Source organism: Paraburkholderia sp., assembly GCF_024281035.1.
In the GTDB taxonomy this organism is placed as follows: domain Bacteria; phylum Pseudomonadota; class Gammaproteobacteria; order Burkholderiales; family Burkholderiaceae; genus Paraburkholderia.
This window is the reverse complement of sequence record NZ_JAMXLH010000029.1, coordinates 57672-115342: the sequence shown is the minus strand read 5'-3', so window position 1 is coordinate 115342 and position 57671 is coordinate 57672. Positions and strand designations below refer to the sequence as shown.

Genomic DNA, 57671 nt, shown 5'->3' with positions numbered 1-57671 from the left:
GCAATGCCCTCCTTCGCGAGCCACTCGGCGAAGTCCGGGTGATCGGACGGGCCCTGGCCGCAGATGCCGACATACTTGTTCAGGCGCAGGCACGTTTCAATCGCGCGCTTGAGCATGAACTTGACGGCCGCGTCGCGCTCGTCGAAGTCGGCGGCGAGCAGTTCCATGCCCGAGTCGCGGTCGAGACCCAGCGTGAGCTGCGTCAGATCGTTCGAGCCGATCGAGAAGCCGTCGAAGAACTGCAGGAACTCTTCGGCGAGGATCGCGTTCGACGGCACTTCGCACATCATGATGAGACGCAGGCCGTTGACGCCGCGCTTCAGGCCGAACTTCTCGAGCAGGCCGATCACGCGCTCCGCCTGCTTGAGCGTACGCACGAACGGCACCATGATCTCGACGTTCGAAAGGCCCATCTCTTCACGCACGCGCTTGAGCGCGAGGCATTCCATCTCGAACGCCTGCGCGAAGTCCTCGGCGATGTAACGCGAGGCGCCGCGGAAGCCGAGCATCGGATTTTCTTCGTCCGGCTCGTAGCGCGAGCCGCCGATCAGCTTCTTGTACTCGTTCGACTTGAAGTCCGACAGACGCACGATCACGGGCTTCGGATAGAACGCCGCCGCGATCGTGGCGATGCCTTCGGTCAGCTTGTCGACGTAGAACGCACGCGGCGACGCGTGGCCGCGCGCGACGCTTTCCACGGCCTTCTTCAGGTCGGCGTCGACATTCGGGTACTCGAGGATCGCCTTCGGGTGCACGCCGATGTTGTTGTTGATGATGAACTCGAGACGTGCCAGGCCCACGCCGGCGTTCGGCAGCTGCGAGAAGTCGAATGCGAGCTGCGGGTTGCCGACGTTCATCATGATCTTCACGGGAATCGCCGGAAGCTCGCCGCGGCGCACTTCGCTGACTTCCGTTTCGAGCAGGCCGTCGTAGATGCGACCTTCGTCGCCTTCGGCGCACGACACGGTCACGAGCGCGCCATCCTTGAGCGTATCGGTCGCGTCGCCGCAACCCACGACCGCCGGCACGCCCAGCTCACGCGCGATGATCGCCGCGTGGCAGGTCCGGCCGCCACGGTTCGTGACGATCGCCGATGCGCGCTTCATCACCGGCTCCCAGTTCGGGTCGGTCATATCGGCGACCAGCACGTCGCCCGGCAGCACGCGTTCCATTTCGGACGGATCATGAATCACCTTCACGCGGCCCGCGCCGATCTTCTGGCCGATCGCGCGGCCCGTGGTGAGCACCTGCGACTGGCCCTTGAGCTTGAAGCGCTGCTCGACCTTGCCCGCGGCCTGGCTCTTCACGGTCTCCGGGCGCGCCTGGAGGATGAAAATCTTGCCGTCGCGGCCGTCCTTGCCCCACTCGATGTCCATCGGACGCTGGTAGTGCTTCTCGATGATGACGGCGTACTTCGCCAGCTCGATCACGTCTTCGTCGGTGATCGAGAAGCGGTTGCGCATTTCGTGGGAGACGTCGACGGTCTTCACGCGGCCCGGCTCGCCCGGCTGCGTGAATTCCATCTTGATGAGCTTCGAGCCGATCGAGCGGCGGATGATCGGCGCCTTGCCCTGTGCCAGCGTGGTCTTGAAGACGTAGAACTCGTCCGGATTCACCGCGCCCTGCACAACGGTCTCGCCGAGGCCGTAGCTCGACGTGATGAACACGGCGTCCTTGAAACCCGATTCCGTGTCGAGCGTGAACATGACGCCCGCGGCGCCGACGTCCGAACGGACCATGCGCTGCACGCCAGCCGACAGCGCGACTTCGGCGTGGGTGAAGCCCTTGTGGACGCGATAGGAAATGGCGCGGTCGTTGTAGAGCGACGCGAACACGTGCTTGAGGCGGTCGAGCACGTCCTCGATGCCCACGACGTTCAGGTAGCTTTCCTGCTGGCCGGCAAACGATGCGTCGGGCAGATCTTCCGCCGTCGCCGAAGAACGCACGGCAAACGACAGCTCAGCCGGCGAGCCGTTCTGGAGCTGTTCGAAACCGGCGCGGATATCGGCTTCGAGCTGCGGCTGCAGCGGCGCGTCGACGATCCATTGACGGATCTCCTTGCCCGCTTCGGCCAGCGCCTTGACGTCGTCGACGTCGAGCGAAGCCAGACGCGCAGCGATCCGCTCGGTCAGGTTGTTGTGTTTCAGAAAGTCGCGGAACGCGAGCGCGGTGGTCGCGAAGCCCGTGGGCACGCGCACGCCGGCCTCGGCCAACTGGCTGATCATTTCGCCGAGCGAGGCGTTCTTGCCGCCCACAATCTCGACATCGGTCATCCGCAACTGCTCGAAAGGCACTACATATGCCTGGTCCTTAGCAACGGTGTTAGTCATACAAGCCCCTAAGTGTGAAAAAAATTCACGATTGCGCAAGTGGGCTCGAACGCGGAACGCTCATGGGAAGCGGATCCGCGTCTTGCGCAACCTGTTGGAGAAGCAATCGCTCAAGCTGCCGCAGTCCGAATCCAGCGGCAGGAAAGCAGGGATATGCATGCGATTACGCGAAGTTAGACGGAATCGCTGCAAGTTGACACCAGAATCAGCCACATTGGCTGCGGTTTGGCGTGGTTGTGCTGCAATTGCTTATCCAACAGGTTGCCGCTATTCTACCGTGCCGACTCCGAAAATGTGCCAGTCGGTCCGAATCGTGCCCCGGAATATTCCGACAGATGCGATCCGGGTGTTCCGTCCGTCTCCCAGCTGTCCAATCGCAACGTACGTACCCTGCTTCAGTCAATGCCGCCCACCGTATTCATCGTCTCCGACGGTACCGGAATCACCGCCGAAACCTTCGCGCATTCCATCCTGTCCCAGTTCGACCAGAAATTCCGTCTCGTGCGCGTTCCGTTCGTCGATTCGACGGACAAGGCTTACGCGACCGCCGAAAAGATCAACGAAGCCGCCGTTCACGAAGGCCGCCGCCCGATCGTGTTCACCACGCTCGTGGACAGCAATTCGAACGAGATCGTCAAGCGCGCGAACGGACTCGTGCTGGACATGTTCCAGACCTTCGTCGAGCCGCTGGAGCAGGAACTGGAGCTGAAGTCGAGCCACGCGATGGGCCGCGGCCACCAGAATGCCGACACGGACGAATACAAGAACCGCATCGAGGCGATCAACTTCTCGCTCGCGCATGACGACGGTCAGTCGAACCGCAATCTCGCGGACGCCGACGTGATCCTCGTGGGCGTGTCGCGCAGCGGCAAGACGCCGACGAGCCTCTATCTCGCCATGCAGTACGGCGTGAAGGCAGCAAACTATCCGCTGATTCCGGAAGACTTCGAGCGCGGCAAGCTGCCGACGGCACTGCTCTCGCATCGCCAGAAGATTTTCGGGCTGTCGATCGACCCGCATCGACTCGCCGAAATCCGCAACGAGCGGCGCCCGGGCAGCAAGTACGCAGCGCCCGAAAACTGCCGTTTCGAGGTGAACGAAGCGGAAGCGATGATGCGGCGTGAAGGGATCAAGTGGCTCTCGTCGACGCACAAGTCGATCGAGGAGATCGCGACGACGATCCTGCAGGAGGTCCGGCTCGACAAGCCGGCTTACTGATACGCGGCAATAGGTAGCGGCCGGCCAGCCGCGTCGAGCGGACCCGGCTTCAGCGCGCGCGGCGCTGCTGACGGCATTGCTCGAAGAGGCAAACAGCGGCGGCGGCCGCGACGTTCAGCGATTCCATGCCGCCCGGCTGCGGAATCGTCACTCGATGCGTAGCCGCATCGCGCCATACCTGCGACACGCCCGCCCCTTCGTTGCCGAACACCCAGGCAACCTGACCCGTGAGATCGCATTCGTCGATGGCCTGCGCGCCGTGCGAATCCGTGATGACGACGGGTACACCCAGCATATCGGCCAGCGTGCCGGGCTCGACGTCCTCGAACACTTCCAGCAGGAAATGCGCGCCCATCGCCGAGCGCAGCACCTTCGACGACCATACGTAGGCCGTGCCCGGCGTGCAGAACACCTTATCGATCCCCGCCGCCGCCGCGCTGCGCAGGATCGAGCCGACGTTGCCCGCATCCTGCACGCCATCGAGCACCACGCAGGTCGACAGCACGCGCTGCGGCAAGACGGCCTCGGGCGTATCGACGAGGAGCAGCATCCCCACGCCGTGCACGACGTTCGAAAGCTGGCCGAACAGCGCATCGGGCAGCGTGATCACGCGCCGGTCGTCGACGCGCGCGACAATCGCACGCGCCTCTTCGTGCGCGAGCGCGCCGTCGGTCACGACGCAATATTCCGGCTGGCCGCCACCGTCGAGCCAGGCACTCGCCAGATGGAAACCTTCGAGCAGGGCCTGGCCGCTCTTGCGCTGTTGATGCGTCGAGCCAGCCAGCGCTTTCAGATGCTTGTAGAGCGGATTGTCGCGTGACGTAATGGCTTTCACGTTCGGGCCTGGCGATCTGAATAAAAGGAATTCGGGAAAAGAAAAACGCGCCGCGCGATGCGGCGCTCAGAGCACACGCGCGGCCACATCAGACCGGCGCGAAAGCGTCGTCGTGCGGATCGGCGGAGTGACGCGCGGCCACCGCGCGGGTCGCCACGACGCCGTGCAGCGCATAAGCCTCGCGCACCGGCGCAAACGAGCGGCGATGATGCTCGCAGGGACCGTGCTCACGCAACGCGGCCAGATGTTGCGGCGTGCCGTAGCCCGCGTGCACGTCGAATCCATAAGCCGGATACGACGCGTGCAGTTCCATCAGCATGCGGTCACGCGTGACCTTCGCAATGATCGACGCCGCCGAAATGCTCGGCACCAGCGCGTCGCCGCCAACAACAGCTTCGCTGCGCACGGGCAGCACCGGACAGCGGTTGCCGTCGATCTTCGCGAGCGTCGGCGTCACGCCGAGCCCCATGACTGCGCGCCGCATCGCGAGCATCGTCGCTTGCAGGATATTGAGCGTGTCGATCTCTTCGACCGTCGCCGACGCGACGCACCACGCGAGCGAGCGCTCGACGATGAGATCGTAAAGCGCGTCGCGGGTCTTGGCTGTCAACGCTTTCGAGTCGTCGAGCCCGGCGATCGGCCGGGCCGGATCGAGAATCACCGCTGCCGCGACGACAGGTCCGGCGAGCGGACCGCGTCCGGCCTCGTCCACGCCGCAGACGATGTCGTCGGGCGAATCGAACAGCAAGCCAGCCTGCTGCGCCTGCGCGAGGCGCGTGGCGCGCTTTGCCGCCGCCGCCGACTGCGCTTTCGGAGCGGATTTAGTTGCAGCCTTTGTTGCAGCCTTCGTTGCGGCTTTCGCAGCACCCTTGGCCACCGGCTTGCGCGCACGCCCGGTCTCGTCGTCCATCATGCGTGCCCTCTGCGGCGCTCGACGATTTCAGCCACAACCTGGGCGGCGCGCTGCGACGTGTTCTGGCGCAGCGCCAGATGCATCTCGGTGAAAATTTCCGTGAGCGTGCGCCGGTTCGCTTCGTCGTGCAACTGCGTGAGCGTGGCGTCGGCGAGCGCCTCGGGCGTCGCGAAGTGCTGGAGAATTTCGGGGACGACGAAACGGCCCGCCAGAATATTCGGCAAGCCCACGTACGGCAGATAACCCTGCCGGCGCATGATCTCCCCGGTAAGCCAGGGCACCTTGTACGAGATCACCATCGGCTTTTTCAGCAGCGCCGCTTCGAGCGTCACGGTGCCGCTCTTCACGAGGATCGCATCGGCAGCCGTCATCGCGAGCTGCGACTGGCCGTCGATGATCGTCAACGCGAGGTTCTGGCGCGTGCTCGCGAGTTCCTGCAGTTGCGCATGGATCGCCGGCGTCGCCGCCGGCATCACAAAGCGCAGACCCGGTTCGCGCTGCTGCATGAGTGCAATGGCGTCGAAGAATGTCGGGCCGATCAGGTTGATCTCGGAGCGCCGGCTACCCGGCAGCACGGCGATCACCGGCCCGCTCTCGGGCAGGCCCAGCGCGCGGCGCGCGCCTGCCACGTCGGGTTCGAGCGGAATCTCGTCGGCGAGCGGGTGGCCCACATAAGACGCCGCAACGCCCGCCTTTTCGAGGATCGCCGTCTCGAACGGAAAGACGCACAGCATGTGATCCACCGACTTCTGGATCTTCTTGATGCGACCGCCGCGCCACGCCCAGATCGACGGGCACACGAAGTGAATCGTGGGAATGCCCGCCGCGCGCACCGCGTGCTCGAGGCCGAAGTTGAAGTCGGGCGCATCGACGCCGATGAACGCGTCGGGTGGATCGGCGAGCAACTGGTGCTTCAGTTCGCCGCGAATGCGCAGAATTTCGGGGATGTGCCTGAGCGCCTCGACGTAGCCGCGCACCGTGAGTTTTTCCATCGGCCAGTGCGCGTCGAAACCGGCAGCCGACATGCGCGGACCGCCGATTCCGTAGTACTGCGTCGTGTCGGGCAAGCGTTCCGTGAGGCCGGCGAGCAGCGAGGCCGCCAGCAGATCGCCGGACGGTTCGCCGGCGACCATCGCAACACGCAAGGGACGGGCTTGCAGGACCATTGGTTAGCGGATGATGCCGCGTTGCGACTGCTCGACGAACGCGATCAGCGCCTTGACGTGGACATCGCCGTCGCCGCCCGCCTCCGCCAGTTCCGCGAGCTGGACCTTCGCCTCTTCGAGCGACAGGCCGTTCTTGTAGAGCGTGCGATAAGCCGAGCGCAGCGCCGAAATCGCATCGGGCGAGAAGCCGCGGCGGCGCAGGCCTTCGACGTTGACGCCATGCGGCACAGCCTTGTTGCCCGCGGCGACCACGAATGGCGGCACGTCCTGCACGAGCGCCGATGCGCCGCCCACCATCGAGTGCGCGCCGATGCGCACGAACTGGTGCACGCCGGTCATGCCGCCGACGATCGCGTAGTCGTCCACGATCACGTGGCCCGCGAGCTGCGCGTTGCTCGACATGATCACGTTGCTGCCGAGGCGGCAGTCGTGGCCGACATGCACGTAGGCCATGATCCAGTTGTCGTCGCCGATGATCGTGACGCCGGTGTCCTGCACCGTGCCCGTATGCAGCGTCGTGTATTCGCGGATCGTATTGCGGTTGCCGATCACGAGCTTCGTCGGCTCGCCCTTGTACTTCATGTCCTGCGGACGGCCGCCAATCGCTGCAAAGTGGCCGAAGCGGTTGTCCTCGCCGATCGTCGTATAACCTTCGATCACGGTATGCGACCCGACAATCGTACGCGCGCCGATGCTCACGTTCGCGCCCACGACTGCGTACGCCCCGATCTCGACCGATTCGTCAACTTGCGCACCGGGTTCGACAATCGCGGTGGGATGGATCCTGCTCATTCGTCTTTGCTTCCGATTCTGTTATCTGCCGGCGCATCACGCGACGCGCGACGGCACCCCGCGGCGCGCGTTATTGCACGTCCGCATCCATTTTTTTCACGGTGCACATGAGCTCTGCTTCGCACGCGACGACACCGTCCACTTCGGCTTGCGCCTTGAACTTCCAGATGCCGCGCATGTAGCGCTCGAACGTGGCGTTCAGGATCAGCTGGTCGCCCGGCTCGACCACGCGCTTGAAGCGCGCGCCGTCGATGCCGACGAAGTAGTACAGCGTGTTCGCGAAGTCCTGCTGCTGTTCGGAGAAGGTCAGCAGCGCGGCCGTCTGCGCGAGCGCTTCGAGGATCATCACGCCGGGCATGACCGGGCGCGTGGGGAAATGGCCCGTGAAATACGGCTCGTTGACCGTCACATTCTTCAACGCCTTGATGCTCTTGTGCGGCTCGAGCTCGATGACCCGGTCGACCATCAGGAACGGGTAGCGATGCGGCAGCAGCGTGAAAATCTTGTGGATGTCGAAGTTGAGTTTTTCGATGTTCATGGTATTTCTGCTCACGCTGGAATTGCGCGAAGATGACTGCGAATGCCGATGCCGTTGGCTTGGCGCTGACGCGCAGTATGCGCCAGCCCCGCGGATCGCGGCATGCGGATCTGCCCGGAGCACGGTCCGGCACGCAAAAAACCGGCGCCTGACGAAAGACGCCGGTCGTGTTGTACCCGCGCGCACCGCGCCCGGGCTACCTGTTGTCACGCGTCGCCTTGCGGCTTCGCGGGAAGCGCTGCCTCGAGCGCCCGGATGCGATCGCGCAGCTTGTCGATGTTGCGCAGCAGCGCGGCGCTCTTGTTCCAGTCGGCGTTGTCGACCGCCGGGAAGGCGCTCGTGTACACACCGGCCTTCTTCAGCGACTTCGAGACACCCGATTGCGCCGTGACGATCACGTAGTCGGCGAGCGTCACGTGCCCGGCAATGCCCACCGCGCCGCCAATCATGCAATGCCTGCCGATCGTCGTGCTGCCCGCAATGCCTGCGCAGCCGGCGATCACCGTGTATGCGCCGATCTTGCAGTTATGACCGATCTGCACGAGGTTATCGATCTTCACACATTCTTCGATAATCGTATCGGCCATTGCACCGCGATCGATCGTCGTATTGGCCCCGATCTCGACATCCGGACCGATCGACACACCGCCGACCTGCGGAATCTTGACCCAGCTGCCCGTGCGCGCTTCGCCCTCGCCCGTGAAATCGGGCGCAAACCCGAAACCATCCGAGCCGATCACCGCGCCCGCGTGCACGATCGCTCGCTCGCCGATGCGGCAGCCATGATAGATGGTGGCGCCCGGGTACAGATGCGAACCCGCGCCGATCCGCGTGCCGCGTCCGACGAACACGTTCGCGTCAAGACGCACATGCTCGCCGATTACGACGCCCGCCTCGACCGTCACATTCGGGCCGATTACCGCGCTCGCAGCGACCTGCGCCGAAGCGTCTACGGTAGCGCCCGGATGAACGCCGGATTGAACCTTCGGCGCGGCGAGGTCGATGAACGCCTGCGCGACGCGCGCGAAGTAAGCATACGGATTGGGTGTGACGATGAAGTTGCGGCCGTCGCGCGAAGCAAGCTTATCGAGGTCGCCCGGGCTGATGAGCACCGCTCCCGCGCGCGTCGTCTCGACCTGCGCCAGATACTTCGGATTGGCGAGGAATGCCAGCTGCTGCGGACCGGCCTGGTCGAGCGGCGCGAGCGAGCCGACGCGTTGCGCGGCGTTGCCGACCACTTCACCGCCGAAACGCCCGGCGAGTTCCTCAAGCGTAAAAGCCATACGTGTCCTGCTCCTGCTTAATTGCTGCCCGACGAGCCGGCGAGCGCCTTGAGCACCTGGTCGGTGATATCGATGCGCGGGCTCACGTAGACGGCTTCCTGCACGATCAGGTCGTAATGCTGCTGCTCGGCGATCTGCTTGATCACCTTGTTCGCCCGTTCCAGCACCGCGGCGAGTTCCTCGTTGCGACGCTGGTTCAGATCCTCGCGGAATTCGCGCTGCTTGCGCTGGAAGTCGCTGTCGAGCTGCGACAGATCGCGCTGCTTCTGCGCGCGGTCACCGGCCGACATCGCGACGCCGCTCTTGTCGAGCGACTCGGACATCGACTTCAGACGCTGCGCCATGTCCTGCAGATCCTTGTCGCGCTTGGCGAACTCGGCTTCCAGCTTGGTCTGCGCGGCCTTCGCCGGGGTGGATTCGCGCAGGATGCGATCAGAGTTGACTGCCGCGATCTTCGCCTCCTGCGCGTGGGCTACGCCCGCGTCGAGAGCAAACACCGCCAGCGACAGCGCCATGGCCCCGATCACCCGTCTTGAATACTTACCCGTTAGCAAAGTCATCCTCTCGTTTCTCTGGATTCCGATTTCCATACAACCCGCTGTACGACTTCGCCGTACAGCGTATGTTTCGCGCCGTCAGAATGCCGTCCCGATCTGGAACTGGAACTTCTGGTACTGGTCGCCCGTGTGTTTCTGGAGCGGGAAGCCAAGGCTCAGCTTGAGCGGACCGATCGGCGAGATCCAGGCCAGGCCCGCACCGTAGGCGTAACGCAGGCCGTTCGCGCCGATGCTGCTGCCTTCACTGCCCCAGACGTTACCACCATCGATGAAGGTGAAGACGCGCAGTGTGCGGTCGTAACCCGTGCCCGGCAGCGGGAACGTCAGTTCGATGTTGCCGACAACCATCTTCGAACCGCCGATCGGGTCGTTCGTCGACTTGTCGCGCGGACCCAGCGAGCTCGGCTCATAGCCGCGCACCGAACCGATACCGCCGGCGTAGTAGTTCTTGAAGATCGGGAACGGTTTGCCGCCGAGGCCGTTGCCGTAGCCGCCCTGGATGTTCAGGCCGAGCACGAAGCCGCGCGCGAACGAGTAATAGTACTGCGCCTGGACGTCGGCCTTGTAGTACTCCGTCCCGCCCGCCGGCGTGCCGTATTCGGCGTTCGCCTGCGTGAAATAGCCCTTGCTCGGCACGAGCGCGCTGTCACGCGAGTCGCGCGACCAGCCGATCGTCAACGGCACGTTGTTGGACACGCGACCGAAGTGGTCCACGTAGTCTTTGTAGCTCTGCGGCGTGTTGGCGTCGACGTCGAGGCGGTCCTGCTCGAGGCCCAGGCCGAAAAACACCGTATCGACTTCCGAGAACGGAATGCCGAACTTCAGATCGCCGCCGACCGTAATGATGCGGAAGCTCGAATCGGTCGAGTAGTACAGCGGCTGGTACGTGCGGTAGTAGACGTCCGTGATGCGCTTGATGCCGTCCACGGTGAAGTACGGGTCCACCTGCGTGACGGACAGCGTGCGGTACGTCTGCGCGGTGTTCACGTTCAACGACAGCGACTTGCCCGAGCCGAACACGTTGTCCTGCGACACGCCCGCCGAGAGCACCACCTTGTCCGTCGACGAGAAACCCGCGCCCAGCGTAATCGCGCCGGTCGGCTTCTCCGTGACCTTGACGTTTACGTCCACCTGGTCGGCCGTGCCTTCCACGGGCACCGTCGTCACGTCGACGTCGGTGAAGTAGCCGAGACGATTGATGCGGTCTTTCGAGAGCGCCAGGCGGTTCGAGTCGAACCACGAGCTTTCGAGCTGGCGCATTTCGCGGCGCACGACTTCGTCGCGCGTACGCGTGTTGCCGATCACGTTGACGCGGCGCACATAGACACGGCGGCTCGGATCGACCTGCAGCGTGAGTTCGACCTTGTGGTGTTCCTGGTCGATCTTCGGCAGCGCATTGACCGTGGCGAACGCGTAGCCATATTCACCGAGCTTGTCGACGATGGCCTTCGTCGTGCTCTTCAGTTTTTCGGCCGAGAACTTGTCGCCCGGCTTGATCTTGATCAGCTTCTTCAGCTCGGCCTCGCGGTCGAGCAGATTGCCGGACAACTGGATGCCCGACACCGTGTACGGCTGGCCCTCGTGAATCCCGATCGTCAGGAACATGTCCTTCTTGTCGGGCGAGATCGACACCTGCGTCGAGTCGATATTGAACTCGAGATAACCGTGGTCGAGGTAGTACGAACGCACGTTCTCGAGGTCGCCCGTGAGCTTTTCCTTCGAGTACAGGTCGTTCTTCGTGTACCAGGAGAACCAGTTCGGCGTGGAGAGCTGCATTTCGCCGAGCAGCGTGCCGCTGCTGAACGCCTTGTTGCCGATGAAGTTGATCTGGCGGATCTTCGCGTTCGGGCCTTCGTTCACCGAGAACAGCAGGCTGACGCGATTGCTGTCGATCGGCGTGACCGTCGTGACCACCTGGGCGGCGTAGAAGCCGCGCGTGAGGTACTGGCGCTTGAGTTCCTGCTCGGCCTTGTCGACGAGCGACTTGTCGTAGTAGCGGCCCTGCGAGAGACCGACCGCGTGCAGCGCCTTCGTGAGGTTGTCCTTGTCGAACTCGTGGATGCCCGCGAAGTCGATCGTGCCGATCGCCGGACGTTCCTGCACCTGCACGATAACGACGTTGCCTTCGGAGGCGATCTTCACGTCGTTGAAGAAGCCCGTCGCGTAAAGCGCGCGGATCGCCTCAGAAGCCTTGTCGTCGTTGAAAGTATCGCCCTGTTTGATGGGCAGATACGCGAAAACGGTGCCCGGCTCGACGCGCTGCAGCCCTTCGATCCGGATATCCTGAACCACGAACGGCGTAGTCGCTGCCGCAGTTACTGCATGAGCAACCAGTCCATGCGCGGCCAGGGCGGCGGCCGCAACGGTCTTTGGAACCAAGCGATGAGGTCTAAACAACGTGCTTCCCCAGGTATGTATAGCTGTATCAGGTCAGGCAGCCCGTCCCGGACGCCGCCCGACATTTTAAAAATGGATTAACCTAGCCAGATCGTTGAACAACGCAATCGCCGACAACGCGACGATGCAGGCCAGGCCCGCACGCTGCAGCACGAGCTGCCAGCGTTCGGATACGGCTTTGCCCGTTACGGCTTCAACCAGATAATATAACAGATGCCCCCCATCCAATACCGGAATTGGGAGCAGGTTGAGCACACCGAGACTAATGCTCACAAGCGCGAGGAACGACAGAAATGCCGACGGACCAAGCCGCGCACTCTTGCCCGCGTAGTCGGCAATCGTCACCGGGCCCGATAGATTCTTCAGCGACGCTTCGCCCGTAATCATGCGGCCGAACATCCGAAGCGAGTAAACCGCGATCTCCCAGGTGCGATGGGCGCCGAGCTTCACGCTCTCGATCGGCCCGTAACGCACCTCCACCGAAGGCGCCTGCGCCGCGAGCGCAGCACCGATGTGGCCCACTGTCTCACCGGTTTCTTCGTCGCGCTGGCCCGCCGGAACGACCGTCAGCATCAGCGGCTGGGTGGCGTTGCCGCGCATGACTTCGAGACGCAACGGCTTGCCTGCATGTGCCTTCACATACGAGATGAACATGCCCGCGCTGTCGACAGGACGGCCATCGATTGCACGCAGATGGTCGCCCTTGCGCATGCCGGCGCGCTCCGCCGCGCTGCCCGGTTCGACGCCCGCGACCTGCAGCGTGCCGCCGCCGGCCTCGAGACCGAGGTGCGACATGAAGTCGTCGTCGAGGTCCTTGCCGCGCAGTTGGGCGAGATCAAGCGGGAAATCGTAGGTGCTGCCGCCGTCGCGGGCCGCGAGCACCACGCGGCCGTGGTCGAACGCCGCCGCCAGCAGCTTCCAGCGCAGATCCGACCATGAACGCACGGGCTGGGTGTCGTTGCCGTTCGCATTCGTGACAGAGACGATTTTTTCGCCGCCCTGGAACCCCGCCTGTGCCGCGGCAGAATGCGCGGGCGGCGCAGCGACGATGGCCGCGGGCTCGTTCACGCCCGTCGCGAACACGAGCGCGAACAATGCGATGGCCAGCAGGAAGTTGGCGATGGGGCCCGCCACGACAATGGCGATCCGCTTGCCGACCGGTTGCCGGTTAAACGCGTGCGGGAGTTCGTGCGCTGGAATGCGCTCGTCCGACTCGCGCTCGTCGAGCATCTTCACGTAGCCGCCGAGCGGCAGCGCCGCGATGGTCCACTCAGTGCCGCTCTTCTTGCTGACCCATTGCACGATCGGCTTGCCAAAGCCGATCGAAAAGCGCAGAACCTTCACGCCGCACAGGCGCGCAATGCTGTAATGCCCATATTCGTGGACGACGACGAGCACGCCGATCGCCACGAGAAAAGCCACCAGTTCGGTGAGCAGGTTCATATGCGCCTCCTGCTTGCGCGGCGTGCCGTTGCGTAACGCGCGAAACGTGCATTACGCGGCCTAAAGCGGCCTCAGGCCGGCACCGGCAGGCTGTCGATGATGGTGTGCGCCGCACGGCGCGCCGCGGCGTCCGCTTCAAGTACGACGTCGAGGTTCGACGCGGCCGTATTGTCGAGCGCGTTAAGCACTGCGTCGACCGTCTGCGCGATCGCCATGAAACCGATGCGGCGGTTAAGGAACGCCTCCACCGCGACCTCGTTGGCCGCGTTGAGCGCCGCGCTCGCCACGCCGCCTTCGGCCAGCGCCTTCATCGCGAGGGCGAGACACGGGAAGCGTGCGTAGTCGGGCTTCTCGAACGTGAGCGTGGCGACCTGCGTCAGATCGAGTTGCGCGACGCCCGAATCGACGCGATCCGGGAACGCCAGCGCGTGCGCGATCGGCGTGCGCATGTCGGGGTTACCCAGTTGCGCGAGCACCGAACCGTCCGCGTACGAGACCATCGAATGGATCACGCTCTGCGGATGGATCAGCACGTCGATGCGCTCGCCAGGCAGTTCGAACAGATAATGCGCCTCGATCACTTCGAGGCCCTTGTTCATCATCGTCGCCGAGTCGACCGAGATCTTGCGGCCCATCGACCAGTTCGGATGCTTGCACGCCTCGTCCGGCGTCACGCCGACGAGCGTGGCCGGTTCGCGCGTACGAAACGGTCCGCCCGAAGCGGTGAGGATGATCTTCGTGACGCCGCCGTGCAGTTCGCGCTCGCGCGGCAGGCACTGGAAAATCGCGTTGTGTTCGCTGTCGACCGGCAGCAGGATCGCGCCGTTGTCGCGCACCGCGTCCATGAAGATGTCGCCCGACATCACGAGCGCTTCCTTGTTCGCGAGCAGGATGCGCTTGCCGGCCTTCGCCGCCGCGAGCGTGGGCACAAGACCCGCCGCGCCGACGATTGCGGCCACAACCGTGTCGCAGCCGTCGCTCTTCGAGACGTCGACGAGCGCCTGCGGGCCATGGGCCACGACGGTGCGGCAGCCCGCTTCGCGCAGTTTCTTCTCGACGCGCGCGGCAGTATCCGCGTCGCCGACCACGGCCACTTCGGGCTTGAAGCGCAGGCATTGTTCGACGAGCTTGTCGCCGTTGCGGTGCGCCGTGAGCGCATAAACCGAGAAGCGTTCCGGATGACGCGCGACCACGTCGAGCGTGCTGTCTCCGATTGAGCCCGTGGAGCCGAGCAGTGTCAGTCGTTTTTGCATATTCATGTCTCTAGCCGAGCAGCAGCATTGCAAGCGGCAGCACCGGCAGCAGCGCGTCGATACGGTCGAGCACCCCGCCGTGGCCCGGCAGGAGACCGCTCGAATCCTTCACGCCAGCCTGGCGCTTGAGCATCGACTCGAACAGATCGCCGATCACGCTGAACGCGACCAGCACGGTAAGCACAAAAAGTGCACGGCCGAAACCCAGCTGGGCGGCCAGTGCGGAGTAAAGCGTCGGCGCGAGGATGTGCAACGCGATCGCGGCGATCGACACCGCCATCACGGCGGCCCAGCCGCCCACCGCTCCTTCCCATGTCTTGCCCGGGCTGATCGAAGGCGCCAGCTTGTGGCGGCCGAACGCCTTACCAGCAAAGTATGCGCCGATATCGGCCAGCCAGACGACCAGCAACAGGGACAGGACAAACGCCACGCCCGCCGTGCGCGCCGCGATGAGCGCGTGCCAGCAGGCGGCGAAGATCACGAGGCCGCACGCGAGCAGGAACACGCGCCAGGCGCCTGCGGCGAGCGTCGGCTTGCGCAGCAGCACGTAAGGACCGGCGACGATCCAGAACACGCCAGCGGCCTGGAAGAGCGGGCGCGGCGCTTCGAGCTGGGCGCTCAGTATCACGACTGCCCCGGCGATGGCCGCGTAGATGATCGAGCCGTTCTTCCCGGCCTTGAGCAGGCGCGCCCACTCCCACGCCGCGAACACGACCACGATTCGGATCAGCGCACCGAACACGGAGATCGGCGCGAACAGCGTGACTGGCAAAAGGATGGCCAGCAGCACGATCGCCGTGATGACACGGGTCTTTAGCATGAAAGCGAGTCGGCGTTCTGGGATTGGGTGACGAGCTGGGCGCTCGTGCGGCCAAAGCGGCGTTCGCGTTCGACGTACGATTCGATCGCGCGGCCAAGCGCGGCGGCGTCGAAATCGGGCCAGTAGGTATCGGTGAAATAGAGTTCGGTGTAGGCGAGCTGCCACAGCAGGAAATTGCTGACGCGCTGCTCGCCGCCCGTGCGGATGAAGAGGTCGGGCTCCGGCGCATAGGCCATCGCCAGATGCTGGCCGAGCGTGTCCTCGGACACGGGCACCGCCACGCCGCTCTTCGCGGCCTCTTCCACGAGCTTGCGGGTGGCCTGCATGATGTCCCAGCGCCCGCCGTAGTTCGCCGCGATCGTCAGCGTAAGACGCGTGTTGCGCGCGGTCTTGGTTTCGGCGCGGCGAATCAGATCCTGGATGCGCTCGTTGAACATCGACAGGTCGCCGATCACGCGCAGACGGATCCCGTTCGCGTGCAGACGGCCCACCTCGCGCTCGAGCGCGGTGATGAAGAGGCGCATCAGGAACGACACTTCCTCGGTCGGGCGTCGCCAGTTCTCGGAACTGAACGCGAACAACGTCAGATATTCGACGCCGCGTTCGACGCACGCTTCGACGGCCGAACGCACGGCGTCGACGCCACGCGTATGGCCCGCCACGCGCGGCAGGCGGCGCTGCGTTGCCCAACGGCCATTGCCGTCCATGATGATCGCGATGTGGCGCGGCACGGCCGCCACGTCGGGCACGCGAACGGTTGAGCTGGTATAGGTCATGGCCGTCGGACTATTACTGCGATAAAGAAGAGAAACCCGGTCGGGACTGAGCGCCTGGCGGCCTCAGACCGTCAGGATTTCGGCTTCCTTGGTCTGGACGAGCTTGTCGATCTCGGCCACGAAGCGATCCGTCAACTTCTGGACCTCGTCGCTTGCGCGGCGCTCGTCGTCTTCCGAAATTTCCTTGTCCTTCACGAGCTTCTTCAGTTGCTCGTTGGCATCGCGGCGCAGGTTGCGCACGGCGACCTTCGCCGTCTCGCCTTCGCTCTTGACGACCTTCGTGAGTTCCTTGCGGCGCTCTTCGGTCAGCGCGGGCATCGGCACGCGGATCAGATCGCCGTGCGTGGCCGGGTTCAAACCCAGGTCCGACTCGCGGATCGCCTTTTCGACGACCTGCACCATCTTCTTTTCCCACGGCTGCACGCCGATCGTGCGCGCGTCGACGAGCGTCAGGTTCGCGACCTGCGAGATCGGCACGGGCGAGCCGTAGTAATCGACCTGGATGTGATCGAGCAGACCGGTATGCGCCCGGCCAGTGCGGATCTTCGCGAGATCGCTCTTGAATGCTTCGATCGAGCGCTGCATTTTTTGCTCCGCGCCCTTCTTGATGTCAGCCACAGCCATTTTGAAACCTCCCAACCTTTAACGGTACGGACCGCCCGGCGCCCGCCACTTCGCGAGGGGACGCGGCCCGCAATCGAGCCTCTCGGATGACGAGAGTTTACACGTGGACGAGCGTGCCCTCGTCTTCGCCCTGAACGATGCGCTTGAGCGCGCCCGGCTTGACGATCGAAAAAACGCGGATCGGCAGCTTCTGGTCGCGGCACAGCGCGAACGCCGTCGCGTCCATGACCTGCAGGTTCCGGCCGATCGCCTCGTCGAAGCTGATCGTCGCATAACGCGTGGCCGTCGGATCCTTCTTCGGGTCCGCCGAGTAGACGCCGTCGACCTTCGTTGCCTTCAGCACGACTTCCGCGCCGACTTCCGAGCCGCGCAGTGCGGCGGCCGTGTCGGTCGTGAAGAACGGGTTGCCCGTGCCGGCCGCGAAAATCACGACCTTGCCCTCTTCGAGCTGGCGAATGGCGCGCGGGCGGATGTACGGTTCGACCACCTGATCCATGCGCAGCGCCGACTGCACGCGCGCTTCGATGCCCGCGTGGCGCATTGCATCCTGCAGGGCGAGCGCGTTCATCATCGTCGCGAGCATGCCCATGTAGTCGGCCGTTGCGCGGTCCATACCGGCTGCACCGCCCGCGACGCCGCGGAAAATGTTGCCGCCGCCGATCACGACCGCGAGCTGCGTGCCGAGCCGCACCACCTCGGCCACGTCCGCCACCATACGTTCGATCGTGGCGCGATTGATGCCAAAGGCATCATCGCCCATCAGGGCTTCGCCGGAAAGTTTGAGCAGGACGCGTTTATAGGCGGGTGTGGGCATGAGGTATCCAGATCGCGCGGAAAGGCAATAACTTGAAACTGTAGGGGTGAAATACAACTTCGGGCAAGCGCGGCCGGAATCGACGAACCTAAGCCGCTGCGCGCCAGTCGTGCCACCTGGCGCCGCCGGGGGCCGGCCGCACGGGCGCCGCTGCGCTGCCCGCCGCGGCGGATTGCTCCGCCGCGGGTGCTACGGTACTGCGGGTACTGCTGTTGCTGTACGCGCGTGAACCTTATTGCTGCTTCGCAGCAGCGACTTGCGCGGCCACTTCGGCGGCGAAGTCGTCCTGACGCTTTTCGATGCCCTCGCCGACCACGAACAGCGCGAACTGATGAACCGTCGTGCCGGCGGCCTTCAGCATCTGCTCGATCGTCTGCTTGTCGTTCTTCACGAACGGCTGGTTCAGCAGCGAGACTTCCTTCAGGAACTTCTGCACCGAGCCTTCGACCATCTTCGAGATGATTTCGGCCGGCTTGCCCGATTCGGCAGCCTTCTGTTCGGCGATGCTGCGCTCCTTGGCGATCAGGTCGGCCGGCACGTCGTCCGACGACAGCGAGACCGGCTTCATCGCGGCGATGTGCATTGCCACGTCCTTGCCGACCTGCTCTTCGGCGCCCGTGTACTCGACCAGCACGCCGATGCGCGTGCCGTGCAGGTACGAGGCCAGCTTGTTCGAGGTTGCGAAGCGTGCGAAACGGCGGATCGAGAGGTTCTCGCCGATCTTGCCGACGAGCGCGAGACGCACGGCGTCGACGGTCGAGCCTTCGAGCGGCAGCGCCGACAGGGCTGCGACGTCAGCGGGGTTTTGCGTGGCGACCAGCTCGGCCACCGTCTTCGCGAATGCGTTGAAGTCGTCGTTCTTCGCGACGAAGTCGGTTTCGCAGTTCAGCTCGACCACGGCGCCCGCGCCGTTGCCGACATACGATGCGATCACGCCTTCAGCCGTGATACGCGAAGCCGCCTTGCTCGCCTTGTTGCCGAGCTTCACGCGCAGCAGCTCTTCGGCGCGCGCCATGTCGCCGTCGGCTTCCGTCAGCGCCTTCTTGCATTCCATCATCGGCGCGTCGGTCTTCGCGCGCAGTTCAGCCACCATGCTTGCGGTAATTGCCGCCATCATTCGCTCCTTGAGTCTGTCTGGTACACACCGGCCGCACTTTCGATGCGGCCAGCAGGAATTCGTTTTCCGCGAAACATGATTTTTACAGTCTCACGGTGCCGCGCATGTGGCACGGCAGCGAAAGTCACGGCTTAAAAAAAAGGGGCCTATGGAAAGCCCCCTTTTCTTGCCGGACACGGGGCAGCTTACGCCTCCGAATTGACCTCGACGAACTCGTCGTCGCCGTCATCGCCGCGCGCTGCGGCAACCACGTCGTTGACAGCGTTCGCACGGCCTTCGAGGATCGCGTCGGCCACGCCTTGCGTGTACAGCGCGACGGCCTTGCTCGCGTCGTCGTTACCCGGGATCACGTAATCCACGCCTTCCGGCGAGTGGTTCGTATCGACCACGGCGATGACGGGGATGCCGAGCTTGTTGGCTTCCGTCACGGCAATCTTGTGGTAGCCGACGTCGACGACGAAAATTGCGTCCGGAATGCCGCCCATATCCTTCACGCCGCCGATCGACTTCTGCAGCTTGGCGATTTCACGTTCGAACAGCAGCGCTTCCTTCTTGCTCATCTTCTCGAGATCGCCTGCTTCCACGGCCGCTTCCATGTCCTTCAGGCGCTTGATCGAAACCTTCAGCGTCTTGAAGTTGGTCAGCATGCCGCCGAGCCAGCGTGCGTTGACGTACGGCATGCCAGCGCGCAGTGCTTCCTCGGAGATCGTGTCGCGCGATTGACGCTTCGTGCCGACGAACAGGATCGTGCCGCGATTCGATGCCAGTTGACGCACGTACTTCAGCGCGTCGTTGTACATCGGCAGCGTCTTTTCGAGGTTGATGATGTGAATCTTGTTGCGATGGCCGAAAATGAAGGGGGCCATCTTCGGGTTCCAGAAGCGCGTCTGGTGACCGAAGTGGACACCGGCTTCCAGCATTTGGCGCATGGTAACTGCCATGAGAAATTCTCCGCTAGGGTTTGGGTCTGAAGCCGGCTGCCGCACCGGATGCGCCGTCTTTTCGCCGTGAATTGTTGCAATTCATGCAACTCGTAGCAAAAAGATCGAAACGCAAACGGCACCCTGGATGCGCCGGCTCGCGAATATGCTGTCGTCACCGGAAAATCATCCCGCTTCCGGTATCGCGCCCGCGACAGCAGCGGGCTCCTGCTTGCTTCTTTGCTGCTTCTCTTCTAAGCCACGCGGCATTCCTTGCATATTTCGAAGAAATAGAGCGAGCGACTTAGCCGTTGAGTATAGCACGCGCGGGTCGGCTCACTCAAGCCAGCTATTACCCTCGCAAACCTGCGCCGCCGCCAGCAGGTGCGTCTGCCGCCCTGCCTTTCAAAAGACAGCGACGCGTAGGATAAGGTGCGATAATTTGATATTCGACAGCATTTCCGGGCGCCCATCATGGCCATATCGATCAAGAATGAACACGACATCGCGCAAATGCGCGTCGCCGGCAAGCTGGCGAGCGAGGTGCTCGATTACATCACGCCCTACATCGTCGCGGGCGTAACGACCGGCGAACTCGACCGCCTGTGCCATGAATACATGACCAATGTGCAAGGCACGGTGCCGGCGCCGCTCAACTACCAGCCGCCAGGCTACCCGCCGTATCCGAAAGCCACCTGCATCTCGGTCAACGACGTGATCTGTCACGGTATTCCGGGCGAAAAAACGCTGAAGAACGGCGACGCGCTCAATATCGACGTCACGGTCATCAAGGAAGGCTATTTCGGCGACACGAGCCGCATGTTCATCGTCGGCGAGGGTTCGATCCTCGTGAAGCGCCTTGTCCAGACGACCTATGAATGCATGTGGCTCGGCATCGACCAGGTGCGCCCGGGCGCCCATCTCGGCGACATCGGCCACGCCATCCAGCGCTACGCCGAGGCGCAAGGCTACAGCGTCGTGCGCGAATACTGCGGCCACGGCATCGGCACGGTTTTCCACGACGACCCGCAAGTGCTGCACTACGGGCGCCCCGGCACGGGCATCGAACTCGTGCCCGGCATGATCTTCACGGTCGAACCGATGATCAACGCCGGCCGCCGCGAGATCCGCACCATGCCGGACCAGTGGACCGTCAAAACGAAGGATCGCAGTCTCTCCGCGCAATGGGAGCATACGGTGCTCGTCACCGAGACCGGCTACGAGGTCCTCACGGTCTCGGCGGGCACGCCGGCCAAACCGGCGATCGTCGCTCAGGCCGCGGGCACGGCTGCCTGAAGCGCCGGACAGGCGAGCGGCGCGCGCCGCTCGCGGGCGCCGTCCAGCGACCTGCGCAGCCACCCGCGCAACCGCGCGCGCACTTGGCCGACTCGCTGGCGGCGGCCGTGTGCCACCTGGCGCAGAACCGCTAGTCGCGAGACAATCCTGAAAATCGCGAGACAATTCTGAAAAGTCGGGCGCGCTGCATCGATCGAACGTAGTTATCAGCAGTCGTCGGCAGTCATCGCAGCGCGATTGCGCACGCCCGCCCCGCCGGAGAGGGCGCGCGGCAGCGACACCGTCCGTTCCGGGCGGCTCACCGGCAGATCCGGCCGCGGCGCAGTTCCGGCCGGCCGCAACCCAACCCGCGCACGTACAACCCGAGCCCATGAGCGTTCCCGCCGCCGCCGTCCCCGATACGTCGTCGCTGAAATCCGACTACAAGGCCGCCAAGGCCCAGTTGCTGGAGCGTTTCCGCACCGCGACCAATGTCGACACGCTGATGCGCGCACTCGCCCGCACCACCGACGAGACGCTGCGCCAGGCCTGGAACGCTTGCGATCTGCCCGCGTCGCTCACGCTCGTCGCGGTCGGCGGGTTTGGGCGCGGCGAGCTCGCGCCTTATTCCGATGTCGACATCCTCGTGCTGTTGCCCGACGACGCGCCGCTCGCGCCGCTCGAAGCGCGTATCGAGCGCTTCATCGGGCTCGCGTGGGATCTCGGGCTCGAAATCGGCAGTAGCGTGCGCAGCGTGTCGCAGTGCCTCGATGAATCCGCGCACGACATCACGGTGCGCACGTCGCTGCTCGAAGCCCGCCGCATCACCGGCAGCGCGACGCTGTTCGGCGACTTCGCGCAGCGCTATCGCGACGCGATGGACCCGCGTGCCTTCTTCCAGGCGAAGGTGCTGGAAATGCGCCAGCGTCACGCCAAATTCCAGGACACGCCCTACTCGCTCGAACCGAACGTGAAGGAAAGCCCCGGCGGCCTGCGCGATCTGCAGTTGATCCTGTGGATCACCGAAGCCGCGGCGTTCGGCAGCAGCTGGCGCGAACTCGACCAGCGCGGACTGATTACCGGCCGCGAAGCGCGCGAGCTGCGCCGCAACGAGGCATTCCTGAAGACGCTGCGCGCACGCCTGCATGTGATTGCAGGGCGCCGCCAGGACATCCTCGTATTCGACCTGCAGACCGGCGTCGCGGAAAGCTTCGGGTACGCGGCGAGCGCCACGCGCCGCGCGAGCGAACTGCTCATGCGCCGCTACTACTGGGCCGCAAAGGCGGTCACGCAGCTCGCGACGATCCTGATCCAGAACATCGAGGCGCAACTCTTCCCGAGCACCAGCGGCATCACGCGCGTGCTCTCGGATAACTTCGTCGAAAAGCAGGGCATGATCGAGATCGCGAGCGACGACGTGTTCGAGCGCGAGCCGCACGCGATCCTCGAAGCCTTTCTGCTGTACGAGCAGGTGGCGGGTTTGAAGGGCCTTTCGGCGCGCACGCTGCGCGCGCTTTACAACGCGCGCGAGACGATGAACCAGCACTGGCGGCGCGATCCCGAGAATCGCCGGCTCTTCATGGAAATCCTGATGCAGCCGAGCGGCATCACCCACGCCATGCGGCTCATGAACCAGACGAGCGTGCTCGGACGCTATCTGCTGAATTTCCGGCGCATCGTCGGCCAGATGCAGCACGACCTCTACCACATGTACACGGTCGACCAGCACATCCTGATGGTGCTGCGCAACATCCGCCGCTTTGCCGTCGTCGAGCATGCGCATGAATACCCGTTCTGCAGCCAGTTGATCGCCAACTTCGAGCGGCCCTGGACGCTGTACGTCGCGGCGCTCTTTCACGACATCGCGAAGGGCCGCGGCGGCGATCACTCGACGCTCGGCATGGCCGATGCGCGCCGCTTCTGCCGCGAGCACGGCATCGAAGCCGACGATACCGCGCTGGTCGTCTGGCTCGTCCAGCATCACCTCACGATGAGCCAGGTCGCGCAGAAGCAGGACACGAGCGACCCCGAGGTCATCAAGCGCTTCGCCGATCTGGTCGGCACCGAGCGGCACCTGACCGCGCTCTACCTGCTGACGGTCGCCGATATCCGAGGCACGAGCCCGAAGGTGTGGAACGCCTGGAAAGGCAAGCTGCTCGAGGACCTCTATCGCGCGACCCTCGCCGTGCTCGGCGGCGCGCGCCCCGATATGCACTCCAAGCTGAAGAAGCGCCAGGAGGAAGCCATCGCGCTGCTGCGCCTCGAAACCGTGCCGGAGAACGCGCACTGCGCGCTCTGGAAGGAGCTGGACGTAGGCTACTTCCTGCGCCACGACGCCGCCGATATCGCCTGGCAGACGCGCGTGCTCTATCGCCACGTCGAAGCGCCTGCGCCCGTCGTGCGCGCGCGGCCCTCGCCGATCGGCGAGGCGCTGCAGGTGCTCGTCTACGCGAAGGACCGCCCCGACCTCTTCGCGACGATGTGCGCCTACTTCGATCGCAGCGGCCTGTCCGTGCTCGACGCGCGCGTGAGCACGACGCGCCACGGCTACGCGCTCGATAATTTCATCGTCGCCCATACCGAAGGCGACGTGCACTACCGCGACATCGCGAACCTCGTCGAACTGGAACTCGCGGCGCGGCTGACCGCTGCCGGCGGCCCGCTGCCCGAGCCGGGCAAAGGCCGTCTGTCACGGCTCTCGCGCACGTTTCCGGTGACGCCGCGCGTCGATCTGCGAGCCGACGAGCGCGGCCAGTACTACATCCTGTCCGTGTCGGCGAACGACCGGCCGGGCCTTCTTTATTCCATCGCGCGCGTGCTGGCCGAACACAGGGTCGGCGTCCACGCGGCACGGATCAATACGCTCGGCGAACGCGTCGAAGACGTGTTTCTGCTCGACGGCACGGTTCTCTCCGATAACCGCCTGCAGATCCGCGTCGAGACCGAATTGCTGCGCGCAATAGCAGTGTAAATAACCATGTCCACCAGAATTCGACTCACAGCGCGGCACCCGCGCCCGGCCACGCCCGAACGCGCCCCCGTCCGCCGCGGCAGCGCGACCGCACGCAAGCCGGTACGCCCGGCCACAAGCGCGGCGCCCGCCGCGAAGACACCGGCGAAGCCCGCGGGCGCGCGCGGCGAGGGCCGCACGACCGAACGTAGCGGCGCCAAAGCGGCCGCGCCGCGCGATCGCGATACGGCGAAGCGGCCCGTACGAACGGCGCCGGGAGAACGTCCGGCGCGCCCGCGCGGTGAAGGCTTTGGTGATGATCGCCGTCCGTCGCGGCCGCGTGGCGAAGGCTTTGGTGACGAACGCCGTCCGGCGCGTCCGCGTGGCGAAGGCTTTGGTGATGATCGCCGCCCGGCTCGTGCGCGTGGTGAAGGTTTTGGTGATGATCGCCGTCCGGCTCGTCCGCGCGGTGAAGGTTTTGGTGATGATCGTCGTCCGGCCCGTGCGCGCGGTGAAGGCTTCGGTGATGATCGTCGTCCGGCTCGTCCGCGCAGCGAGGGCTTTGGTGATGATCGCCGCCCCGCTCGTCCGCGCGGTGAAGGCTTCAGTGATGATCGCCGCCCGGCTCGTCCGCGCGGTGAAGGCTTCAGTGATGACCGCCGTCCGGCGCGTCCGCGTGGCGAAGGTTTTGGTGATGACCGTCGTCCGGCTCGTCCGCGCGGCGAAGGCTTCGGTGATGACCGCCGTCCAGCGCGTCCACGGGGCGAAGGTTTCAGTGATGATCGCCGCCCGGCGCGAGCGCGCAGCGAGGGATTCGGTGATGATCGCCGTCCCGCTCGTCCGCGCGGTGAAGGCGCTGGTGACGAACGCCGTCCCGCTCGCCCGCGAAGCGAAGGCTTCGGCGACCGCGATCGCAAATTCGGCGACCGCAAAGCTCCGGGCGCCGCACCGCGCCGCGAATACGGCTCGTCGGCAGAAGGCCGCCGCCCCCGCGACGAAGGCGCGCGCCGCACGAACTCCGAGCGCCCCGCGCGCGAAGAGCGCAGCTTCACGCGCCCGGTAAAAGCCGCCTCGGGTTATCGCGACGACGCCCCCGCGCGCAAGTTCGCGACACGCGTTAAACCGGACGACCGCGCTCCGCGCAGCGCGCCCGTTGAATCGGCTGAGGGTGCACCGCACCGCGCGACCCACACCGGGACCGACGCAGCCGGCTCCCTGCGCCTGTCGAAGCGCATGTCGGAACTCGGTCTGTGCTCGCGCCGCGAGGCGGACGAGTGGATCGAGAAGGGCTGGGTTCTCGTCGACGGCGAGCGTATCGACACACTGGGCACGAAGGTCACACCCGACCAGCGCATCGAGATCGATCCGGCGGCACGCGCTGCGCAAGCCCGCCAGGTGACGATCCTGCTGCACAAGCCGGTGGGCTACGTCTCGGGCCAGGCCGAGGACGGCTATCCGCCCGCTGCCACGCTCGTCACGGCAGCCAACCAGTGGGATGGCGATCGCTCGGGCGTACGCTTTTCGCCGCTGCATCTGCGCACGCTTGCACCGGCGGGCCGCCTCGATATCGACTCGACCGGTCTGCTCGTGCTGACCCAGGATGGGCGCGTGGCAAAGCAGCTGATCGGCGAGCAGTCGGACATCGACAAGGAATATCTCGTGCGCGTGACCTACGACGACATCGAGACCGACATCGAACAGCATTTTCCCGCCGAGCTTCTCGCGAAACTGCGCCACGGCCTGTTACTGGACGACGTGCCGCTCAAGCCCGCGATGGTGAGCTGGCAGAACGGCGAGCAGTTGCGTTTCGTGCTGCGCGAAGGAAAGAAGCGGCAGATCCGCCGCATGTGCGAGCTGGTCGGACTGAAGGTGGTGGGGCTCAAGCGCGTGCGCATGGGCCGTGTGCTGCTGGGCGCGCTGCCGCAAGGCCAGTGGCGCTATCTGACACCCGACGAATCGTTCTGAGTTGATCTGATTTGATCTGATTTGCGCCGAACCCTCCCTCATGCGGGGAGGCTCGTGCAAACCAAAACGGGAGCCAACGGCTCCCGTTTTTACTTGATCGACTTAATCGTCGGCGACCGGGTCGAGATCGGGAAACAGCACGTCGGTATAGCCGAACTTCGAGAAGTCCGTGATCCGCATCGGATAGAGCTTGCCGATCAGGTGATCGCATTCGTGCTGGACCACGCGGGCGTGGAAGCCCTCGGCGACGCGCTCGATCGGCGTGCCGAACTGATCGAAGCCGTTGTAGCGGATCATCGAATATCGGCTCACCACGCCGCGCATGCCCGGTACCGACAGACATCCTTCCCATCCCTCTTCCATGTCATGCGACAGAGGATGAATGACGGGATTGATAAGCACCGTTTGCGGCACGGCGGGCGCCTCGGGATAGCGCTCGTTTTGCTCGAAGCCGAAGATCACGACCTGCAGATCCACGCCGATCTGCGGCGCGGCAAGACCCGCGCCATTCGCAGCGTGCATCGTGTCGAACATGTCGGCGACGAGCGTGTGCAACTCGGGTGTGTCGAAATGATCGACCGGCTTTGCGATGCTGAGCAGCCGCGGATCGCCCATCCTGAGAATTTCGCGAATCATGTCGAGGACCCCTCCAGGAGCTTGTGCAACCCTTCTTCGTCCAGCACCGGCACGCCGAGTTCCTCGGCTTTCGCGAGCTTGCTGCCCGCGTCGGCGCCTGCCACCACATAATCGGTCTTCTTCGAAACCGAGCCTGCCACTTTCGCACCGGCCGCTTCGAGCATTTCCTTTGCTGCGTCGCGCGTGAGCGTCGGCAACGTGCCGGTCAGCACGACAGTTTTACCGGCCAGCACGCCCTGCGGCGCCTTCGGCGCAGGCGGGCCTTCCTGCCATGCGACCTTGCCCGGCGCCCGCAGTTGCTCGATGACCGTGCGGTTGTGTTCCTCGGCAAAAAACTGGTGCAGCGCTTCGGCGACGATCGGACCCACGTCGTTCACTTCGAGCAATTCCTCGACGGAGGCGCGCATCAACGGATCGAGCGAACCGAAGTGTTTCGCGAGATCCTTCGCCGTGGATTCGCCGACATGCCGGATACCGAGCGCATAAATGAAGCGCGCGAGCGTCGTGGATTTGGCCTTCTCGAGCGAATCCAGCAGATTCTGTGCCGACTTGTCGGCCATGCGGTCGAGCGCCGCCAGCGTGCCGAAGCCGAGGTTGAAAAGGTCTGCGGGCGTGCGCACCAGGTTCTGGTCGACGAGCTGGTCGATGATCTTTTCGCCGAGGCCGTCGATATCGAGCGCGCGCCGCTGCGCAAAATGCCAGAGCGCCTGCTTGCGCTGCGCCGGGCAGAACAGGCCGCCCGTGCAGCGTGCGATGGCCTCGTCGGGCAGCCGCTCGATGCCCGATCCGCAGACGGGGCAATGCGTAGGCATCACGAATTCGCGAGCGTCGGCGGGACGGCGATCGAGTAGCGCGCCCACCACTTCGGGAATCACGTCGCCTGCGCGGCGCACAATCACCGTGTCGCCGATGCGGATGTCCTTGCGCCGCACTTCGTCTTCATTGTGAAGCGTGGCATTCGTTACCGTCGCGCCGCCGACGAACACGGGTTCGAGGCGTGCAACCGGCGTAATGGCACCCGTGCGTCCCACCTGGACATCGATGGCTAGCAGTTTCGTGAGCGCTTCCTGAGCCGGAAATTTGTGGGCGAGCGCGAAGCGCGGCGCACGCGAAACAAAGCCGAGCGCGTCCTGCTCGTCGCGCCGGTTGACCTTGTACACCACACCGTCGATGTCGTACGGAAGGTTGTCGCGCTTTTCGCCGACCGCACGGAAAAACGCGAGCAGGCCCTGCGCGCCGGTCACGACGGCACGTTCGCCGTTCACCGGCAGGCCGAGTTCCGCATACCAGTCGAGCAGTTCGCTGTGCGTGGCCGGCATCGGCTCGCCTTCGAGCGAACCAATGCCGTAGGCGAAGAACGACAGCGGCCGCTGCGCGGTGATCTTCGAATCGAGCTGGCGCAGGCTGCCCGCCGCCGCGTTGCGAGGGTTGGCAAATTCTTTCTGGCCGGCGTCGCGCTGGCGCTCGTTCATGCGCTCGAAGTCGCGGCGGAACATCAGCACTTCACCGCGCACATCGAGCACTTTCGGCACCCGCTCGCCCTTAAGACGCAACGGCAGTGAGCGGATCGTGCGAACGTTTTCAGTGACGTTCTCTCCGGTCGATCCATCGCCGCGCGTGGAAGCCTGAACGAACAGGCCGTCCACGTATCGCAGGGAAATAGCGAGCCCGTCGAACTTCAGTTCGCACGCGTATTCCACTTCGGACTTGTCGAGCGCGTCGCCCACGCGCTTGTCGAATGCGACGATGTCCTCATCCTCGAAGCCATTGTTGAGCGAGAGCATCGGCACGTCGTGGACGACGGATTCGAACCCGGTCGCAACCTCGCCGCCCACGCGCTGCGTGGGGGAATCGGGCGTAACGAGTTCGGGATGACCGGATTCGATCTGCTGAAGTTCCTTGAACAACCGGTCGTATTCCGCGTCGGGCAGCTCCGGCTGGTCGAGGACGTGATACGCGTGATTCGCACGCTCGAGTTCGGCGCGCAACCACGCCGCACGTTGCGACGCAGACGGTTCATCGGGATGACGGGCGGGCGTTCGGGCCATGCTGGAGCAGCTTCACGAGTGGATTTAGGAGACAGATTATCGCAGGAAGCGGCCCGTGTGGGATCGGCCAAACGGCCATGGCCGAACACCGCGCGCGCATCGCTCACGCACTGCCCGCGCGCCCCTGGCCGAACGGCGAACGTTCGGCCCGCTGCGTTGACAACGGGTTACCCGGGATGCGAGCGTGAACGCATTCGCAACCTGCACGATGCGTGACCGCCATGAGCTTTCCAGCAGTTGTATCCGACGCCTCTACGGTGGCGCCTCGCGCAGGCCGTCGCACGCCGCGTGCCCGCACCACGAGCGACGCGACGAACGCGCGGCGCGCTTGCGGCGCCGCGCTGCGCACATTCGAATTATTGGCTGAAGAGCCGCCGGGTGGCGGGCGACCCGGCCGGAATGCCGGCCTGTTCGAGCTTCGCGTAGAGCGTCATGAGCTGCTTGTCGATGGACTGCAGCACCGATTCCGGCAACGGACGGCGCTGATCGTCGACCACGCGGCCGCCGATGCGCTCCGCGAGCGAGCGCGCGTAATCGCACATGAGACGGAATGGCAGGATGTCCTCGTCGGCCACCGGCACGTCGAGAATCAGGCTGATCATCTGGCCGCCCTTATACGTGAGGTCGTCGCGCAGGAAGTTGGTGTCGCCGAACTGCAGCATGAACACCGGGTTCTGCTTCGCGTCGAGCTTCACGAACCGCGTGCCGTCGCGCGAGAGCAGCAGGCCGTCTTGCGCGGCCACGGCCTGGACGTAGTTCGCCGACCACGGTGCGCCGTCCGACAACACGTTGATCGAGAGCTGCGCGTCGCATTGCGCGGCGAAACCGTCGAGTTCGCGCGCCATCGAAACGGTTTCCATCATGTCCGGGAATTCCGGCGCGGCGTCGAGTGCGTCAGCGAATTGCTGCACGCCGGTCACGAACTCCGAAAACTCCAGTTCGTTAAGCGGGCCGCTGCGGTTGGCAAGCTGGGCGGCGGCGCGCAGCTCTTCATAGCGCACGCCGTTTTGCAGCAGCTCCCAACTGTCGCCGCCCTCAGGCTTGCCTTCGATATGCACCGGCTTGCTGCCGGCGCGACGCAGACGCTGGGCGAACGGAATCACGCGCTCGCCAGCCATCGGCGCCGCAAGGCGGATCGGGACGATGCAATCGATGCGGCGATCGACGACCGCAGGCGGCGCAGACGAAATCGTGGTCGCGGCAGGCAGGACCGGTTCTACGCGTTCGGCCTCTTCAGGCACGGCAGCAGGCGCAGCGCGCTCCACGGCAGGCGGGCCGGCCTCGGTTTCCACATCGGGGAATCCGTTCGGCGACGTGTTTTCAGCCTGGATGTCGGCTGGCGTATCGAGCGGCGCCACTGTGCCGAACCCCGGCTCGACGCGCTTCTCGGCATCGCCCGCGAGCGACGGTTCGCGCCGAGCTGGCGCTCGGGCCGGCTCGATGAACGGACTCTGCTCCTCCAGGTTGTCGCGCGGCGGCGTTTCGGCCACTTCCTGCGGCATCGGCCGCGGCATGCGCCTGCGCACTCTCGCGCCCTGCCACGCGTTATAGACCACCACACCCCCGACCACCACGGCGCCCGCGCCGATCAATCCGAGAGTCAACTCGTCCATGCATGCTCCATCAGCAATTCTTGTCCAGCGGCGCGCCACAGGCGCGTTCCGCTTGCGTTGCGTTCGCGCCGCACGCGGTGGCCGGCTTTCGCCCGGCACCACCGGATGCGCATCGCGCGCCGCTCGTTAAACCGTATTCTGTGCAAAACCCGCCGCTGTTTCCATGTCGACCGCAACGATGCGGGACACGCCCTGCTCCTGCATCGTCACGCCGATCAGCTGCTGGGCCATCTCCATCGCGATCTTGTTGTGCGAAATAAACAGGAACTGCGTCTTGTCCGACATGGCACGCACCAGATTCGCGAAACGCTCCGTATTCGCGTCGTCGAGCGGCGCGTCCACTTCGTCCAGCAGGCAGAACGGCGCAGGATTGAGCTGGAACATCGCGAACACCAGCGCGGTCGCCGTCAGCGCTTTCTCGCCGCCGGACAGCAGGTGAATCGTCGAATTCTTTTTGCCCGGCGGCTGCGCCATCACCTGCACCCCGGCATCGAGAATCTCGTCGCCCGTCATGATGAGTCTCGCCTGACCGCCGCCGAAGAGGCGCGGGAACAAATCGCCGAAATGCTGGTTCACTTCGTCGAACGTGCCTTGCAGCAGCGTGCGCGTTTCCTGGTCGATCTTGCGGATCGCGTCCTCGAGCGTTTCGATCGCGCTCGTCAGATCGGCGGACTGCGCGTCGAGGAAGATCTTGCGCTCTTTCGCCGCTGCGAGTTCGTCGAGTGCCGCCATGTTTACCGGACCGAGGGCCGCAATCGCGTTGTTGATGCGCGTGACTTCGCCCTGGAGATACGATGGCCTCATGTCCGGCGTGAGCTTCTCACGCAGCGCCGTTTCATCGACGCCCGCGGCCTGCAGCTGCTCGACGAACTGCTCGCCGTTCAGACGTGCGGCCTGCTCCTTCAACTGCAATTCCGTGATGCGATCGCGCAGCGGCTGCAGCGCACGCTCGGCGCTCAACCGCGTTTCGTCGGCCTGACGCAGCTTGCCGGTGAGATCGTCCAGTTCGGTGCGCGCAACGCGCAACAACGCTTCCTTCCGCGTGCGAATCTCAAGCGCATCCTGCAGACCGGTGTGAGCGGTCTGTTCGTTGATCGTTTCGAGTTCGGCCCGCGCGTCTTCGAGCGACGCCGCTACCCGCTCGCTCTGATCGTGCGCCACCTGGATGTTGCGCCGCAGTTCTTCGATCCGGTTCGCCATGTCGCGCGCGGCGAAGCGCGCATCGCTCGCGGCACGTTCGAGATCGCGCGCCTCATTGCGCGCAGCGCCGAGTGCCTCGTCGAGTGCTTCGAACGCAAGCTGGTTGTCTTCGAAACGGGCCTGCAGTTCGGCCAGCTCGCCATCGTGGCGCTCGAAGTTCGCTTCCGACCCGGCGCGCAACGCGCGCTGCTCTTCGACCTGCGCCGCGATCTCGTCGAGTTCCTCGCGAATCTGCGTGCTGCGCGCCGTATAACGCTCGTGCGCCTGCGTGAGTTTCAGCACGTCCAGTTGCAGTGCGTGCACGCGCTGCGTCGCGCGCTCGGCTTGCTGGCGCACTTCCGTGAGCGCCTGCGCAGCCTGCGTGTGCGCAGCCTCTGCGCGAATCGCAGCCGCACGCGCGTCGTCGGCGAGCAGGGCCTGCGCGCGCACCTGGCGCGTCAGATTCTCGATTTCCTGCTGCCGCGCCAACATGCCGGCCTGTTCCGAATCGGCGGCGTAGAGCTGCACGCCCACGCGCGTCACCATGTGGCCGGACTTCACGACGAACACGCCACCCGACGGCAACTGCGCACGCTGCGCCAGCGCCTCGGAAAGATCGGCCGCGACGAAGGTCGAGCCGAGCCATTCGGTCAGCACCGCGCGCAATCCCGCATCGTCGATCCGCACGAGCGAGAGCAGCGGCGCGAGCCCGGAAGGCGCAGGCGCCACCTGGCCCGCCGCGGGCGGCGCGTAGAACGCGAGCTTGGCGGGCGGTGCATCGGTAGCGAACGCCTTCACCCAGTCGAGGTTCGACACCTCGAGTGCGGCGAGCCGCTCGCGCAGCACCGCTTCCAGCGCCGTTTCCCACCCGGCCTCGACATGCAGTTTTTTCCACAGACGCGGCAGTGCGCCGAGCTCGTGACGTTCGAGCCAAGGCTGGATCTTGCCCTCGGTCTGCACGTTCTCCTGCAACTGCTTGAGCGCCGAGAGGCGCGCTTCGAGCTGGTGAATCTGCGCATTCTCGGCCTGCACACGCTCATGTGCCGAGCGGCGTTCGCCGTCCAGACGCGGCAGCGCTTCCTGCGCGTCGCCGAGCCGCAGCTGCGCGTCGTGCAGGATTTCCTCCTGCTCAACCAGTTGCATGCGCAACTCTTCGAGCTGCGCTTCGTCCGGTGCGTCGAGTCCACCCTCTTCGGATTTGAGCCGCTCGTGACGCTGTTGCAGTTGTTGCAGCATCTGATCAGCGTTGCGCTGATGCGCGGCTTCGAGCTTCAGCGCCTGTTCTGTGCGAGCAATGCCCGCGCGCTCTTCGTTGAGCTGGCCCTGCGCATCGCGCCACCGGCCTTCGAGCGCGGGCAGCGCGTCCTGCTTCGCAGCAGCCTCCTCTTGCGCGACAGCGGCCTTTTCTTCGGCCATCGCCAGCTGCTCTTCGGCGTCCTCGATGTCGCCTTGCGACTTCTGCGCCTGGGATTGCCACTGTTCGCGCTGTGCGCTCAGCGCAGCGATCTGCGCCTGCACACGATTGCGCGACTCGACGATGAACTTGATTTCGGCTTCGAGGCGGCTCACCTCGGCATTGGCTTCGTAGAGCGCGCCCTGCGCACCCTGCATCGCGTCGCTCGCGGTGTAATGCGCCACACGCAACGTTTCGAGTTGCGCCTCGACCTCGCGCAGTTGCGCCGTCTGGCGTTCGAGATCGATCTGCGCCTGTTCGATCGCGCGTTGCTGACGCTCCTGCTCGCTCGCTGCCTCGTTTTTGCGCAGCAGCCACAGCAGGCGCTGCTTTTCCTCGCCGTCGAACTGCAGTTCGCGGAACTTCGTCGCGACGACCGCCTGGCCTTCGAGTTTTTCGAGGTTCGTCGAGAGTTCGCGCACGATGTCCTCGACGCGCGTGAGGTTCTCGCGCGTGTCGTGCAGACGGTTCTCCGTTTCGCGGCGGCGCTCCTTGTACTTCGAGACGCCCGCCGCCTCTTCGAGGAACACGCGCAGCTCTTCCGGCTTCGCTTCGATGATGCGCGCGATCATGCCCTGGCCGATGATCGCGTAGGCGCGCGGTCCGAGGCCCGTGCCGAGGAAGATGTCCTGGATGTCGCGGCGGCGCGCCGGCAGGTTGTTGATGTAGTAGCTCGACGTGCCGTCGCGCGTCAGCACGCGCTTGACGGCGATCTCCGCATACTGGCCCCACTGGCCGGCGGCACGGCCGTCCGCGTTGTCGAACACGAGTTCGACGCTCGCGCGGCTGCCGGGCTTGCGCGCGGTCGAGCCGTTGAAGATGACGTCCTGCATCGACTCGCCGCGCAGCTCGGACGCACGGGACTCGCCGAGCACCCAGCGCACTGCGTCGATGATGTTGGATTTACCACAGCCATTCGGCCCGACCACACCGACCAGTTGGCCCGGAACCTGAAAATGCGTGGGATCGACGAATGATTTGAAGCCAGCGAGTTTAATCGAGGTCAGACGCACGGCGATATCGCTGTTTGAATTGGGAGAGTGAACGGGACCGCCCGTGCCGCACACCACGCGCCGGCGCAATCGCCCGGCAGCGGAACGCGCACTGGGCAGCCGCCACGGCTCGCCGCGCGGCGCGGCCTGGCGTGCGCTCCTCGGCGAGAATTAGCGGCAATCATACCATCGCACGCACGTCGTTCTGCTCGCGCTGCGACCCGTTGCCTGCGCTGCCGCCGTCAGTATCGTCGCCATTGTCCGCATGGCCGCCTGACAGCCCGGCGCCGTCCTCGCGCCCGGCAGGCGCGCTGCGCACGCGGTGTACCCAGCTCGACAGCAGCGACGCGAGCACGATGCAGCCGCCGCCCGCCCACTCGCGCGGACCGGGCGCCTCACCGGCGAAGAGCCACGAACTGAGCGCGGTCACGATGATCTCGAACAACATGATGATCGACGCGCGGTTCGCGCTCACGCGCGCGAGGCCGTATTGCACGATCATGTTGTTCGACGCGAGCACGAGGCCGAGCGCCAGGACGAGCAGCAGCGCGCGCCCGAGCAGGTCGCCCGTGGGGACCGCCGCCATCGGTTCGAAGGTGCTCGCACAGGCGCTGAACAGGGCCGTGCCGCCAAAGATCACGGCCGTGCGCATTTCCGGGCGCATCTCCGGCAGCACGCGGCTCGTCTTGAGCACCAGCACGTTGCTCATCGCGAAACCCATGCCGCCCGCGAGGCCCGCCCATTCCGCCGCATTGCCCGGCAGCGGCACGCCGAGCGCCGGCGACCACAGCATCAGCATCGCCCCGCCAAGCGAAAGCGCAGCGAGCGCCGCGCCCGACCAGGTCAGCCGCTCGCCGAGGATAAAGTGTGCAAAGAGCGCGGTCCATGCCGGGGCCAGATAGAACAGCAGCATCACGCGCATCACCTGGCCGTGGATCGTACCCCAGACGAAGCCCAGATTCGTCACGCCCGCCGCGAGCCCGAGAAACGGCAAGACCCAGTGCCAGCGCACCGTCGCAATGGAGCGGCGGCGTAGCAACAGCACGAATGCGCACCCGGCGGCGCTCGTCACCGCGCTCGCAACCGTGCCGGTGACGCCGAGCGCCGCCAGCATCCGCAGCGGATACCAGACGATGCCCCACACCGACGCGCCGACGAGGATCGCCAGCGTCGGCCAGTCGACGCGCAAGCGCTGGTTCATCGCAGCGTCCCTGGGCACGTCAGGTGCCTCAGTTGCCTCAGTTGCTTTACGTGCGCGTCGCGGGTCATGCACTGCCGATACATCGAAAACCGCATTCTTGCCCCCTCACACCCTTTAAAGCCCTTCAGAGCGTTCAAAACTTCAACTTTCCCTCACAAGCCGCAGACGATTCGTAAAGGCCATGCGGCACGCCGCATGGCCCGCGACACCACGCTATAATCGACCGCCTGCAACCGTCTGCCGCATGGTTTCAGTGCGCGCCGCAGGCGAGTTCCGCGCGCCTGCTCCTCTGTTTTTCGCTTACGCCCGTTTTTCGCTTACGCCCGCCCAACGCCCAAGTGAATCCGCTACTCGACACCCTTCAGACCTATCCCTTCGAAAAGCTGCGCGCCCTCTTTAAGGACGTCACGCCGAAAGCCGGCCTGCGGCCCATCAGCCTGGGCATCGGCGAGCCGAAACATCCGACGCCCACGCTGATCCGCGACGCCGTGATCGCCTCGCTCGACGGTCTCGCGGTGTATCCGGCGACAGCGGGCAGTCCCGCGCTGCGCGAGTCGATCGCGAACTGGATCAAGGCGCGCTACGCGTTGCCCGCCATCGACGCGAACACCGAAGTGCTGCCGGTCTCGGGCTCGCGCGAGGCGCTGTTCGCGCTCGCGCAGGCGGTGGTCGATCCGGCCGCCGGCGTGAAAGATCCTGCCAGACGCGCGATCGTACTCTGCCCGAACCCGTTCTACCAGATCTACGAAGGCGCCGCGCTGCTCGCGGGCGGCGAGCCGTACTTCGTGAACAGCGATCCGGCACGCAACTACGCGTGCGACTATTCGCAGGTGCCCGAGGACGTGTGGGCCCGCACGCAGCTGCTCTACGTGTGCTCGCCCGGCAACCCCACGGGCGCGGTTCTCACGCTCGACGACTGGCGCGAACTCTTTGCGCTGTCCGACCGCTACGGCTTCGTGATCGCCTCCGACGAGTGCTACTCCGAGATCTACTTCGACGAAACCAAGCCGCCGCTCGGCGGGCTCGAAGCGGCGCACCGCCTCGGCCGCGGTTTCGAGCGCCTCGTGATGCTGTCGAGTCTGTCGAAGCGCTCGAATGTGCCGGGCATGCGCTCGGGCTTCGTCGCGGGCGACGCCGCGATCCTCAAGCAGTTCCTGCTCTACCGCACCTACCACGGCGCGGCGCTGTCGCCGGTCTGGCAGGCCGCGAGCGCTGTTGCGTGGGGCGACGAGCAGCACGTTCGCGAGAACCGCGCGAAGTACGCGCGCAAGTTTGCAACGGTCACGCCGATGCTCGCCGACGTGCTCGACGTGCGTCTGCCGGACGCCGCGTTCTACCTCTGGGCGAACGTCGCGCGTACCGGCCTGTCCGATACCGCTTTCGCCCAGCGTCTCTACGCCGACTATAATGTGACGGTCCTGCCGGGCTCTTATCTGGCCCGCACCGCGCACGGCGCGAATCCGGGACAGAATTTCGTCCGCATGGCGCTTGTCGCCGACGTCGAGGAGTGCATCGAGGGCGCACAACGCATCGTCGATTTCTGCCGCTCGCTCGCCTGAACGCCACGCGCGGCGCCCATAAGGCACCCACGAGGCACCTCCGAGGCGCGCCGCGCCCGCACCGCCTTCCCTATCCGAACTCACACGAAACCAACACCATGTCGCAACAACTTCAGCAGATCATCGACAACGCCTGGGAAAACCGCGCGGACTTCTCGGCCAAATCCGCACCGAACGACGTGCGCGAAGCCGTCGCCCACGTCATCGCGGAACTGGACCGCGGCGCGCTGCGCTGCGCCGAGAAGAAGGACGGCGACTGGGTCGTCAACCAGTGGGTGAAGAAAGCCGTGCTGCTGTCGTTCCGTCTCGAAGACAACGTGCCGATGCCCGCGGGCGGCTACAGCCAGTTCTACGACAAGGTGCCGTCGAAGTTCGCGAACTACACCGCCGAAGACTTCGCCGCGGGCGGTTTTCGCGTCGTGCCGCCGGCCATCGCGCGCCGCGGCTCGTTCATCGCGAAGAACGTCGTGCTGATGCCGTCATACACGAACATCGGCGCATACGTCGACGAAGGCACGATGGTCGACACCTGGGCGACGGTCGGCTCGTGCGCGCAGATCGGCAAGAACGTGCACCTCTCGGGCGGCGTCGGCATCGGCGGCGTGCTGGAGCCGCTGCAGGCCAATCCGGTCATCATCGAAGACAACTGCTTCATCGGCGCGCGCTCGGAAGTCGTGGAAGGCGTGATCGTCGAAGAGAACTCGGTCATTTCGATGGGCGTGTACCTCGGCCAGAGCACCAAGATCTACGACCGTGAAACCGGCGAAGTTTCGTACGGCCGCATTCCGGCGGGCTCGGTCGTCGTCGCGGGCAACCTGCCCTCGAAAGACGGCTCGCACAGCCTGTACTGCGCCGTGATCGTCAAGAAGGTCGATGCGAAGACGCGCGCCAAGGTCGGCCTGAACGAGCTGCTGCGAGGCGATTGATGGCGGCGAGCAAAACCGTCGTCTATGGCATTCCGAACTGCGACACCGTGAAGAAGGCCCGTGTGTGGCTCGAAGCGCACGGCGTCGCATTCGAATTTCACGATTTCAAAAAGGCGGGCGTGAGCGCGCCGATGGTCGAAGGCTGGCTCAAGGACGTGTCCCTCGAAGCGCTTGTGAACAAGCGCGGCACGACGTGGCGCGGCCTGCCCGACGAAACGAAGTCGGCGGCCGAAAGCCAGGACGGTGCGATCGCGCTGATGATCGAGAAGCCATCGGTCATCAAGCGGCCTGTCGTCGTCGTGAACGGCCGTGTGAAGACGCTCGGTTTTTCGGCGGAACAGTACGCCACGCTCTTCGCGTGAGCCGGACTGCTTCGCACAACGCGTAATAACAAGCTGTTGCCGGTGCCCGTGTGAACTCGCGGCGCCGGCATTTTTATTGAAAGTGGCCCTTCCATGTCCGGCACCCTCGCCCTTACCGAAGCCCTGATCGCGCGTGCGTCCGTCACGCCCGACGACCAGCACTGTCAGCGCATCATGACCGAGCGCCTCGCGCCGCTCGGCTTCACATGCGAAACGATCGAGTCGCACGGCGTGACGAACCTGTGGGCCGTGAAGCGCGGCACGGACGGTGCCGCCGGAGCGCTCCTCGCCTTCGCGGGCCATACCGATGTCGTGCCGACCGGCCCGCTCGAACAGTGGAAATCGCCGCCGTTCGAGCCGGTGCAACGCGACGGCAAACTCTACGGCCGGGGCGCCGCCGACATGAAAACCTCGCTCGCCGCGTTCGTCGTGGCGAGCGAAGAGTTCGTCGCCGCGCATCCGCAGCATCGCGGCGCCATCGCCTTTCTCATCACGAGCGACGAGGAAGGCCCCGCGACCGACGGCACCGTGAAGGTCGTCGAAGCGCTGCAGCAGCGCGGCGAGAAAATGGATTACTGCATCGTCGGCGAGCCGACTTCGACGCACACGCTCGGCGACTGCGTGAAGAACGGCCGCCGCGGCTCGATGTCGGGCAAGCTGATCGTCAAGGGCGTGCAGGGGCATATCGCCTATCCGCATCTCGCGAAAAACCCCGTGCATCTGCTCGCGCCCGCGCTCGCCGAGCTGGTGGCCGAAAAGTGGGACGACGGCAACGAGTACTTCCCGCCCACGACATGGCAGGTGTCGAACCTGCACAGCGGCACCGGCGCAAGCAACGTGATTCCCGGCCACGCCGACGTCCAGTTCAACTTCCGCTTCTCGACCGCCAGCACGGTGGAAGGCCTGCAGCAGCGCGTGCATGCGATCCTCGACAAGCACGGCCTCGACTACGAGCTGCACTGGACCGTGAGCGGCCTGCCGTTCCTCACCCCGCGCGGCGTGCTGTCGAATGCGCTCGAAAAAGCGATTTTCGACGAGACCGGCGTCACGACCGAACTTTCGACGACGGGCGGCACGTCCGACGGCCGCTTCATCGCGCGCATCTGCCCGCAGGTGGTCGAATTCGGCCCGCCGAACGGCAGCATCCACAAGATCGACGAGCATATCGAACTAAAGTACGTCGAACCGCTGAAGAACGTGTATCGTCGCGTGCTCGAACAACTGATCGCCTGAATACGCCTGCCGGAGCCCCACACATGACGCATCCCCTGTCGACCACCTTCTCCACCGTGCGCGACCTGCTGCGCTACGCCGTGACGCGCTTCACCGCCGCGGAACTCGCGTTCGGCCACGGCTCGTCCAACGCCTACGACGAGGCCGCCTACCTGATCCTGCACACGCTGCATCTGCCGCTCGATCTGCTCGACCCGTTCCTGGACGCGCGGCTCGCGGCCGACGAGATCGACGCCGTGCTCGGCGTGATCGAGCGCCGCGCGACCGAGCGCGTGCCCGCCGCCTACATCACGAACGAAGCGTGGATGCATGGCGTGCGCTTCTACGTCGACGAACGCGTGATCGTGCCGCGTTCGTTCATCGGCGAACTGCTCGCAGACGGCCTGCAGCCGTATGTCGAGGATCCCGAACACGTGGGCGCGGTGCTCGAACTGTGCACCGGCTCGGCAAGCCTTGCGATACTCGCCGCGCATGCGTTCCCGAACGCCGACATCGACGCAGTCGATCTCTCGGCCCCGGCGCTCGAAGTGGCGCGCCGCAACGTCCACGAGCACGGCTTCGACGAGCGCGTCGCGCTGTTCGAGGGCGACCTGTTCGCGCCGCTGGCCGAACGCCGTTACGACGTCATCCTGACGAATCCGCCGTACGTCAACGCCGAATCGATGCAGGCGCTGCCGCCCGAATACCGTCACGAGCCGGAAATGGCGCTCGCAGGCGGCGCGGACGGAATGGACATCGTGCGCCGCATTCTTGCGCAGGCGCGCAACTGGCTGACCGACGAAGGCGTGCTCGTGGTGGAGATCGGCAACGAGCGCGCGAACGTGGAAGCGGCCTTCGGCGGGCTGGACCTCGTCTGGCTCTCGACGAGCGCGGGCGACGATCAGGTATTCCTGATCCAGGCGGCCGATCTGCCGGTGTAAACGCCTTTTGTAAGTACCTTTCGCGCGCGAAAATTCGCGAAAACTGTCAGATCGCGGTTTTGCGCGCGCGCCCGGGGCCGGAACCATAACCCCAGCCCGGCCGGGTTCGGTAAGATGGAAGCTTCCCGGCTACAGCGCTACGGTGTCGTCCAGCATCCGGCGCGCCCCGCGCCCCTATGCAATTCGACTGGTCACAGCTCGGCCCGCTTCTCGCGATCATCCACCTCCTCGGAATCGCTGCGGCGTGCCACGCCATCCTCAACACCCGCACCTCGCAAGGCGCGATCGCGTGGGCTGTGTCGCTCGCGACAATGCCCTATCTGACGCTGATCCCCTACCTTTTCCTCGGTCGCAGCAAGTTCGCGGGCTACGCCGACGCGCGGCGGCTGCGCAATGCAACCCTGCGCTCGCGCGCTCACGCGCCCGAGTGGGACGAGCTCCTTTCTAACGGCGAATGGCCGGTCGAAGAACTCGGCGCGCGCGTGATCCAGACGATGGCGCAGCTCGGCGGCATGCCGATCGTGCCCGGCAATTCGGTGCGCACGCTCGTGAACGGCGAAGCCACGTTCTCGGCCATCTTCGAGGCGATCGAGCAGGCACGCCACTACGTGGTCGTGCAATTTTTCATCGTGCACGCAGACACCCTCGGCGAGATGCTGAAGGACACGCTCATCCAGTGCGTATCGCGCGGCGTGCGCGCGTTTTTCCTCTACGACAGCATCGGCTGCTTCGACCTGCCCGCGAGCTACGTCAACGCATTGCGCGCAGGCGGCGTCGTGGTGCATCCGTTTTCGACGCGGCGCCACTTCGTCAACCGCTTCCAGCTCAACTTCCGCAACCACCGCAAGATCGTCGTCGTCGACGGCGAGCGCGCCTTCGTGGGCGGCCACAACGTGGGCGTCGAATACCTCGGCGCCAAACCGCCGCTCTCGCCCTGGCGCGACACGCATATCGAAGTGCGCGGCCCCGCGGTCGCGAACATCCAGTTCGCCTTCACCGAGGACTGGTACTGGGTCACGCAGGAGCTGCCCGACTGCGAACCGCCGCCCGTCGCGCCTTGCGACGACAACATGTTCTGTCTCGTGATGCCGACCGGTCCCGCCGATCGCCAGGAGACCTGTTCGCTCATCTTCGTCGAGGCGATCAACGCGGCACGCCGGCGGCTGTGGATCACCACGCCCTATCTCGTGCTCGATGAAGCGGTGTTCTCGGCGCTGCGGCTCGCTGTGCTGCGCGGCGTGGACGTCCGCATCATGATTCCGGGCCGCCGCGATCACTACGTGGTGTTCGAGGCCTCGACGCTGTACGCATTCGATGCCATCCGCGCCGGCATTCGCATCTTCCGTTATCAGCCTGGCTTCCTGCACCAGAAGGTCTTGCTGATCGACGACGTGGCGGCAGTCGTTGGCAGCGCGAACCTCGACAACCGTTCATTCCGGCTGAACTTCGAGATCATGGTACTCACGGTGCACCGCGGCTTCGCGGCCGAGGTCGAAGCGATGCTGCTGCGCGACTTCGAGCAGGCCGTCGAGGTGGACCGCACCGAATACCGCGATGCGCTCGCCTGGCGCAAGATGACCATGCATCTCGCGCGCCTGTTCGCGCCGATCCTTTAGGGCCGCTTCACAACAGCTTTTCGATATCCGCCGCGATTGCCTCCGGCTTGGTGACCGGCGCATAGCGCTTGACCACATTGCCGTTTCGGTCGACGAGGAATTTCGTGAAATTCCACTTGATCGCCTCTAGCCCGAGCACGCCCGGCGCCTCGCCCGTGAGCCAGCGATAGAGCGGATGAGCATTCGCGCCATTCACGTCGATCTTGTCGAACATCGGAAACCCGACGCCATAGTTCTGCTCGCAGAAGCTGCCGATCTGCGCCGCGTCGCCCGGCTCCTGCTTGCCGAACTGGTTGCATGGAAAACCAAGCACGTCGAGGCCGCGCGCGGCATACGCCTCGTAAAGCTTTTGCAGACCGGCGTACTGCGGCGTGAACCCGCACTCGCTCGCGGTGTTCACGACCAGCAGCACCTTGCCCGCAAAGCGTTCCAGGCTCACCGGCGCGCCGCCGCCAAGCGGTTCTGCTGAAAACGAATAGATCGACGTCATCTGTGCACTCCCCGGGAAATGCCCCAGTTTAGGCGAGAATCGCCGCGCGCCGCACATCGGCCGAACGGCTGATGCCGGCCCACGGGCCGCACAGTCTAAAATAGCGGTTTTCCCAAGCTGGCGCTGCTGTGATCCGCTTCAATCAATTCAGTCTTGCCCGCGGCACCAAGCCGCTTTTCGACCAGACCTCATTCACGCTGAACCCCGGTGAAAAGGCCGGTCTCGTCGGCGCGAACGGCGCGGGCAAATCAACGCTGTTCGCCGTGCTGCGCGGCGAACTGCACGCGGATGCGGGCGATTTTTCGCTGCCGCCCTCGTGGCGGATCGCGCATGTCGCGCAGGAAACGCCGGCTGTCGAGCGCACCGCACTGGACTACGCGCTCGACGGCGACGCCGCGCTGCGCGACATCGAGGCGCGCATCGCCGCGGCATCGGTTGCGCACGATGGCGCGGCCGAAGCCGAGGCGCACGCGGCCTTCGCCGACGCCGACGGCTACACCGCGCCCGCGCGCGCCGAAGCGCTGCTGCTCGGGCTCGGCTTCACGCTCGAGCAGACGCGCGCGCCGGTCTCGAGCTTCTCGGGCGGCTGGCGCATGCGCCTGAACCTCGCGCAGGCGCTGATGTGCCGCTCCGACCTGCTGCTGCTCGACGAACCGACGAACCACCTCGACCTCGACGCGATCGTCTGGCTCGAAGACTGGCTGCATCGCTACCCGGGCACGCTCATCGTGATCTCGCACGACCGCGAGTTCCTCGATTCGGCCTGCAACGTCACGCTGCATCTGGAAAACCAGCAGATCAAACGCTACGGCGGCAACTACTCGCAGTTCGAAATCCTGCGCGCGCAGCAACTCGCGCTCCAGCAAAGCGCCTACGAAAAGCAGCAGAAAACCGTCGCGCACCTGCAAAGCTTCATCGACCGCTTCAAGGCCAAGGCGACCAAGGCGCGCCAGGCGCAAAGCCGCGTAAAGGCGCTGGAAAAGATGGAACTGATTGCGCCCGCGCACGCAAGCTCGCCGTTCACGTTCGAATTCCGCACGCCCGATTCCGCGCCGAATCCCATGCTCGTCATGGAAGACGTGCGCTGCGGCTACCGCGCCGAGGACGGCAGAGAAACGCCCATCGTGGGCGATGTCGCGCTGTCGATCCAGAACGGGCAGCGCATCGGCCTGCTCGGTGCGAACGGCCAGGGCAAGTCCACGCTCATCAAGACGCTCGCCGCCACGCTCGCGCCGCTCTCGGGCGATCTGCGCACGGGCAGGGGCCTGCAGATCGGCTATTTCGCGCAGCATCAACTGGAAACACTGCGCCCGGACGATTCGCCGTTGCAGCATCTGGCGCGCCTCGCACCCGACACGCGCGAGCAGGAACTTCGCGACTTTCTCGGCGGCTTCAATTTTCCCGGCGAAATGGCCACAGCGCCCATCGCGCCGTTTTCGGGCGGCGAAAAGGCGCGGCTCGCGCTCGCGCTCATCATCTGGCAGAAGCCGAACCTGTTGCTGCTCGACGAGCCGACCAACCACCTCGATCTCGAAACGCGTCACGCGCTCACGATGGCGCTCGCGCAATTCGAAGGCACGCTGATCCTCGTCTCGCACGACCGCCATCTGTTGCGCGCGACCACCGATCAGTTCATGCTCGTTGCCAAACATCGCCTGCAGCCGTTCGACGGCGATCTCGACGACTATCGCGACTGGCTGCTTCAGCACGCCGCCGAACAGCGCGCCGCCCTCCGGCAGGACGCGGGCGGCGACGGCGCAGCCGATGCGGGCGTCAATCGCAAGGAACAGCGCCGCCAGGAAGCGGAGACGCGCCAGAAGCTGTCGCAGCTGAAGAAACCGCTCCAGGTGAAAATCGGCAAGATCGAGAAGGAAATGGACACGCTCAACGCGGAAAAAGGCACGCTCGATGCATTCGTTGCCGATCCCGCGAGTTACGAGCCCGGCCAGAAGACACGCCTGACCGACGCGATCCGCCGCCAGGCCGAAGTCCAGGCGCGCCTCGATACGCTCGAAGCCGACTGGCTCGACGCGCACGAGGATCTCGAACAGATTGGCTAGCCGCGGCGCACGCGCCGTACGAAGCGAAGGAGATACGAGTGTCGTCACCTGCTGCGTTACAAGGTCTACGCGTCCTTGATCTGACCATGCTGCTGCCCGGCCCGGTTGCCACGCTGCGTCTCGCGGAAATGGGCGCGGACGTGCTGAAGATCGAGCCGCCCGGCGCAGGCGATGCGGCCCGCGCGATGATGCAAAGCTCCGCGGACGAAGTCGCCACGCGGCCCGGCGCGTTCTACCGCCTCGTCAACCACGGCAAGCGCGAAACCCGGATCGACCTGAAATCGCAAAGCGGGCGCAATGTCCTGCTGGCGCTCGCGCGCGAAGCGGACGTGCTCGTCGAGAGCTTTCGCCCCGGCGTGATGACGCGGCTGGGCGTCGGCTACGAAACGCTGAGCCAGATCAATCCGAAGCTCGTCTATTGCGCCATCAGCGGATACGGCGCCGACAGTCCGTTCGCCGACCGCGCCGGTCACGACCTGAACTACATCGGCTATTCGGGCGTGCTCGACCAGCTTGCGGCGCGCGACGGAACGCCCGTGCTGCCGAATTTCCAGATCGCCGACCTGCTCGGCGGCGCGCTCTCGGCGGTCACGCAGATCCTCGCCGCGCTCTGGCAGGTCGCACGCGGCGGCACGGGCCGCTTTATCGACATTTCGATGGCGCACGCCGCTTACGCCTACAACGTGGTCGCGCAAGTCGCGCTCGCCAACGACGACGCGGCAGCCCTCCAGCCCGGCGGCGGTCTGCTCAACGGCGGCGTGCCCTGCTACAACCTGTATCGCACCCAGGACGGCCGCTGGCTCGCCGTCGGCGCGCTGGAACTGAAGTTCTGGCAGGCGTTCTGCAAGGCGCTCGGCCGCGAAGAGTGGGCCGAGCGGCACTGGAGTCTGGGGCAGGCAATCGGCGGCACGGATGCTGCGGGGCTCATACGCGAACTCGCAGCGATCATCGCAGCGGAGCCGTTGCAAACGTGGATCGACCTGCTTGAACCGATCGACTGTTGCGTGACACCTGTGCTCACCGCAGGTGAGGCGTCGCGGCACCCGCTGTTCAACCCGGACGTCCTGCAGGAAGCACTCGCGGAAAACACCGCAAAGCAGGCAAACAATCCGGTAGCGCAAGATGCGGCAACGCAAAGCGCGCCCCGCGTGAACCCGCAAATCGGCGCGTTCAGCAGCGGCAAGCCGTTCTCCTACGGCCCCTGGAACTGAAACCCGACGCGCGGCGCGGTCAAAAATGTGAATGCGGGGCAAAAGTAAAAATGGGCGCACATGGCGCCCATTTTTACTGGCTAACGCCGTGGCAGTGTTTGCCGCGGCGTGCGTTCGTCGTCGTTGAGAATGTGCCGGCGGCCTTCCACGTGATGCGCAATCGTACTGCGCACCTGGGCCGCCGTCACGTTCCCGGCCACCACACGTCGCGAGATGCAGCCGTCGCTGTCGATCCACTCGACGATGCGGCAACTGCTGCCCCAGGGCTGCATGAGCGGCTCGGATATCCTGCACCCGCGCACGACGATCGAACGACTATCGGCGAGCGTATCAATCTGTTTCACGACGCTATCCTTTCCGCTGCGCGCGAGTCGAACATGCGGCCAAGAATAGGGAAATCGCAGAAAGCCCAGGTTACAGTGTGTGGCAGGGTTGTTACTAATCATTACGCGACAGTACAGGATCCGCAGCGCCCTGCGTGTGCCCTGCATGAGCCTTGCGTGCACCTTGCGTACGCCTGAATGAATAGCCGCACCCGGCCGGTTTCATTCAAGCGTACGAACTTTGTCGATGGCCTCTTCGATCCGCTCGACCGCAATCACCTGCAAGCCGTCGACCGGCTGCTTCGGCGCGTTGGCACGCGGAATCAGCGCGCACGAGAAACCCAGCTTCGCCGCTTCCTTCAGGCGCTCCTGGCCGCGTGGCGAAGGCCGGATCTCGCCCGCAAGCCCCACTTCGCCGAAAACGATCAACCCTTTGGGCAACGCCTTGTTACGCATCGACGAGTGAATGGCCAGCAGCACGGCGAGGTCGGCGGCCGGTTCGGTGATCTTCACCCCGCCCACGGCGTTCAGGAACACATCCTGATCGAAGCATGCGATTCCCGCGTGCCGATGCAGCACCGCGAGCAGCAGCGCAAGCCGGTTCTGTTCGAGACCCACTGCGAGCCGCCGCGGATTGGGCACCTGAGCGGTATCGACAAGCGCCTGCACCTCGACGAGAAGCGGGCGCGTGCCTTCCTGGGTCACGAGCACGCACGAACCCGGCACGCTTTGTTCGTGCTGCGACAGAAATAGCGCGGACGGATTCGCGACACCACGTAAGCCTCGCTCCGTCATCGCGAACACGCCGAGTTCGTTGACCGCACCGAAGCGGTTCTTGAACGCGCGCACGAGACGGAACGACGAATGCGTATCGCCTTCGAAGTAGAGCACGGTGTCGACGATGTGTTCGAGCACGCGCGGCCCCGCGAGGTTGCCCTCCTTCGTGACGTGGCCGACCATGATGATCGCGGTGCCCGACTGCTTTGCAATGCGGGTGAGCTGCGCCGCGCACTCGCGCACCTGCGCGACTGAACCGGGCGCGGAAGTCAGCGCCTCGGAATAGATGGTCTGGATCGAATCGATCACCGCAACATCGGGTTTCTCGGCCTCGATAGTTGCCTGAATCTTTTCGAGCTGGATTTCGGCGAGCAGTTGCAGCTCGCTCGCTTTCGAACCGGGATCGAGCAGCGCAAGCCGTTGCGCGCGCAACGCAATCTGCGCGGCCGATTCTTCACCGCTGACGTAGAGCGCGCGGCGCTCGGCTGCAATCTGCGCGAGCGACTGCAGGAGCAACGTCGATTTGCCGATGCCCGGATCGCCGCCGATCAGCACCACGCCGCCCGCCACGAGGCCGCCGCCCAGCACACGATCGAATTCGCCGACACCGGTCGTGAAGCGCGGCACGTCGGACGCCTCGATTTCGGCGAGGCGCCGCACAGGCGCGCTCTTCGCGAGCGACTGGTAGCGGTGGTTGCCCGCCGGTTCCGCGACGCCTTCCACCAGCGTGTTCCACGCGCCGCACGCGGGGCATTGCCCTTGCCACTTGGGAACCTGCCCGCCGCACTCGCTACACGTATACAGCGTCTTGACCTTCGCCACCGCTTATTCCGCCCGTACCGGCACGCGCGGCGCAACGGCGCACATCAGCTCGTAGCCGATCGTGCCGCACGCCTGCGCGACGTCGTCGATCGGCAGGGCCGCACCCCAAAGTTCGACACGCGCGCCCACTCCCGCACGCGGCACCGGGGTGAGATCGACCGTGAGCATGTCCATCGACACGCGCCCGACGACGCGCGTGCGCACGCCCTCCACCACCACGGGCGTGCCTTCGGGCGCGCTGCGCGGATAGCCGTCCGCATAACCGCAGGCGACGACGCCGATGCGCATTGGCTTGCGCGCCGTGAAAGTCGATCCATAACCGATGGTCTGGCCTTCGGCGATGGTTTGCGTGCCGATGATCTCGGCACTGAACGTCATGGCGGGCTGCAGTCCGACACCCTCGATCGCGGACGCCACGCCCGACGGCGATGCGCCATAGAGGATGATGCCCGGCCGCACCCAGTCGAAGTGCGCGGCCGGATACCAGAGCGTCGCGGCAGAATTGGACAGGCTGCGCACGCCGGCGATGCCTTGCGCGCCACGCTCGAACGCGTCCATCTGCTCGGCGATGCCGCGCGTCGTGTCGGCGTCCGAGAAGTGGGTCATCAGCGTGATCTGACCGATGCCGGGGCAGGCGCGCGCCCGTTCCCACGCCGCACGATATTTTTCGGGCGTATAGCCGAGCCGGTTCATGCCACTGTTCATTTTCAGCTGCACGTTGACCGGTTTCGAAAGACGCGCCATTTCGAGCATGCGCATCTGCTCGTCGGAGTGCACGACCGTCGTGAGGCTGTAGCGGTCGATCACGTCGATATCGGTCGGACGAAAGAAGCCTTCGAGCAGCAGGATCGGACCCGCCCAGCCCAGTTCGCGCAGTTTCACGGCTTCTTCGAGATCGAGCAGTCCGAAGCCGTCGGTGGCCCGCAGGCCCGGGAACACGCGGGCAAGCCCGTGCCCGTAGGCATTGGCCTTGACTACGGCCCAGATTTTCGACTTCGGCGCATAACGGCGGGCGACGGCGAGATTGTTGGCGAGTGCGGCGGTATGAATCGTGGCTGAGAGGGGGCGAGGCATGGGAAATTTTCGTAAAGACGCTTTCGAATCATGAGCTTACGATGCACTTCCAGGGCCCGGAAGTCCCATCTGCAGGACGCTCAAGGAATCTGCTAGTCGGAATGCACCTATTTTCATGATATAAAGCCCTGCGCACAACCCATTTCGAACGTAATAAGCCCGGATGCATCCCATCCGTCCGGGGCGGACGGACCGCAGCGAGGACAGCATCGCATCAGATGAAAAAAGGCTTTTACACCATCATGGCCGCGCAGTTTTTTTCGTCGTTGGCCGACAATGCGCTCCTGATCGCTGCAATTGCACTGCTGAAAGATCTCCACGCCCCGAGCTGGATGACCCCGCTGCTCAAGCTGTTCTTTGTCCTCTCCTACGTCGTTCTGGCCGCCTTCGTCGGCGCCTTCGCCGATTCGCGCCCCAAGGGCCGCGTGATGTTTATCACGAACACGATCAAGGTCGTGGGCTGCGCCATGATGCTCGCGGGCACGCACCCGCTATTCGCATATGGCGTCGTCGGGTTCGGGGCTGCAGCCTATTCGCCCGCGAAATACGGCATCTTGACCGAACTGTTGCCGCCTGAACGGCTCGTCGCCGCGAACGGCTGGATCGAGGGCACCACAGTCGGATCGATCATTCTCGGCACCGTCCTCGGCGGCGCGCTCATCAGCCCGCATATCGCGCTGCACGTGCTCCACCATACGCCTGCGTCGGTCCAGACCCCCGCCCAGGCCGCGATGCTCGTCATCATGGCCATCTACGTCGTCGCGGCCCTTTTCAATCTGCGCATTCCCGATACCGGCGCACGCTACCCGCGCCAGCAACGCGGGCCCGTGCGCCTCGTGGCCGATTTCGCCGACTGCTTCCTGATCCTGTGGCATGACAAGCTCGGCCAGATCTCGCTCGCCGTCACGACGCTTTTCTGGGGCGCGGGCGCCACGCTGCAATTCATCGTGCTCAAGTGGGCCGAAGTCTCGCTCGGCATGTCGCTCTCCGAGGGTGCGATCCTTCAGGCCGTCGTAGCCGTGGGCGTCGCGGCCGGGGCCATCATTGCCGCCGCACGCGTGCCGCTCAAGAAGTCGCTGTCGGTGCTTCCGGTCGGCATCGTGATGGGACTGGCCGTCATGATGCTCGCGTTCTACACGCGCGATCTCTTTCCGCCGCACTGGGGCATGCGCCTCGGCCACATGCACGTGAGCGGATACCTCTCGTTCGCCTACCTGTTCCTGATTTTCATCGGCGGGCTCTCGGGCTTCTTCGTCGTACCGATGAACGCGCTGCTCCAGCATCGCGGCCACGTGCTGCTCTCCGCCGGCCACTCCATCGCCGTGCAGAATTTCAACGAGAACCTCTCGGTGCTCGTCATGCTGTGCCTCTATGCCGTGCTCGTCTGGCTCGACGTGCCCGTCACCGTCGTCATCGTGCTGTTCGGCACCTTCGTCTGCCTCATGATGTGGCTCGTGATGCGTCGTCACCAGGCCAATCAGCGCGCGTTCGACTCCATCGCGCTGATCGGCGAAAATCACCGCCATTGATCCCGTTATTGCCTTCGCGTGTGCGCCTCGCGCGCACATCCTGGTGCGCCCGCCCGTCCTTCAAGTTGCCATGACTTCATCCATTTCGAACGTCCTCACCATCGCCGGCTCGGATTCGGGCGGCGGCGCGGGCATCCAGGCCGACCTCAAGGCATTCTCCGCACTCGGCGCCTACGGCGCGAGCATCATCACCGCGCTCACCGCGCAGAACACGCGCGGCGTCACCGCCATCCACACACCGGATCCCGCGTTCGTCACGGCGCAGCTCGACGCCGTATTCGACGATATCCGCATCGACGCCGTGAAGATCGGCATGCTCGCGAACGCGGCAATCGTGCGCGCCGTCGCCGACGCGCTGCGCCGTCACAAGCCGGCGCTTATCGTGCTCGACACGGTGATGATTTCGAAGAGCAATCACGCGCTGCTTGCGCCGGAAGCCGTCGCGGCGCTGCGCGAGGAATTGCTGCCGCTCGCGGGCGTCGTCACGCCGAATCTCCCGGAAGCCGCGGCGCTGCTCGGCGTTGCGCCCGCCGCCGACGAAGCCGCGATGGTCGAGCAAGGCGAGGCGCTGCGCGCACTCGGCGCACGCGCCGTGCTGATGAAGGGCGGTCATCTCAGTAGCGGCGACAGCCCGGACTGGCTCGTCGAAGCCAGCGGCACGCTGCGTCTTGGCGCGAAGCGGGTGCCCGTCACCAATACGCACGGCACAGGCTGCACGCTGTCTTCGTCTATCGCGGCCCTGTGGCCGCAGCGGGCAACGCTTGCCGAAGCCGTCAGCGACGCCAAGCAGTACCTCACCGGCGCGCTCGAAGCGAGCGATCGCCTCGACGTCGGCCACGGCGTCGGGCCCGTGCATCACTTCTATCGCTGGTGGTGAGCGTTCGCGCGCGGCCTTATTCGCGCGCAAACGCCCTGGCTTGAGCGGGCCAATCATCGGGGACGATGAAGCCGCGCGACTGCTCGATGTAGCCGTTTGCCGTATCGGCGACGAAGGCGGCCACCATCACCGGTTCGTCGAGGCGCGGCAGATGCGCGAGCAACGTTTCGGGATCGACTGGGGCCGCAACCGACATTTGATCGGCGAACGTGCCCGGCACATCGACGACCCTTTCCCCGCTTCTCGCGGCGCGCAGCGATAGCTCAGACTGCATGCGCCCTGCCGCCGCCATCCCGCTCGACAGTTCGCGCTTGCCGCCTGCGATCCGACGCGGCGCGAGCCACGCCATGCGCGGCAATGCGCTCCAGCCATCGGCAACCTGCTGTGCGGCGAACGCGGGCCACTCCGTGCGCGTAACCCACCAACCGCGTGCGTGGCCTCGCGCGAGCGCGGGCGGATCGTTCACGGCTGCCGGCGCGCTTGCTCCTGCCTGATAGAACAGCCAGCCCTTCACGAACATCTGCGCGGTCCACGGCCCAGGAAATCCGAGCGAGACGAACTCCTCCCGCTCGCTGAGCCGAAGCTGATGATCGATCAGATGGGTGCGTTTGCGATCCAGCCGGTCGCGCAAACCGGGCCCGACGAAGTCCGCGAGCGTTGCGTGCATAGCGTACGTATTGCCGCAATGCAGGTAGCACTTCACGGCCAGTTCCCAGTGCAGACGCTGACCATCGCGCGTCTCGACAAGAAAGTCGCATTCGCCGAGCGTGCGGCCCGCGCGCCGCAACGGCACGTTGGCCGCCACGAGCCGCGCTGCCGGGCCGTATTCGAGGAACCAGCCAAGCAGGATCTCGGCATAGCGGCCGAGCCGCTTCGGCCGGCTGCCGTCGAGCACCGCATGCAGCGGCGCCGGATCGCGATCGAGTTGAATGAGCCATTGCGCGGCGGCGTGCGCATCGGCGGGTGGGTTCCACGGCTCGGCGAGCGGCGCGCGCGGTGGTTGTGCGCTCAACAGATCCGCGCTGAAGAGCAACCACGCAAGATCGCGCACTGCGGGATCGGTCAGCCCGTCGAGACGCCCGGCCATATCAGCGCCGGATGTACCCGCGGGCGGGGCGGCGATCATTTTTCGCCGCCGCCCGCCTTGCGCCAGATATCGCGCGCGAGGCAGAGATCGGCCCACGCCTTCGACTTGTCGTGCAGGCTGCGCAGCAGGTAAGCGGGGTGATAGGTGACGATCACAGGCACGCCCTCGTACTCGTGCACGCGACCGCGAAGCGATGCGATGCTGGCCTCGCTCTTGAGCAGGCTCTGCGCCGCGAAACGGCCCAGGGCGACGATGATCTTCGGCTTCACGAGCGCCACCTGGCGCTGCAGGTAGGGTTCGCAGCGCGCGACTTCATCGGGCTCGGGATTGCGGTTGCCGGGCGGGCGGCACTTGATGACGTTGGCGATATAGACGTTCTCGCCGCGGGCGAGCGACAGCGCGCGCAGCATGTTGTCGAGCAGCTTGCCGGCCTGGCCGACAAACGGTTCGCCCTGGCGGTCCTCGTTCTCGCCGGGGGCCTCGCCGATCAGCATCCAGTCGGCTTCGCGGTCGCCTACGCCGAACACCGTCTTAGTGCGCTTCTCGCACAGACGGCAGCGCGTGCAGGTTTCGACACGTTCGGCAAGTGCATCCCAGTCGAGCGCCGCGACATCGTTTCGGGGTGCTGCGGATCGAGAATGAGGCTCGTCGCCATGCGCATCGGGAAGCGCGGGCGCGGCGTCGAACCAGGCGAAATCTTCTTCGGTCAGCGGTGGCGGTTCGTCGGACGCAACCGGGACGGCCGGTGCACGGGTGGCCGTTTGGGACGCGGGCGCGGCAGACGCTGCATCGTCGATCGTTTCGACAGCATCCGCGCGCGCGGCGCGCGCCGGAAGATCGCCCAAACGCGCTGGTCGTGCTGCCTGCGATTGCTGGCGCGCGTCTGCCTGCACGGCAGCATCAGCCACAGCAGCATCTCCTGCAGCGAGAGCAACCGGCGCGGCCAGCTCGCCCGCACCGGCCGCATCAACCGTCACCGTTGCGGCTGCACGCGACGCCTGCGTGCCTTTGCTCACCCAGCGCGGCGTGAGGCCCAGTTCGTCCAGCGCGAACTCATTGAGCGCCATCCGCGCCCTCCCCTGCAAAAGAAAAACGCATCACAATCGCATCCTCGCGGCTATGATGCCGGGCCGGATAGTAGTTCTTGCGCCGGCCGATCGTGACGAAGCCGAACTGCTCGTACAGCCGGATCGCACGATGATTCGATGGCCGCACTTCCAGCAGCAGCCCTTCGAGCCGCTGCGCCCCCGCGATCCGCACCGCTTCGCGCAACAGCGCGAGCCCGGCGCCCGCGCCCTGCGCCGCGGGCGCGACGCACAGGTTCAGCAGATGCATCTCGTCGACCACCGGCATCAGCACGCAGTAGCCGAGCAGCGTTCCCGTCATGTGGCGCATGCAGATGCCGTAATAGCCGTTGCGCAGCGAATCTTCGAAGTTGCCGCGCGACCACGGAAATTCGTATGCAACCCGCTCAATGGCGGCGACCTCGTCGAGGTCGCTCTCGGTCATCTGCGACAGATAGCGGTCGGTCATCAACACGCCGCTCATCGCCCGTCCTCTTTGGCGGACGCAGGCGGCGCGTCGGGGGCAGCGCGCCCGGCCTTCGCGGCCAGCCGCTCCGCCGTGGTCTGGGCGACCTTGTTGCGCACGTATTCGGGCGCCGCCTGGTCGGCGCGCAGCGCGTGGCCTGCGCGGAACGCGCGCAGCGCGGCATGCGCGAGCGGCAGCGCGTGCGGCAGCGCTTCTGCGTCGATCACGCGGGCCGCATGAGAGGCCGCGAGCCGAGAGCCGAACGCCGCAGCGGCGTTGCCCGCCAGCGTGAAGGGAGCCTCGGGCGCTATGATGCGCTCCGGCGCGTCGAGCGACGCGGGACGCACGGTGTGCCAGTCGCGCGCCGCCGCGTCCCACTCGTACTCGGCCCAATAGGCCTCGTCCATGCGGGCGTCGAGTGCGGCCAGCACGTGAGTCGCCGAGGCATCGCGCAGCCGCGCGCTTTCGGCGCAAACGAGCAGCGTGCCGACCGGCACGACCGGAATATCGAGCCCGAACGCGAGTCCCTGCGCGACGCCCGTGGCGGTGCGCAGCCCCGTGAACGAGCCCGGCCCGGCGCCGAAGGCAATCGCGTCGCAGTCCGCGAGCGTCAGCCCGGCTTCGGCGAGCAGCTCGCCGATAGCCGGTAGCAGGCGCGTGCTGGACACGGCGCCGGTGGCCTCGTGGCGCACCCACACGGCGACTTCGGCGTACGGTTCGGTAACGGACGCACCGCCGGAGGCGGCGGTGGCGCGAAGAAGAGCGACCGAGCAGAATTCGGTCGACGTATCGAGGGCAAGCAGCACGGTGTCGTTCATGACCGCCATTGTAATGCGACGCCCCGCGCTCTCCCATGCGGGACATGGTGCGTACGTCGCCGGCCCGATTCTGGAGGAATCTCTCCAGCCAGATGTCGGAGCGCGCTGCTACCATCGGCGCCTGTTTCCGCGCTGTTTCTGCTGTTTCTGATTAAACCCGTAGAGGAAAGACAATGAGTGATGTAAATGCGCTGTTCGAGAAGGCCCATGAAGAAGTACAGCAGTTGCCCGAACGGCCGGGCAACCTGACGCTGTTGCGCCTCTATGCGCTCTACAAGCAGGCTACCAAAGGCGACGTCCACGGCGACAAGCCGGGTTTCACCGACATCGTCGGCAAGTACAAGTACGAAGCCTGGGCCGCCCTCAAGGGCACGGCCCAGGACGCAGCGAAGCAGCAATACGTCGAGCTGGTCGAATCGCTCAAGAGCGGCGACGCGAGCTAGGCACCGGGGCAGGCGCTGCGCCATGGCCATCGCCGTGGCCATGGATTGCGGCGTAAGCGGCTGGCCGATGGGCCTGCCACCGTCCGTAGCCCGCCGCAATCCCTCGCCGGCAATTCGCTCTGGCGCAGCGCAACAAATCCGGATATAATTCGCGTCGCGCCGTGTTCCGGCCACCCAGCCAGCGCTGGGCGGGCCAGCAAGGCGCCTCGCAGCGTTAAGCTCCAATCCAGTTTAGAACCTGTCCCCTCCTGCCTTGGCCCTTCGGGCCGTCATGTATCAGGCTGGCGGCAAGCCAATATCGGTGCGCCGCATCCGAAACAGCTTCTAACGAAAATCCACCGTATGTGGTGGATTGCCCCCGTTTTTCGATTTGTTCGCAAAATCAGACGACTTGGGTATGCCGATTGGCGCCGACGTTCTATTTCCTGTATTCCCAAGGATTTTCATGACTTCGAGCATTACCCCAAGCCCCCTCGACGCGATCGCAGGCATTGCCCTCGGTCTCGGTGACGCTGCCGACGCATCTGCGCAAACCGCGGCACAAGCACAAGCTGCCGCGCAAGCCACCGACACGCCCGAAGTGCCCGAAGGCCCGACTTTCGTGTCGCTCGGCCTGTCGCCTGAGATCATCTCGGCGCTGACCGCAGCGGGCTACAAGTCGCCTACCCCCGTGCAGCAGCGCGCCATTCCTGCTGCCATCGCCGGGCGCGACCTGATGGTCTCGAGCCCGACCGGTTCGGGCAAGACCGCGGCCTTCATGCTGCCCGCGATCGAGCGCTTCGCGCAGCTCCAGAAGGCGCAGGCCGCACAGCCGCGCGAGCCGCGTCCGCAGGGCGAACAAGGCGATCGCCGCCAGCGCCGTCCGCAGCCGGTCGCACGCCCGGGCCTCCTCGTCCTCACGCCGACGCGCGAACTCGCCATGCAGGTGACCACCGCTGCGTCGACCTACGGCAAGCATCTGCGCCGCCTGCGCACGGTCAGCATCCTCGGCGGCGTGGCCTACGGCCAGCAGCTGATGCTGCTCGCCAAGAACCCCGAGATTCTCGTCGCGACGCCGGGCCGTCTGCTCGACCACCTCGAGCGCGGCCGCATCGACCTGTCGGAACTCAAGATGCTCGTCCTCGACGAAGCCGACCGCATGCTCGACATGGGCTTCATCGAAGACATCGAGACGATCGTCGCCGCCACGCCCGAGTCGCGTCAGACCATGCTGTTTTCGGCCACGCTCGACGGCAAGATCGGCTCGCTCACCGGCCGCCTGCTGAAGGATCCGGAGCGCATCGAAATCACGTACAAGATCGAGGCGAACTCGAACATCGCGCAAACCGTGCATTACGTCGACGACCGCGACCACAAGGATCGCCTGCTCGACCACCTGCTGCGCGACGAGAGCCTCGACCAGGCCATCGTGTTCACGGCGACCAAGATGGATGCGGACCAGCTCGCCGGCCGCCTGGCCGACGCCGGTTTCGAATCCGCCGCACTGCACGGCGACCTGCCGCAAGGCGCACGCAACCGCACGATCCGCTCGCTGCGCGAGCGCCGCGTGCGCGTGCTCGTCGCGACCGACGTCGCGGCGCGCGGCATCGACATTCCGGGCATCACGCACGTCTTCAACTACGACCTGCCGAAGTTCGCCGAAGACTACGTGCACCGTATCGGCCGCACGGGTCGTGCGGGCCGTTCGGGCGTCGCGGTGAGCCTCGTGCATCACGCCGAGCAAGGCGCGCTCAAGCGCATCGAGCGCTTCGTGCGTTCGACGCTGCCGGTCAACGTGGTCGAAGGTTTCGAGCCGCGCAAGGCACCGCCCGCGAATCGCGGCTTCGGCGGCCGCGGCCGTCCTGGCGGCAATGGCAACGGCGGCCGACGCTTCGGCAGCGGCAAGCCGGGCGGCTACGGCAACCGTAGCGGCAATGGCAGCAACGGCGGCGGCTGGCAAGGCAAGTCCGAAGGCTCGCGTGGCGGCTACAGCGGCCAGTCGCGTGACGGCGGTTACGGCCAGCGCGACGGCGGCAACGGATCCCGCGAAGGCTACGGCGCTTCGCGCGGCGAAGGCGGCAACGGCAACGGCAATGGCCGCGGCTACGGCCAGCCGCGCGGTGAAGGCTTCGGCCGCTCGCGCGAGGGCTACAGCGCCCGCCGCAACGACGGCCCGCGTGGCGCACGTCGCGACAGCTAAGCGCTGATTATTGCGGGAGCAAGACGGGATTTCCGGCCTGCGCCCGAAGCTGCAAATCGAAGACCGGTGCCTCGTCACCGGTCTTTTTTTGCCTCCGTCACGATTTCACGATATGAAAAAATTTTTTGCTTCGTAAAAAATCGTGCTGCGTGGCACAAAGCGACTCATTGCAAGATGGGAAATTGCGTCCCTTATTGCGAAACGAATCAAATAACTGATTGATTTTATTGAATAAAAAAACATCAAAAAACCCGCATAGACATCTGTCGGCCCCATATCGATTTGCCTAGACTCTTATATAAGACTTCACGAAACGAAACGCACGGAAGCGCAAGAGCAGTACCTCATTTTGCGAAGTCACCGATTCCATCCGGTCTTACTTATCAGGCAAACGAAGGAGCACATCATGTCGACCCGTCAGGAACAAGCGAAGCAACTCCAACAGGAATGGGATACCGATCCGCGCTGGAAAGGCATCAAGCGCAACTACACCGCCGACGACGTGGTGCGTCTGCGCGGCTCGGTCCAGCCTGAGCACACGCTCGCGAAGCAGGGCGCGCAAAAGCTGTGGAAAGGCGTGAACACCGAGCCGTTCATCAACTCGCTCGGCGCGCTGACCGGCAACCAGGCCATGCAGCAGGTGAAGGCCGGTCTCAAGGCGATCTATCTGTCGGGCTGGCAGGTCGCGGGCGACGCCAATCTCGCCGGCGAAATGTACCCGGACCAG

48 protein-coding genes (2 of these 48 cut by a window edge) are annotated in these 57671 nt (G+C 65.2%); 18 read left to right on the top strand and 30 right to left on the bottom strand.

From position 1 onward, the window contains the following. On the bottom strand, positions 1-2330 hold the 5' portion of the coding sequence (ppsA, locus tag Q0L30_RS09595; protein WP_296654355.1) for a phosphoenolpyruvate synthase. It extends 70 nt beyond the left edge of the window; the window shows 2330 of its 2400 coding nt (coding positions 1-2330); the start codon lies at positions 2328-2330; its stop codon lies beyond the left edge, outside the window. Between the two features lie 402 nt (positions 2331-2732). Between ppsA and Q0L30_RS09590 the strand changes: the two genes are divergently transcribed. Further along, on the top strand, positions 2733-3548 hold the full coding sequence (locus Q0L30_RS09590; protein ID WP_293039201.1) for a pyruvate, water dikinase regulatory protein: 816 nt from the start codon (positions 2733-2735) through the stop codon (positions 3546-3548). Positions 3549-3597: 49 nt separating this feature from the next. On the opposite strand, the gene Q0L30_RS09585 is transcribed toward Q0L30_RS09590, so the two are convergent. From Q0L30_RS09585 to rpsB, 16 genes are all read right to left on the bottom strand, one after another. After that, the gene (locus Q0L30_RS09585; protein WP_296654351.1) at positions 3598-4383 is read right to left on the bottom strand and encodes an RNA methyltransferase; all 786 of its coding nucleotides are present in this window, start codon (positions 4381-4383) and stop codon (positions 3598-3600) included. An 88-nt stretch (positions 4384-4471) separates the two neighbouring features. Further along, a complete protein-coding gene (rnhB, locus tag Q0L30_RS09580; RefSeq protein WP_296654350.1) occupies positions 4472-5296 on the bottom strand; it encodes a ribonuclease HII in 825 nt (274 codons plus the stop codon). Then, complete coding sequence (lpxB, locus tag Q0L30_RS09575; RefSeq protein WP_296654348.1) at positions 5293-6462, bottom strand: lipid-A-disaccharide synthase; 1170 nt, start codon at positions 6460-6462, stop codon at positions 5293-5295. Before lpxB ends, rnhB begins: the two co-directional genes overlap by 4 nt. Positions 6463-6465: 3 nt before the next feature. Continuing rightward, entirely contained in the window at positions 6466-7254 is a 789-nt protein-coding gene (lpxA, locus tag Q0L30_RS09570; RefSeq protein ID WP_296654346.1) for an acyl-ACP--UDP-N-acetylglucosamine O-acyltransferase, read from the bottom strand. Between the two features lie 70 nt (positions 7255-7324). Further along, entirely contained in the window at positions 7325-7792 is a 468-nt protein-coding gene (gene fabZ, locus Q0L30_RS09565; RefSeq protein WP_293036879.1) for a 3-hydroxyacyl-ACP dehydratase FabZ, read from the bottom strand. A gap of 206 nt (positions 7793-7998) precedes the next feature. Further along, positions 7999-9075 (bottom strand): UDP-3-O-(3-hydroxymyristoyl)glucosamine N-acyltransferase, encoded by a 1077-nt coding sequence (gene lpxD / locus Q0L30_RS09560; protein ID WP_296654343.1) that lies wholly within the window; start codon positions 9073-9075, stop codon positions 7999-8001. A 17-nt stretch (positions 9076-9092) separates the two neighbouring features. Continuing rightward, the gene (locus Q0L30_RS09555) at positions 9093-9629 is read right to left on the bottom strand and encodes an OmpH family outer membrane protein (RefSeq protein ID WP_296654741.1); all 537 of its coding nucleotides are present in this window, start codon (positions 9627-9629) and stop codon (positions 9093-9095) included. 81 nt (positions 9630-9710) lie between these two features. Further along, positions 9711-12029 carry an outer membrane protein assembly factor BamA gene (gene bamA, locus Q0L30_RS09550; RefSeq protein WP_296654341.1) on the bottom strand — a complete coding sequence of 773 codons (2319 nt, stop codon included), beginning with the start codon at positions 12027-12029 and terminating at the stop codon, positions 9711-9713. A gap of 66 nt (positions 12030-12095) precedes the next feature. Next, on the bottom strand, positions 12096-13472 hold the full coding sequence (gene rseP / locus Q0L30_RS09545; RefSeq protein ID WP_296654340.1) for an RIP metalloprotease RseP: 1377 nt from the start codon (positions 13470-13472) through the stop codon (positions 12096-12098). A gap of 71 nt (positions 13473-13543) precedes the next feature. Next, positions 13544-14725 (bottom strand): 1-deoxy-D-xylulose-5-phosphate reductoisomerase, encoded by a 1182-nt coding sequence (locus Q0L30_RS09540; RefSeq protein WP_296654338.1) that lies wholly within the window; start codon positions 14723-14725, stop codon positions 13544-13546. A gap of 10 nt (positions 14726-14735) precedes the next feature. Then, on the bottom strand, positions 14736-15545 hold the full coding sequence (locus Q0L30_RS09535; protein ID WP_296654336.1) for a phosphatidate cytidylyltransferase: 810 nt from the start codon (positions 15543-15545) through the stop codon (positions 14736-14738). Then, positions 15539-16321 (bottom strand): polyprenyl diphosphate synthase, encoded by a 783-nt coding sequence (uppS, locus tag Q0L30_RS09530; RefSeq protein WP_296654334.1) that lies wholly within the window; start codon positions 16319-16321, stop codon positions 15539-15541. Before uppS ends, Q0L30_RS09535 begins: the two co-directional genes overlap by 7 nt. A gap of 63 nt (positions 16322-16384) precedes the next feature. Further along, entirely contained in the window at positions 16385-16945 is a 561-nt protein-coding gene (frr, locus tag Q0L30_RS09525) for a ribosome recycling factor (RefSeq protein ID WP_296654332.1), read from the bottom strand. Positions 16946-17042: 97 nt separating this feature from the next. Then, positions 17043-17759, bottom strand: coding sequence for a UMP kinase (gene pyrH / locus Q0L30_RS09520; RefSeq protein ID WP_296654330.1), 717 nt, complete (start codon positions 17757-17759; stop codon positions 17043-17045). A 232-nt stretch (positions 17760-17991) separates the two neighbouring features. Then, a complete protein-coding gene (gene tsf, locus Q0L30_RS09515) occupies positions 17992-18873 on the bottom strand; it encodes a translation elongation factor Ts (RefSeq protein ID WP_296654328.1) in 882 nt (293 codons plus the stop codon). Positions 18874-19061: 188 nt separating this feature from the next. Continuing rightward, entirely contained in the window at positions 19062-19817 is a 756-nt protein-coding gene (gene rpsB / locus Q0L30_RS09510; RefSeq protein ID WP_296654327.1) for a 30S ribosomal protein S2, read from the bottom strand. A 453-nt stretch (positions 19818-20270) separates the two neighbouring features. On the opposite strand from rpsB, the gene map reads away from it, so the two are divergent. The 4 genes from map (at position 20271) to Q0L30_RS25785 (ending at position 25986) form a co-directional block, all read left to right on the top strand. Beyond that, positions 20271-21092, top strand: a complete 822-nt coding sequence (gene map / locus Q0L30_RS09505; protein ID WP_293036900.1) for a type I methionyl aminopeptidase — start codon at positions 20271-20273, stop codon at positions 21090-21092. Between the two features lie 370 nt (positions 21093-21462). Then, a complete protein-coding gene (locus tag Q0L30_RS09500) occupies positions 21463-24042 on the top strand; it encodes a [protein-PII] uridylyltransferase (RefSeq protein ID WP_296654324.1) in 2580 nt (859 codons plus the stop codon). 295 nt (positions 24043-24337) lie between these two features. After that, positions 24338-25084, top strand: coding sequence for a hypothetical protein (locus Q0L30_RS25790; RefSeq protein WP_367277803.1), 747 nt, complete (start codon positions 24338-24340; stop codon positions 25082-25084). A 152-nt stretch (positions 25085-25236) separates the two neighbouring features. Further along, positions 25237-25986 carry a pseudouridine synthase gene (locus Q0L30_RS25785; protein WP_367277801.1) on the top strand — a complete coding sequence of 250 codons (750 nt, stop codon included), beginning with the start codon at positions 25237-25239 and terminating at the stop codon, positions 25984-25986. Positions 25987-26088: 102 nt separating this feature from the next. On the opposite strand, the gene def is transcribed toward Q0L30_RS25785, so the two are convergent. The 5 genes from def to Q0L30_RS09470 all read right to left on the bottom strand — a co-directional run bounded on the left by def (position 26089) and on the right by Q0L30_RS09470 (position 35108). Then, complete coding sequence (gene def / locus Q0L30_RS09490; protein WP_296654321.1) at positions 26089-26622, bottom strand: peptide deformylase; 534 nt, start codon at positions 26620-26622, stop codon at positions 26089-26091. Beyond that, on the bottom strand, positions 26619-28670 hold the full coding sequence (ligA, locus tag Q0L30_RS09485; RefSeq protein ID WP_296654319.1) for an NAD-dependent DNA ligase LigA: 2052 nt from the start codon (positions 28668-28670) through the stop codon (positions 26619-26621). The genes def and ligA overlap by 4 nt, the downstream gene beginning before the upstream one ends. Before the next feature lie 356 nt (positions 28671-29026). Then, positions 29027-30283 (bottom strand): cell division protein ZipA C-terminal FtsZ-binding domain-containing protein, encoded by a 1257-nt coding sequence (locus Q0L30_RS09480; protein ID WP_296654317.1) that lies wholly within the window; start codon positions 30281-30283, stop codon positions 29027-29029. 126 nt (positions 30284-30409) lie between these two features. Continuing rightward, positions 30410-33928 (bottom strand): chromosome segregation protein SMC, encoded by a 3519-nt coding sequence (smc, locus tag Q0L30_RS09475; protein ID WP_296654315.1) that lies wholly within the window; start codon positions 33926-33928, stop codon positions 30410-30412. A gap of 160 nt (positions 33929-34088) precedes the next feature. Continuing rightward, positions 34089-35108, bottom strand: coding sequence for a DMT family transporter (locus Q0L30_RS09470; RefSeq protein ID WP_296654314.1), 1020 nt, complete (start codon positions 35106-35108; stop codon positions 34089-34091). 338 nt (positions 35109-35446) lie between these two features. Between Q0L30_RS09470 and dapC the strand changes: the two genes are divergently transcribed. The 6 genes from dapC to cls all read left to right on the top strand — a co-directional run bounded on the left by dapC (position 35447) and on the right by cls (position 41724). Next, positions 35447-36667 (top strand): succinyldiaminopimelate transaminase, encoded by a 1221-nt coding sequence (dapC, locus tag Q0L30_RS09465; RefSeq protein WP_296654312.1) that lies wholly within the window; start codon positions 35447-35449, stop codon positions 36665-36667. 98 nt (positions 36668-36765) lie between these two features. After that, positions 36766-37593: a 2,3,4,5-tetrahydropyridine-2,6-dicarboxylate N-succinyltransferase gene (dapD, locus tag Q0L30_RS09460; protein ID WP_296654310.1), complete on the top strand. Its 828-nt coding sequence runs from the start codon at positions 36766-36768 to the stop codon at positions 37591-37593. Continuing rightward, complete coding sequence (locus Q0L30_RS09455) at positions 37593-37955, top strand: ArsC family reductase (RefSeq protein ID WP_296654308.1); 363 nt, start codon at positions 37593-37595, stop codon at positions 37953-37955. The genes dapD and Q0L30_RS09455 overlap by 1 nt, the downstream gene beginning before the upstream one ends. A 93-nt stretch (positions 37956-38048) precedes the next feature. Beyond that, positions 38049-39188, top strand: coding sequence for a succinyl-diaminopimelate desuccinylase (gene dapE / locus Q0L30_RS09450; protein WP_296654306.1), 1140 nt, complete (start codon positions 38049-38051; stop codon positions 39186-39188). Positions 39189-39223: 35 nt separating this feature from the next. Continuing rightward, complete coding sequence (gene prmB / locus Q0L30_RS09445; protein WP_296654739.1) at positions 39224-40108, top strand: 50S ribosomal protein L3 N(5)-glutamine methyltransferase; 885 nt, start codon at positions 39224-39226, stop codon at positions 40106-40108. Positions 40109-40284: 176 nt separating this feature from the next. Then, positions 40285-41724 (top strand): cardiolipin synthase, encoded by a 1440-nt coding sequence (gene cls, locus Q0L30_RS09440; protein WP_296654304.1) that lies wholly within the window; start codon positions 40285-40287, stop codon positions 41722-41724. Between the two features lie 7 nt (positions 41725-41731). Here cls and Q0L30_RS09435 read toward each other — a convergent pair whose 3' ends face one another. Next, complete coding sequence (locus tag Q0L30_RS09435) at positions 41732-42214, bottom strand: glutathione peroxidase (protein WP_296654303.1); 483 nt, start codon at positions 42212-42214, stop codon at positions 41732-41734. A 128-nt stretch (positions 42215-42342) separates the two neighbouring features. Between Q0L30_RS09435 and Q0L30_RS09430 the strand changes: the two genes are divergently transcribed. Further along, entirely contained in the window at positions 42343-44274 is a 1932-nt protein-coding gene (locus Q0L30_RS09430) for an ATP-binding cassette domain-containing protein (protein ID WP_296654300.1), read from the top strand. A gap of 38 nt (positions 44275-44312) precedes the next feature. Then, positions 44313-45485, top strand: a complete 1173-nt coding sequence (locus Q0L30_RS09425; RefSeq protein WP_296654298.1) for a CaiB/BaiF CoA-transferase family protein — start codon at positions 44313-44315, stop codon at positions 45483-45485. 80 nt (positions 45486-45565) lie between these two features. On the opposite strand, the gene Q0L30_RS09420 is transcribed toward Q0L30_RS09425, so the two are convergent. From Q0L30_RS09420 to alr, 3 genes are all read right to left on the bottom strand, one after another. Next, positions 45566-45829, bottom strand: coding sequence for a DUF2866 domain-containing protein (locus Q0L30_RS09420; RefSeq protein ID WP_296654296.1), 264 nt, complete (start codon positions 45827-45829; stop codon positions 45566-45568). 201 nt (positions 45830-46030) lie between these two features. Next, the gene (gene radA / locus Q0L30_RS09415) at positions 46031-47407 is read right to left on the bottom strand and encodes a DNA repair protein RadA (protein ID WP_296654294.1); all 1377 of its coding nucleotides are present in this window, start codon (positions 47405-47407) and stop codon (positions 46031-46033) included. Between the two features lie 3 nt (positions 47408-47410). After that, positions 47411-48481 carry an alanine racemase gene (alr, locus tag Q0L30_RS09410; protein WP_296654293.1) on the bottom strand — a complete coding sequence of 357 codons (1071 nt, stop codon included), beginning with the start codon at positions 48479-48481 and terminating at the stop codon, positions 47411-47413. Positions 48482-48699: 218 nt separating this feature from the next. On the opposite strand from alr, the gene lplT reads away from it, so the two are divergent. Together lplT and thiD are read left to right on the top strand one after the other, a co-directional pair. Next, complete coding sequence (gene lplT / locus Q0L30_RS09405) at positions 48700-50010, top strand: lysophospholipid transporter LplT (RefSeq protein ID WP_296654291.1); 1311 nt, start codon at positions 48700-48702, stop codon at positions 50008-50010. Between the two features lie 70 nt (positions 50011-50080). Continuing rightward, positions 50081-50887: a bifunctional hydroxymethylpyrimidine kinase/phosphomethylpyrimidine kinase gene (gene thiD / locus Q0L30_RS09400; RefSeq protein ID WP_296654290.1), complete on the top strand. Its 807-nt coding sequence runs from the start codon at positions 50081-50083 to the stop codon at positions 50885-50887. A gap of 16 nt (positions 50888-50903) precedes the next feature. Here the strand turns inward: thiD and Q0L30_RS09395 are convergent, their stop codons facing one another. The 4 genes from Q0L30_RS09395 to tsaB are packed head-to-tail and all read right to left on the bottom strand — an operon-like array spanning position 50904 to position 54322. Beyond that, positions 50904-52013 (bottom strand): DUF1853 family protein, encoded by a 1110-nt coding sequence (locus tag Q0L30_RS09395; RefSeq protein ID WP_296654287.1) that lies wholly within the window; start codon positions 52011-52013, stop codon positions 50904-50906. Next, the gene (locus tag Q0L30_RS09390) at positions 52010-53041 is read right to left on the bottom strand and encodes a uracil-DNA glycosylase family protein (RefSeq protein WP_296654286.1); all 1032 of its coding nucleotides are present in this window, start codon (positions 53039-53041) and stop codon (positions 52010-52012) included. Before Q0L30_RS09390 ends, Q0L30_RS09395 begins: the two co-directional genes overlap by 4 nt. Further along, positions 53028-53522 carry a ribosomal protein S18-alanine N-acetyltransferase gene (gene rimI / locus Q0L30_RS09385; protein WP_296654284.1) on the bottom strand — a complete coding sequence of 165 codons (495 nt, stop codon included), beginning with the start codon at positions 53520-53522 and terminating at the stop codon, positions 53028-53030. Before rimI ends, Q0L30_RS09390 begins: the two co-directional genes overlap by 14 nt. Beyond that, positions 53519-54322, bottom strand: a complete 804-nt coding sequence (gene tsaB, locus Q0L30_RS09380; protein ID WP_296654282.1) for a tRNA (adenosine(37)-N6)-threonylcarbamoyltransferase complex dimerization subunit type 1 TsaB — start codon at positions 54320-54322, stop codon at positions 53519-53521. The genes rimI and tsaB overlap by 4 nt, the downstream gene beginning before the upstream one ends. 173 nt (positions 54323-54495) lie before the next feature. Between tsaB and Q0L30_RS09375 the strand changes: the two genes are divergently transcribed. The 3 genes from Q0L30_RS09375 to aceA form a co-directional block, all read left to right on the top strand. Then, complete coding sequence (locus Q0L30_RS09375; RefSeq protein ID WP_296654280.1) at positions 54496-54765, top strand: acyl-CoA-binding protein; 270 nt, start codon at positions 54496-54498, stop codon at positions 54763-54765. Positions 54766-55210: 445 nt separating this feature from the next. Further along, complete coding sequence (locus Q0L30_RS09370) at positions 55211-56944, top strand: DEAD/DEAH box helicase (RefSeq protein WP_296654278.1); 1734 nt, start codon at positions 55211-55213, stop codon at positions 56942-56944. A gap of 406 nt (positions 56945-57350) precedes the next feature. Further along, positions 57351-57671 carry the beginning of an isocitrate lyase gene (gene aceA, locus Q0L30_RS09365; protein WP_296654277.1) on the top strand. 987 nt of this gene lie beyond the right edge of the window, so 321 of the gene's 1308 nt are visible here — the first part of the coding sequence; it begins with the start codon at positions 57351-57353; the stop codon falls past the right edge of the window.

Excerpts from the sequence above, each read along its gene's own strand:
- Q0L30_RS09590 (WP_293039201.1), top strand. The coding sequence starts at position 2,733 with ATGCCGCCCACCGTATTCATCGTCTCCGACGGTACCGGAATCACCGCC.
- rnhB (WP_296654350.1), bottom strand. The coding sequence starts at position 5,296 with ATGATGGACGACGAGACCGGGCGTGCGCGCAAGCCGGTGGCCAAGGGT.
- lpxB (WP_296654348.1), bottom strand. The coding sequence starts at position 6,462 with ATGGTCCTGCAAGCCCGTCCCTTGCGTGTTGCGATGGTCGCCGGCGAA.
- lpxA (WP_296654346.1), bottom strand. The coding sequence starts at position 7,254 with ATGAGCAGGATCCATCCCACCGCGATTGTCGAACCCGGTGCGCAAGTT.
- fabZ (WP_293036879.1), bottom strand. The coding sequence starts at position 7,792 with ATGAACATCGAAAAACTCAACTTCGACATCCACAAGATTTTCACGCTG.
- lpxD (WP_296654343.1), bottom strand. The coding sequence starts at position 9,075 with ATGGCTTTTACGCTTGAGGAACTCGCCGGGCGTTTCGGCGGTGAAGTG.
- rseP (WP_296654340.1), bottom strand. The coding sequence starts at position 13,472 with ATGAACCTGCTCACCGAACTGGTGGCTTTTCTCGTGGCGATCGGCGTG.
- Q0L30_RS09540 (WP_296654338.1), bottom strand. The coding sequence starts at position 14,725 with ATGCAAAAACGACTGACACTGCTCGGCTCCACGGGCTCAATCGGAGAC.
- Q0L30_RS09535 (WP_296654336.1), bottom strand. The coding sequence starts at position 15,545 with ATGCTAAAGACCCGTGTCATCACGGCGATCGTGCTGCTGGCCATCCTT.
- uppS (WP_296654334.1), bottom strand. The coding sequence starts at position 16,321 with ATGACCTATACCAGCTCAACCGTTCGCGTGCCCGACGTGGCGGCCGTG.
- frr (WP_296654332.1), bottom strand. The coding sequence starts at position 16,945 with ATGGCTGTGGCTGACATCAAGAAGGGCGCGGAGCAAAAAATGCAGCGC.
- pyrH (WP_296654330.1), bottom strand. The coding sequence starts at position 17,759 with ATGCCCACACCCGCCTATAAACGCGTCCTGCTCAAACTTTCCGGCGAA.
- tsf (WP_296654328.1), bottom strand. The coding sequence starts at position 18,873 with ATGGCGGCAATTACCGCAAGCATGGTGGCTGAACTGCGCGCGAAGACC.
- rpsB (WP_296654327.1), bottom strand. The coding sequence starts at position 19,817 with ATGGCAGTTACCATGCGCCAAATGCTGGAAGCCGGTGTCCACTTCGGT.
- map (WP_293036900.1), top strand. The coding sequence starts at position 20,271 with ATGGCCATATCGATCAAGAATGAACACGACATCGCGCAAATGCGCGTC.
- Q0L30_RS09500 (WP_296654324.1), top strand. The coding sequence starts at position 21,463 with ATGAGCGTTCCCGCCGCCGCCGTCCCCGATACGTCGTCGCTGAAATCC.
- Q0L30_RS25790 (WP_367277803.1), top strand. The coding sequence starts at position 24,338 with ATGATCGCCGTCCGTCGCGGCCGCGTGGCGAAGGCTTTGGTGACGAAC.
- def (WP_296654321.1), bottom strand. The coding sequence starts at position 26,622 with ATGATTCGCGAAATTCTCAGGATGGGCGATCCGCGGCTGCTCAGCATC.
- ligA (WP_296654319.1), bottom strand. The coding sequence starts at position 28,670 with ATGGCCCGAACGCCCGCCCGTCATCCCGATGAACCGTCTGCGTCGCAA.
- Q0L30_RS09480 (WP_296654317.1), bottom strand. The coding sequence starts at position 30,283 with ATGGACGAGTTGACTCTCGGATTGATCGGCGCGGGCGCCGTGGTGGTC.
- Q0L30_RS09470 (WP_296654314.1), bottom strand. The coding sequence starts at position 35,108 with ATGAACCAGCGCTTGCGCGTCGACTGGCCGACGCTGGCGATCCTCGTC.
- dapD (WP_296654310.1), top strand. The coding sequence starts at position 36,766 with ATGTCGCAACAACTTCAGCAGATCATCGACAACGCCTGGGAAAACCGC.
- Q0L30_RS09455 (WP_296654308.1), top strand. The coding sequence starts at position 37,593 with ATGGCGGCGAGCAAAACCGTCGTCTATGGCATTCCGAACTGCGACACC.
- dapE (WP_296654306.1), top strand. The coding sequence starts at position 38,049 with ATGTCCGGCACCCTCGCCCTTACCGAAGCCCTGATCGCGCGTGCGTCC.
- cls (WP_296654304.1), top strand. The coding sequence starts at position 40,285 with ATGCAATTCGACTGGTCACAGCTCGGCCCGCTTCTCGCGATCATCCAC.
- Q0L30_RS09435 (WP_296654303.1), bottom strand. The coding sequence starts at position 42,214 with ATGACGTCGATCTATTCGTTTTCAGCAGAACCGCTTGGCGGCGGCGCG.
- alr (WP_296654293.1), bottom strand. The coding sequence starts at position 48,481 with ATGCCTCGCCCCCTCTCAGCCACGATTCATACCGCCGCACTCGCCAAC.
- lplT (WP_296654291.1), top strand. The coding sequence starts at position 48,700 with ATGAAAAAAGGCTTTTACACCATCATGGCCGCGCAGTTTTTTTCGTCG.
- thiD (WP_296654290.1), top strand. The coding sequence starts at position 50,081 with ATGACTTCATCCATTTCGAACGTCCTCACCATCGCCGGCTCGGATTCG.
- Q0L30_RS09395 (WP_296654287.1), bottom strand. The coding sequence starts at position 52,013 with ATGATCGCCGCCCCGCCCGCGGGTACATCCGGCGCTGATATGGCCGGG.
- Q0L30_RS09390 (WP_296654286.1), bottom strand. The coding sequence starts at position 53,041 with ATGGCGCTCAATGAGTTCGCGCTGGACGAACTGGGCCTCACGCCGCGC.
- rimI (WP_296654284.1), bottom strand. The coding sequence starts at position 53,522 with ATGAGCGGCGTGTTGATGACCGACCGCTATCTGTCGCAGATGACCGAG.
- tsaB (WP_296654282.1), bottom strand. The coding sequence starts at position 54,322 with ATGAACGACACCGTGCTGCTTGCCCTCGATACGTCGACCGAATTCTGC.
- Q0L30_RS09375 (WP_296654280.1), top strand. The coding sequence starts at position 54,496 with ATGAGTGATGTAAATGCGCTGTTCGAGAAGGCCCATGAAGAAGTACAG.
- Q0L30_RS09370 (WP_296654278.1), top strand. The coding sequence starts at position 55,211 with ATGACTTCGAGCATTACCCCAAGCCCCCTCGACGCGATCGCAGGCATT.